General features: G+C 43.6%; 46 protein-coding genes, 6 tRNA genes, 3 rRNA genes, 1 pseudogene and 1 riboswitch (2 of these 57 cut by a window edge). Of the genes and pseudogenes, 27 read left to right on the forward strand and 29 right to left on the reverse strand.

Annotation, left to right across the window (positions count from 1 at the left end; translation table 11 throughout):
- The 5 genes from OCV52_RS19065 to OCV52_RS19085 all read left to right on the forward strand — a co-directional run.
- Positions 1-289, forward strand: partial view of an MATE family efflux transporter gene (locus OCV52_RS19065; RefSeq protein ID WP_137408665.1) — the 3' portion only. It extends 1,046 nt beyond the left edge of the window; the window shows 289 of its 1,335 coding nt (coding positions 1,047-1,335); its start codon lies beyond the left edge, outside the window; the stop codon is at positions 287-289.
- Positions 290-803: 514 nt separating this feature from the next.
- The gene (locus OCV52_RS19070) at positions 804-1,469 is read left to right on the forward strand and encodes a helix-turn-helix transcriptional regulator (protein ID WP_137408664.1); all 666 of its coding nucleotides are present in this window, start codon (positions 804-806) and stop codon (positions 1,467-1,469) included.
- Positions 1,470-1,493: 24 nt separating this feature from the next.
- On the forward strand, positions 1,494-1,877 hold the full coding sequence (locus OCV52_RS19075) for a RidA family protein (protein WP_137408663.1): 384 nt from the start codon (positions 1,494-1,496) through the stop codon (positions 1,875-1,877).
- A 38-nt stretch (positions 1,878-1,915) separates the two neighbouring features.
- Positions 1,916-3,322: a cation:dicarboxylate symporter family transporter gene (locus tag OCV52_RS19080; RefSeq protein ID WP_137408662.1), complete on the forward strand. Its 1,407-nt coding sequence runs from the start codon at positions 1,916-1,918 to the stop codon at positions 3,320-3,322.
- 77 nt (positions 3,323-3,399) lie between these two features.
- Positions 3,400-4,722, forward strand: coding sequence for a CoA-disulfide reductase (locus OCV52_RS19085; protein WP_137408661.1), 1,323 nt, complete (start codon positions 3,400-3,402; stop codon positions 4,720-4,722).
- A 595-nt stretch (positions 4,723-5,317) separates the two neighbouring features.
- On the opposite strand, the gene OCV52_RS19090 is transcribed toward OCV52_RS19085, so the two are convergent.
- Positions 5,318-6,121, reverse strand: coding sequence for a YeeE/YedE thiosulfate transporter family protein (locus tag OCV52_RS19090; protein WP_137408667.1), 804 nt, complete (start codon positions 6,119-6,121; stop codon positions 5,318-5,320).
- A gap of 187 nt (positions 6,122-6,308) precedes the next feature.
- On the opposite strand from OCV52_RS19090, the gene OCV52_RS19095 reads away from it, so the two are divergent.
- From OCV52_RS19095 to dndE, 6 genes are all read left to right on the forward strand, one after another.
- The gene (locus OCV52_RS19095; RefSeq protein WP_137408660.1) at positions 6,309-6,836 is read left to right on the forward strand and encodes a hypothetical protein; all 528 of its coding nucleotides are present in this window, start codon (positions 6,309-6,311) and stop codon (positions 6,834-6,836) included.
- A 26-nt stretch (positions 6,837-6,862) separates the two neighbouring features.
- A complete protein-coding gene (locus OCV52_RS19100) occupies positions 6,863-8,881 on the forward strand; it encodes a DNA phosphorothioation-associated putative methyltransferase (protein ID WP_137408659.1) in 2,019 nt (672 codons plus the stop codon).
- Positions 8,882-9,086: 205 nt separating this feature from the next.
- Complete coding sequence (dndB, locus tag OCV52_RS19105) at positions 9,087-10,166, forward strand: DNA sulfur modification protein DndB (RefSeq protein WP_137408658.1); 1,080 nt, start codon at positions 9,087-9,089, stop codon at positions 10,164-10,166.
- Positions 10,163-11,797, forward strand: coding sequence for a DNA phosphorothioation system sulfurtransferase DndC (locus OCV52_RS19110; RefSeq protein ID WP_137408657.1), 1,635 nt, complete (start codon positions 10,163-10,165; stop codon positions 11,795-11,797). Before dndB ends, OCV52_RS19110 begins: the two co-directional genes overlap by 4 nt.
- 8 nt (positions 11,798-11,805) lie before the next feature.
- A complete protein-coding gene (dndD, locus tag OCV52_RS19115; RefSeq protein WP_137408656.1) occupies positions 11,806-13,815 on the forward strand; it encodes a DNA sulfur modification protein DndD in 2,010 nt (669 codons plus the stop codon).
- Entirely contained in the window at positions 13,815-14,165 is a 351-nt protein-coding gene (dndE, locus tag OCV52_RS19120; protein ID WP_137408655.1) for a DNA sulfur modification protein DndE, read from the forward strand. The genes dndD and dndE overlap by 1 nt, the downstream gene beginning before the upstream one ends.
- 44 nt (positions 14,166-14,209) lie before the next feature.
- Here the strand turns inward: dndE and OCV52_RS19125 are convergent, their stop codons facing one another.
- From OCV52_RS19125 to dptF, 6 genes are all read right to left on the reverse strand, one after another.
- Positions 14,210-15,370, reverse strand: coding sequence for a DGQHR domain-containing protein (locus OCV52_RS19125; RefSeq protein WP_137408654.1), 1,161 nt, complete (start codon positions 15,368-15,370; stop codon positions 14,210-14,212).
- Positions 15,357-15,998: a hypothetical protein gene (locus OCV52_RS19130; RefSeq protein WP_137408653.1), complete on the reverse strand. Its 642-nt coding sequence runs from the start codon at positions 15,996-15,998 to the stop codon at positions 15,357-15,359. Before OCV52_RS19130 ends, OCV52_RS19125 begins: the two co-directional genes overlap by 14 nt.
- A 170-nt stretch (positions 15,999-16,168) precedes the next feature.
- On the reverse strand, positions 16,169-17,035 hold the full coding sequence (locus tag OCV52_RS19135; RefSeq protein WP_137408652.1) for a phosphorothioated DNA-binding restriction endonuclease: 867 nt from the start codon (positions 17,033-17,035) through the stop codon (positions 16,169-16,171).
- A 14-nt stretch (positions 17,036-17,049) separates the two neighbouring features.
- Entirely contained in the window at positions 17,050-22,098 is a 5,049-nt protein-coding gene (gene dptH, locus OCV52_RS19140) for a DNA phosphorothioation-dependent restriction protein DptH (RefSeq protein ID WP_137408651.1), read from the reverse strand.
- Positions 22,079-23,428: a DNA phosphorothioation-dependent restriction protein DptG gene (gene dptG / locus OCV52_RS19145; protein ID WP_137408650.1), complete on the reverse strand. Its 1,350-nt coding sequence runs from the start codon at positions 23,426-23,428 to the stop codon at positions 22,079-22,081. Before dptG ends, dptH begins: the two co-directional genes overlap by 20 nt.
- Entirely contained in the window at positions 23,428-25,026 is a 1,599-nt protein-coding gene (gene dptF, locus OCV52_RS19150; RefSeq protein WP_137408649.1) for a DNA phosphorothioation-dependent restriction protein DptF, read from the reverse strand. The genes dptG and dptF overlap by 1 nt, the downstream gene beginning before the upstream one ends.
- Positions 25,027-25,344: 318 nt before the next feature.
- Here dptF and OCV52_RS19155 point away from each other — a divergent pair, with 318 nt between their 5' ends.
- Positions 25,345-26,202, forward strand: coding sequence for a WYL domain-containing protein (locus OCV52_RS19155; protein ID WP_137408648.1), 858 nt, complete (start codon positions 25,345-25,347; stop codon positions 26,200-26,202).
- A 21-nt stretch (positions 26,203-26,223) separates the two neighbouring features.
- Positions 26,224-26,562: pseudogene (locus OCV52_RS19160) on the forward strand (hypothetical protein); the annotation flags it as partial.
- A gap of 67 nt (positions 26,563-26,629) precedes the next feature.
- On the opposite strand, the gene OCV52_RS19165 reads toward OCV52_RS19160, so the two are convergent.
- Positions 26,630-27,226 carry a type IV toxin-antitoxin system AbiEi family antitoxin domain-containing protein gene (locus OCV52_RS19165; RefSeq protein ID WP_137408647.1) on the reverse strand — a complete coding sequence of 199 codons (597 nt, stop codon included), beginning with the start codon at positions 27,224-27,226 and terminating at the stop codon, positions 26,630-26,632.
- Positions 27,227-27,743: 517 nt separating this feature from the next.
- On the opposite strand from OCV52_RS19165, the gene OCV52_RS19170 reads away from it, so the two are divergent.
- Positions 27,744-28,691 (forward strand): tyrosine-type recombinase/integrase, encoded by a 948-nt coding sequence (locus OCV52_RS19170; protein WP_240700698.1) that lies wholly within the window; start codon positions 27,744-27,746, stop codon positions 28,689-28,691.
- Between the two features lie 166 nt (positions 28,692-28,857).
- Positions 28,858-30,486: a coiled-coil domain-containing protein gene (locus tag OCV52_RS19175; protein ID WP_137408645.1), complete on the forward strand. Its 1,629-nt coding sequence runs from the start codon at positions 28,858-28,860 to the stop codon at positions 30,484-30,486.
- An 85-nt stretch (positions 30,487-30,571) separates the two neighbouring features.
- Here OCV52_RS19175 and OCV52_RS19180 read toward each other — a convergent pair whose 3' ends face one another.
- The 12 genes from OCV52_RS19180 to OCV52_RS19235 all read right to left on the reverse strand — a co-directional run bounded on the left by OCV52_RS19180 (position 30,572) and on the right by OCV52_RS19235 (position 39,120).
- Complete coding sequence (locus OCV52_RS19180) at positions 30,572-31,003, reverse strand: hypothetical protein (protein ID WP_017633219.1); 432 nt, start codon at positions 31,001-31,003, stop codon at positions 30,572-30,574.
- Positions 30,996-32,264 carry a site-specific integrase gene (locus OCV52_RS19185; RefSeq protein WP_137408644.1) on the reverse strand — a complete coding sequence of 423 codons (1,269 nt, stop codon included), beginning with the start codon at positions 32,262-32,264 and terminating at the stop codon, positions 30,996-30,998. The genes OCV52_RS19180 and OCV52_RS19185 overlap by 8 nt, the downstream gene beginning before the upstream one ends.
- Positions 32,265-32,351: 87 nt before the next feature.
- Positions 32,352-32,442: transfer RNA gene (locus tag OCV52_RS19190), tRNA-Ser, on the reverse strand.
- A 71-nt stretch (positions 32,443-32,513) separates the two neighbouring features.
- Positions 32,514-32,629, reverse strand: a 5S ribosomal RNA gene (gene rrf, locus OCV52_RS19195).
- A 136-nt stretch (positions 32,630-32,765) separates the two neighbouring features.
- A 23S ribosomal RNA gene (locus OCV52_RS19200) occupies positions 32,766-35,656 on the reverse strand.
- 334 nt (positions 35,657-35,990) lie between these two features.
- Positions 35,991-36,066 (reverse strand) — tRNA-Val (locus tag OCV52_RS19205).
- A 31-nt stretch (positions 36,067-36,097) separates the two neighbouring features.
- Positions 36,098-36,173, reverse strand: a tRNA-Ala gene (locus OCV52_RS19210).
- 25 nt (positions 36,174-36,198) lie between these two features.
- Positions 36,199-36,274, reverse strand: a tRNA-Val gene (locus tag OCV52_RS19215).
- Between the two features lie 33 nt (positions 36,275-36,307).
- Positions 36,308-36,383: transfer RNA gene (locus tag OCV52_RS19220), tRNA-Lys, on the reverse strand.
- A gap of 2 nt (positions 36,384-36,385) precedes the next feature.
- Positions 36,386-36,461, reverse strand: a tRNA-Glu gene (locus OCV52_RS19225).
- An 88-nt stretch (positions 36,462-36,549) separates the two neighbouring features.
- Positions 36,550-38,104 (reverse strand): 16S ribosomal RNA (locus tag OCV52_RS19230).
- Together the 16S, 23S and 5S rRNA genes with 6 tRNA genes alongside form the textbook arrangement of a ribosomal RNA operon.
- A gap of 491 nt (positions 38,105-38,595) precedes the next feature.
- Positions 38,596-39,120: a DUF3087 family protein gene (locus OCV52_RS19235; RefSeq protein ID WP_137408960.1), complete on the reverse strand. Its 525-nt coding sequence runs from the start codon at positions 39,118-39,120 to the stop codon at positions 38,596-38,598.
- A 256-nt stretch (positions 39,121-39,376) separates the two neighbouring features.
- Between OCV52_RS19235 and trmY the strand changes: the two genes are divergently transcribed.
- Positions 39,377-39,976 carry a tRNA (pseudouridine(54)-N(1))-methyltransferase TrmY gene (trmY, locus tag OCV52_RS19240; RefSeq protein WP_137408961.1) on the forward strand — a complete coding sequence of 200 codons (600 nt, stop codon included), beginning with the start codon at positions 39,377-39,379 and terminating at the stop codon, positions 39,974-39,976.
- Between the two features lie 205 nt (positions 39,977-40,181).
- Entirely contained in the window at positions 40,182-40,406 is a 225-nt protein-coding gene (locus OCV52_RS19245; RefSeq protein WP_240700708.1) for a hypothetical protein, read from the forward strand.
- 96 nt (positions 40,407-40,502) lie between these two features.
- Here the strand turns inward: OCV52_RS19245 and OCV52_RS19250 are convergent, their stop codons facing one another.
- Positions 40,503-41,603 (reverse strand): permease, encoded by a 1,101-nt coding sequence (locus tag OCV52_RS19250; RefSeq protein ID WP_137408962.1) that lies wholly within the window; start codon positions 41,601-41,603, stop codon positions 40,503-40,505.
- A gap of 233 nt (positions 41,604-41,836) precedes the next feature.
- Here OCV52_RS19250 and OCV52_RS19255 point away from each other — a divergent pair, with 233 nt between their 5' ends.
- Positions 41,837-42,133 carry an ArsR/SmtB family transcription factor gene (locus OCV52_RS19255; RefSeq protein ID WP_004741113.1) on the forward strand — a complete coding sequence of 99 codons (297 nt, stop codon included), beginning with the start codon at positions 41,837-41,839 and terminating at the stop codon, positions 42,131-42,133.
- On the forward strand, positions 42,117-42,701 hold the full coding sequence (sigZ, locus tag OCV52_RS19260) for an RNA polymerase sigma factor SigZ (RefSeq protein ID WP_137408963.1): 585 nt from the start codon (positions 42,117-42,119) through the stop codon (positions 42,699-42,701). Before OCV52_RS19255 ends, sigZ begins: the two co-directional genes overlap by 17 nt.
- Positions 42,702-42,795: 94 nt before the next feature.
- On the opposite strand, the gene OCV52_RS19265 is transcribed toward sigZ, so the two are convergent.
- Together OCV52_RS19265 and OCV52_RS25680 are read right to left on the reverse strand one after the other, a co-directional pair.
- Entirely contained in the window at positions 42,796-43,410 is a 615-nt protein-coding gene (locus OCV52_RS19265; protein WP_137408964.1) for a YitT family protein, read from the reverse strand.
- A gap of 461 nt (positions 43,411-43,871) precedes the next feature.
- On the reverse strand, positions 43,872-44,021 hold the full coding sequence (locus tag OCV52_RS25680) for a hypothetical protein (protein ID WP_198778740.1): 150 nt from the start codon (positions 44,019-44,021) through the stop codon (positions 43,872-43,874).
- A 29-nt stretch (positions 44,022-44,050) separates the two neighbouring features.
- Here OCV52_RS25680 and OCV52_RS19275 point away from each other — a divergent pair, with 29 nt between their 5' ends.
- The 3 genes from OCV52_RS19275 (at position 44,051) to OCV52_RS19285 (ending at position 46,635) form a co-directional block, all read left to right on the forward strand.
- The gene (locus tag OCV52_RS19275) at positions 44,051-45,262 is read left to right on the forward strand and encodes an MFS transporter (RefSeq protein WP_137408965.1); all 1,212 of its coding nucleotides are present in this window, start codon (positions 44,051-44,053) and stop codon (positions 45,260-45,262) included.
- A gap of 224 nt (positions 45,263-45,486) precedes the next feature.
- Positions 45,487-46,212: a sulfite exporter TauE/SafE family protein gene (locus OCV52_RS19280; protein WP_137408966.1), complete on the forward strand. Its 726-nt coding sequence runs from the start codon at positions 45,487-45,489 to the stop codon at positions 46,210-46,212.
- A gap of 60 nt (positions 46,213-46,272) precedes the next feature.
- Positions 46,273-46,635, forward strand: coding sequence for an MmcQ/YjbR family DNA-binding protein (locus OCV52_RS19285; RefSeq protein ID WP_137408967.1), 363 nt, complete (start codon positions 46,273-46,275; stop codon positions 46,633-46,635).
- A gap of 119 nt (positions 46,636-46,754) precedes the next feature.
- On the opposite strand, the gene OCV52_RS19290 is transcribed toward OCV52_RS19285, so the two are convergent.
- A complete protein-coding gene (locus tag OCV52_RS19290) occupies positions 46,755-47,498 on the reverse strand; it encodes a phosphatase PAP2 family protein (protein ID WP_137408968.1) in 744 nt (247 codons plus the stop codon).
- A gap of 371 nt (positions 47,499-47,869) precedes the next feature.
- Positions 47,870-48,020: riboswitch (FMN riboswitch) on the forward strand.
- A gap of 179 nt (positions 48,021-48,199) precedes the next feature.
- On the opposite strand from OCV52_RS19290, the gene ribB reads away from it, so the two are divergent.
- Positions 48,200-48,856, forward strand: coding sequence for a 3,4-dihydroxy-2-butanone-4-phosphate synthase (gene ribB, locus OCV52_RS19295; RefSeq protein ID WP_063521737.1), 657 nt, complete (start codon positions 48,200-48,202; stop codon positions 48,854-48,856).
- Positions 48,857-49,211: 355 nt separating this feature from the next.
- A complete protein-coding gene (locus tag OCV52_RS19300; RefSeq protein WP_137408969.1) occupies positions 49,212-50,075 on the forward strand; it encodes a hypothetical protein in 864 nt (287 codons plus the stop codon).
- Between the two features lie 131 nt (positions 50,076-50,206).
- Here OCV52_RS19300 and OCV52_RS19305 read toward each other — a convergent pair whose 3' ends face one another.
- Positions 50,207-51,103, reverse strand: coding sequence for a LysR family transcriptional regulator (locus tag OCV52_RS19305; protein WP_105057930.1), 897 nt, complete (start codon positions 51,101-51,103; stop codon positions 50,207-50,209).
- Between the two features lie 162 nt (positions 51,104-51,265).
- Here OCV52_RS19305 and OCV52_RS19310 point away from each other — a divergent pair, with 162 nt between their 5' ends.
- Positions 51,266-51,904 carry an NAD(P)-dependent oxidoreductase gene (locus tag OCV52_RS19310; RefSeq protein WP_137408970.1) on the forward strand — a complete coding sequence of 213 codons (639 nt, stop codon included), beginning with the start codon at positions 51,266-51,268 and terminating at the stop codon, positions 51,902-51,904.
- Between the two features lie 98 nt (positions 51,905-52,002).
- Here OCV52_RS19310 and OCV52_RS19315 read toward each other — a convergent pair whose 3' ends face one another.
- Together OCV52_RS19315 and OCV52_RS19320 are read right to left on the reverse strand one after the other, a co-directional pair.
- The gene (locus OCV52_RS19315) at positions 52,003-52,656 is read right to left on the reverse strand and encodes a cupin domain-containing protein (RefSeq protein ID WP_137408971.1); all 654 of its coding nucleotides are present in this window, start codon (positions 52,654-52,656) and stop codon (positions 52,003-52,005) included.
- 164 nt (positions 52,657-52,820) lie between these two features.
- Positions 52,821-53,588 carry an SDR family NAD(P)-dependent oxidoreductase gene (locus OCV52_RS19320; RefSeq protein ID WP_137408972.1) on the reverse strand — a complete coding sequence of 256 codons (768 nt, stop codon included), beginning with the start codon at positions 53,586-53,588 and terminating at the stop codon, positions 52,821-52,823.
- 105 nt (positions 53,589-53,693) lie between these two features.
- Between OCV52_RS19320 and OCV52_RS19325 the strand changes: the two genes are divergently transcribed.
- Positions 53,694-54,032 (forward strand): winged helix-turn-helix transcriptional regulator, encoded by a 339-nt coding sequence (locus tag OCV52_RS19325; protein ID WP_004741127.1) that lies wholly within the window; start codon positions 53,694-53,696, stop codon positions 54,030-54,032.
- A gap of 56 nt (positions 54,033-54,088) precedes the next feature.
- On the opposite strand, the gene OCV52_RS19330 is transcribed toward OCV52_RS19325, so the two are convergent.
- Positions 54,089-54,994: a LysR family transcriptional regulator gene (locus tag OCV52_RS19330; RefSeq protein ID WP_137408973.1), complete on the reverse strand. Its 906-nt coding sequence runs from the start codon at positions 54,992-54,994 to the stop codon at positions 54,089-54,091.
- A 209-nt stretch (positions 54,995-55,203) separates the two neighbouring features.
- On the opposite strand from OCV52_RS19330, the gene OCV52_RS19335 reads away from it, so the two are divergent.
- Positions 55,204-55,923 (forward strand): SDR family oxidoreductase, encoded by a 720-nt coding sequence (locus OCV52_RS19335; RefSeq protein ID WP_008216572.1) that lies wholly within the window; start codon positions 55,204-55,206, stop codon positions 55,921-55,923.
- Positions 55,924-56,041: 118 nt separating this feature from the next.
- Here the strand turns inward: OCV52_RS19335 and OCV52_RS19340 are convergent, their stop codons facing one another.
- Positions 56,042-57,671, reverse strand: the 3' portion of a protein-coding gene (locus OCV52_RS19340) for a choice-of-anchor I family protein (RefSeq protein WP_137408974.1). It continues 182 nt past the right edge of the window; only the last 1,630 of its 1,812 coding nucleotides appear in the window; the start codon falls outside the window, past its right edge; its stop codon occupies positions 56,042-56,044.

Raw genomic sequence — 57,671 nt, forward strand, 5'->3', positions numbered from 1 at the left:
AATCCTAAATTATCACCTCTTGATTGTCCCAATCAGCCTTGGTCCTCTGGGAATCTGCATGCTGATGGTGTCGGTTTCGAACGCCCTAGGTAAGTCTTACACCGCATTAACGATTTCAGCACTGCGTCTGTTCGCTTTCTTCTTGCCTTGTTTATGGATTGGCTCTCACCTAGCTGGAATTGAAGGCCTATTCTGGGGTGCCATGGTCGGTAATGTGTTTGCTGGAACCTGCGCATGGTTCATGTACCAACGTGCTTTAGGCCAAGTTGACGCTAAACTTGCCAGCTAACCCGTGAGCAAGCTTTTAGCTGATATTTGTTAAATACAAAAAAAGCAGCCACTTAGGCTGCTTTTTCGTTATCCAAGTTCTGATTTACTATCCTTCCGCTGACTATCCTTTTTTAATGCAGTCTCATCGATTAAGCCTTCATTCCCACCGAAAAAGAATGCCGACCGGTCATCATTTCAGTCTCAGAATTACTGGCTAGATTTCCGCATATAAGAAACATCCATCGAACCGATTTTTATGCCCCCTTTAGAACTTGTCCTAGATCATTAAAGTGTTCAAAAATGCAATCTTTGGTTTTAAATATTTAAACTTTGATGAAGTTTAAGAAATTAAACCATATTGAAGATGGTTTGGTGATCCTGTTCAAATTTCACTCCTAATTTAGGTTAAATTTCCTTTATTTGTTGGTGTTTTAGACGGTTTTTATCGGTTTACAGAAGTTTACTGCATCTTGTTCAAATACCACCAAAGGAGTAGATTTCAGTCATCGAGTTCAAAAATGTAAACCGAAACTATGAATGTAAAACAAGTTAGATTCACCGATGAAGATAGAGAATGTTTAAGCAACTACTTTCGCTTAGCAGACACACTCGCTGATTTGATTGGCCCCTACTGTGAAGTAGTCATTCATTCATTTGAAAGCTTAGAAAACTCGGTCGTGAAAATCGTCAATGGTCATCACACAGGTCGTGAAATTGGCTCTCCAATCACAGATCTCGGTTTACGTATGTGGAGCACCTTCGAGAAAACTGGCGAAGTTTCTCCAAAGAGCTACTTCACTAATGCAGCAGATGGTTCCCTGCTAAAATCAACCACCTGTGTGCTAGCTGGTCCACAGCAAAAGCCGATTGGCATGCTGTGTATCAACATGAACTTATCCTTCCCATTCCCTGAAATCGTTAAAACGTTAATGCCAACGTGCAACGTGTCTCAAACACGAGTCAGTGAGACTTTCAGCAAAAGTGCAAACGATGTGATTCAACAAGCACTGACTGCTGCAATAAAAGAAGTGGAACAAGACGAAACGATTTCCTGCAAAAGTCGCAACAAAGCCATCATTCGTTGTTTGTTTGATAACGGCGTATTTGAGCTAAAAGAGACGACGACACAAGTATCAGAACAGCTTGGGATCAGCCGTCAGGCGGTTTACAAGTTTATCCGTGAATTTAAATCAGAATAAAACCAATAATTTAGGAGTTACATCGTGAAACAGATCATTGCCACTGAACAAGCACCAGCAGCTATCGGGCCGTACTCACAAGGTACGTCTTACGGCGAAATGGTTTATACCTCAGGTCAACTACCTCTTGTTCCAGAAACCGTGCAGTTTGTTGAGGGCGGTATTAAAGAGCAAGCTCGCCAGTCTCTTGAAAATTTGAAGGCTGTTTTAGAAGCAAGCGGAGCTGGGCTAGACACTGTATTGAAGACAACCTGCTTCCTTTCAGACATGGAGAACTTCGTTGCGTTTAACGAAGTGTACACCGAAGTATTTGGCACAGAGAACGCACCTGCTCGTTCTTGTGTAGAAGCAGCAAGACTACCAAAAGACGCACTGGTTGAAGTTGAAGCCATCGCATACAAAAAATAACCGACTTAGGTATTAATGGGTATCATAGGATGATTCTCATGAGCGTTTCATTTATTGGATTAAGCATACTATTCTTTGGGTTCTACGCACTGTTGTCGAACTTCAAAAAGCAAAAGAAAAGTTTTAACTTCCGCGTACTCAGTGCGCTTGCTGCCGGCTTGTTATTTGGTGGTGCAATTCAACTGGTTTTCGGTGTTGGCAACGCTGCAACAGCTGGCTTCGCTGAGCTGATTTCAGTGTTCGGTAAAGGTTACATCAAACTTCTACAAATAATCGTTATCCCGCTAGTATTCGTGGCGATGATCTCTTCGATCATGAACGTTGAAGGCGGCGGCGCGCTATCTCGTATCGCACCAAAAATCATCGGTATTCTACTTTTCACTTGTGCAATCTCAGCAGCCGTTGGTATCGCGAGTATTTACCTATTTGGCATCGATGCAAACGCGCTAGTCAGCACAATCGGCACCAACAGTGCAATTGAAGCACGCGGCGATTCATTGGTAGCAACACAAGATGCAATGGCGAATAGCGGTCTGTCTGGAATGGCGCTGTCTATCATCCCAACCAACATCTTTGACATGCTAACAGGCTCAGAACGTACCTCGACACTATCTACAGTATTGTTCGGTATGTTCCTTGGTTACTGCATCCTACAAGTGAAAAACCGTAAACCTGAGAAAGTGCAAAACTTCGTTGATTTCATCAACTCTGCAAAAGAAGTGGTGCTTTCAATGGTTCGTGAAATCCTGAAGCTAACGCCTTACGGTGTATTTGCTCTGATGACCACGTTCATGATGACGAATGATCTATTCGCACTCGCTGAAATGGGTCGCTTCTTGCTAGCGAGCTACGTGGCAATCGGCGTGATGTTCGGTATCCACTTCGTGATGGTATCGATGTTCGGCTTGTCTCCGGCTAAGTTCATGAAGAAAATCTGGCCGGTACTAGTGTTCGGTTTCGGTTCTCGCTCAAGCATGGCTGCTATCCCGCTAAACGTTGAAACACAAACTCAACGCCTAGGGGTAGACGAAGAAACAGCAAACATGTCAGCGACATTTGGTACCAGTATCGGTCAGAACGGTTGTGCGGGTATCTACCCTGCAATGCTAGCTATCATGGCGGCACAAGTGATGGGCATGCCAGTTGACCTAGGCTTCATCCTACAACTGATTGCTGTTATCGCGATTGCTTCATTCGGTATCGCTGGTGTTGGTGGCGGTGCAACGTTCGCAGCAGTAGCAGTACTGACCATCATGGGCCTAGACATCACAGTAGTAGCGATTCTGGTGTCTATCGAAGCACTGATTGATATGGCTCGTACAGCGCTAAACATCTCAGGCTCTATGTTGTCTGGTGTTCTAACAGCTAAGAAAAACGGCTCGCTAAACACAGAACAATACGACGCTGACGTTACAGCGACAATAGCAAAAGAAGCAGCAGTATAATTCTCAAACTTAATTAAGGGCACTCCGCGTGAGTGCTCTTCTGTTTTTCCTGAGTTCAGGTTATTTAGGTAATAAATATGAAAGTTGTTGTTATAGGCGGTAGCGCCGCAGGTATGAGTTTCGCAGCAAAGTACAAACGTAATCAGCCATCAGACGAAGTCATCGTATTAGATAAGCGCAGTTACATCTCTTTTGGAGCCTGTGGCTTACCTTACTTTGCAGGCGGCATGTTTGATGATACCGAGCGAATGATCTCTCGTACGCCAGAACAAGCAATCAAATCTGGTTTAGATGTACGCGTAGAGACAGAAATGGTGTCGTTCGACCGTACTGAAAAACATATTACAGTGCGTCACCAAAACGTAGAGAGCACCATAAATTACGATATGTTGGTCATTGCGACAGGCGCACGTCCGATCGTTCCCTCATTCGGTGAATTCAATCCGGAACACGTATACACACTAACAAGCATGGAAGATGGTTTAGCAGTAAAAGAAGCGCTTAAAGATGATCGTAAACAACGCGTGTGCGTCATTGGCGCAGGCTTTATCGGGCTGGAAGTCTTTGATGCGGCACATGGCTTAGATAAGCACGTGACGATCATCGAACGTGAACAGCACATCATGAGCCGTCAGTTCAGTCCAGAAATCATTGAAATCGTCGAAGGTGCTATTCGGGAATCAGGTGCAGATCTTAAAACAGGTTGCAGCGTGTCAGCTATTCGTGATGCTGATCAAGGTGGTTACATCGTTGAAACCGATAACGGCAATGTCGAAGCTGATATCGTTATCCTGTCACTCGGTTTCAAACCAAATACTGAAGCATTCGAACTAGCAAAAGCAGCAAATGGCGCGTTATTGGTAAATGAATATGGCGCTACTGAAGACGCTTATATCCATGCAGTCGGTGACTGTGCCGTTGTCCATCATATGGCGCTAGGCAAACCCGTTTATGTTCCTCTAGCAACCACTGCCAACAAACAAGCGCGTATGATGGCGGACAAGTTAGCAGGCAAAGATACTTACATGTCAGGCTTCTTAGGTTCATCTTGTTTGAAAGTGCTCGACTACGAACTGGCATGTACTGGCGTGAATGAACCTCTGGCAACAGAACATAGATTGGATGTGAAAGTATCAACGATTTCAGATAAGAACCAAACCGATTACTACCCTGGCCAAGAAGACATTAAGGTGAAGTTGGTTTATCACCCAGAGACCAAGGTTCTTTTAGGTGGTGAGATAGTAGGTAAGAAAGGAGCGGTTGGCCGTATTAACGCGCTAGCCGTTGCAATCACCGCGAAGATGACAACTCAACAACTAGGCTATATGGATTTCTGTTACGCACCACCATTCACCCGCACATGGGATGCGCTGAACGTGGCTGGTAACGTCGCCAAATAGGCCTTACTAGTCGCAAAGACATACAACTAAAACATCAAAGCAGAGCCTGAGCGCTCTGCTTTTTTATAGCCTCAACTCTACGAAGCTTACAGCTAGATAAAATAGCTATTTATCTAATGTAATTGAGCTTTCTTTTACCAAATTCAAAACGTAAAAAAGCCCGCTGATTTCTCAGCGGGCTTTCTAATGGTGGTGGAGGGATAGGGATTTGAACCCTAGAAACTCCGATATTCATTCGTTAAATAACCTGATATCAATAACTTAATCATAACGCAGACTAAACTTGCTAATGATTGACTTACTAAATTGACTATAGTTTGTTATTCGTAAGTCCGTCAAGAAACGCTTCTAAAATATCCTATATTCGTTCACTTTAGACTGAAAATCACTACCCTTCGCAGGCCACGTTTACACTAAATCACATAGAGTTGAAACTTGGTCAAACAGACACTTACTGAAATTACATATCCAATCGGCGCACTGCGCCGATTATTAAGCATAAATAAATTTTGGTTACAGCTTAATGTCTTCTTACTACTTCAATAATAACTGTATACGACGTTAACTATCAAAGATCGATAAACTGGGAGTAGTTTCATTTTGTATCCCGACTCTGCAAGACAAGAGTCCCAAGATAAATACCCACAATGATACTCAACACAGAAAAAACGCCCGCCAGAGAAAGTACTGGCATCGCCACTAACAGCTGAGTATCGTTCCCTCCACCAGCCATCACAGCGCCAAACCCCATAAGCACACCAGCAACCAAGTGTTTACCCAATCGACGTATAGAGCTCAACCTCAAAGAAAAAGATCCAGTAAACAACGCGGCACTGACCATTCCCACTAGCAACATGGCCATTAATATAAAGCGCTCGCTGCGCGGCCAATCTTCAGCTCTTCCATGCCAGAGTGAAGTACCCATAGATTTCAATAAACCACTTGGCGTCCAGTGCGGTTCATACAAGAATACAAAGCCTGCCATCAACCCAATCCCCAACATTGAGAACCATAACTTGCGATTTACCGCATTCATGAAGTAGCAACTCACCACAATAATGAACGAAATGATCCCAAGGAATGCATATCGGGAAAAATCAGATAAAATCAATCGAGATCCTTTTAACTCCGTAGGCAACACTGGGGCAAACAACAACCAAGCAACGAACCACCCTAATATGGTCGCCAACATAACCACTTCGCCACGAGCTAAACGACTCACCGTCGATACCCCGCAACCACTATTAATTGCCGCTCCAATACCAAACAGAAAACCACCAAACAGGGAAAACAGGCTCGGCCAAAAAGCGGTAGATAAAAGCCGCCCTTCTACGACAGAGCCAAGAGCCATAGAGACCCAAGCCAGTGAACCACTAAACGCAATCGCGACGATGAACATCGGTGACCCGTTTGTCGCCTCTTTCACACCTCTAACCATACAAAGGCCCGTAGTTTGAGCAAGATACCCCAACAAGAAGATGCAGAGTAAAGCGAGAATAAACAACATACATAGCCTCCGAATTGCATTGATTTTACTGCTGTCGTTCGTTAAATATAGTAGCAACCTAGAGCCCTAAGGACAGAATATGCACCACAAGCTTATTGATTGGCATAAGTCTAGACATCCTAATTACTTAGGAGACAACAAGGTTAATAAACTTTCTGCCACTGAGCTTCAATGTTTAGCGGTTCAAATTTTAAAGCCTATCGAACGCTCACTAGGAGAGGTAACCGTGACTTATGGTTATACAAGTCATCCTCTTTTAAGGTGGATATTGAAAAATAGCCCTGGAGATATGGCGCCCGATATTGACCAACATGCCTCTATGGAACTCAACTCCCGGGATAGCCGTATCTGTAAGCGCAATGGGGCTGCGTGTGATATTTATGTTGAAGGGTATAAGCAACGTATGGATGAGGTCGCTCGATTTATCTGCACGCATTTAGAGTTCGACCGCCTCTATTTTTATGGCAAAGATAAACCTCTGCATATTAGCATTGGGGCTGATAATTCAAAATATGCACTTATCCGACAACGCCGAAGTGACGGACTTCGCGTAAACACAAAAAGTGCAAAAGGCAGCGCCACACAAGCATTGTTCGATGATTTATAATCTTCAAAAACACCTAAGGATTAGGAATGAACGAAGAGCTATTTGCTGAACTTACCTCTCAAATAAAAGTTGGAAAGCAACTTCCCGATGCCATTTATCTTCATAAAGACACATTCAGCGCATTGCCTAAAGTATTAACACAGTTCATTCCTGCCGTAGCAAAAGCCGTTAACTTAAATGAAGAAGACTGGAACCTTGTTAAGCTGTTTAAAAAAGAGTTCCGTTTATCTCTTCTTCATTACCCTGATTTTTATACTGATTCCTATCCCGCATTAGAACAAAGCCTCAATGTCGACCTCTCTAAGCTAAGCCACAAAATTACAGGCTACCGCGAATCTGAAAACCCGCCGATCTTACATAGAAAAGAAACCATGGTTTTGCCAACAAGTGAATATTACGAACACTTCGTTTCACTCACACAAGAAGGCGAGAATGCAGGCCTGTACGAAAACAGCCGTTTGATTGGTTTTAAGCGTTCTTGGGAAAACCTAATAGCACGCCATGGCTACGAGCTTGTCGATGGTCGACTATTCCGATGCTCCTCTGTGACAACGCAAGAAGAGGCTGGGATTGATAGGCACAGAACCGCCATCGTGCGTCATGAACTCTCCGCACCAATGAAGACTCTCGTTAAACATGGTTACTTAAAAGGCGAACACTCAATTTTCGATTATGGCTGCGGCCGCGGAGACGATTTAAGAGAGCTCGAAGCACATGGCCTTGACGCTCTGGGTTGGGATCCGAACTTTCAACCCGACAACGACAAATCCAATTCTGATATCGTAAACATAGGGTTTGTTCTTAACGTAATAGAAGATCAAGATGAAAGACTCGATGCCCTACTAGGCGCATGGGAGCTGGCAGACAAGCTTCTGGTGGTTTCTGTCATGCTGGCCAACGAAAACTACATTGCTCAGTTCAAACCTTATAAGGATGGGGTCATCACCTCTCGTAACACCTTCCAAAAATACTATGCGCAATCAGAGATCAAAGCGTACATAGAGAGAAGCCTACAAGAAGACGCCATTACCGTCGCGCCTGGTATTTTCTATATCTTCAAAGACAAATTGGAAGAGCAACAGTACCTGCAGACTAAATACAAACGTCACCATAAATGGCAGCAACTGACTTCGCCAGAGCCAATTGAAGCCAAAGACAAAGCCAAACTGCTTATTACCCAGCATCAAGACTTGTTTAATGACTTTTGGAACAACTGCTTAGAGCTAGGGCGTATTCCTGCCAATGATGAATTTGAACAATCAGACAAAGTAAGAGAGCTGGTTGGCTCACACAGAAAAACCTTTAACTTACTGCAAGAGATGTTTGATACCAAAGAGTTTGAACAAGCAGAAAAGAGCCGAAAAGAAGATCTTCTCCTCTATTTTACTATGGGACTGTTTGAGAAAAGAAAACCCTATACGCAGCAACCAGAACCCCTTAAGCGTGACATCAAAGCCTTGTTTGATGATTACAAAACCGCGATCAACCTGGCTGCAGAATTACTGTTCGCGATTGCAGACACCGACTTAATCCAGCAGCAGTGCCAGGAAGCACATAACCAGTTACCAGCAAGCCTACTCAACGAAGGACATTCACTGATCCTACATCGAGACTTTATCGACAACTTACCACTACTGCTGCGAGTATACGTTGGTGCAGGGTTGCAAATGTATGGCGAACTGGATGAAGAAATAGACCTAATTAAAATTCATATCACATCCGGGAAACTCACCCTCACCGCCTATGACGATTTTGAAAAATCCGTGCCTTTCTTAGTAGAACGCATAAAAATCAAGATGGCTGAGCAAGATATCGACTTCTTCGATTACGTCAATGAAGATCGCAGGCCACCACTGCTGAATAAACACCTCTACATGCAAACCGAACACGAGAACTACAAGAAACAACAGAGCTTTGATAAGCGGTTAGCAAAGCTCATGGAGTTTGAACCAACCGAAGAAACACAGATGATAAGAGCAGAATTTGAGGTGCTTTTAGGGAAGGAACATAAAGAAATCAAAGGGTTTACGCTAAGTTCAAAATAACGCTTTTTTAGTACTATAAAAACCTATGGTTACCATAGATATCTGGCCTACATACCTGTAAAATATTCAGCCTATTTTGGCATACCTATGTGATAATTCGCATAGATAAGACTAAAGCATAACAAACTAAAAGCTTAGTTTGTCAAAATATGACATACCAACTATGGTTTATGTCATAGACAAATAACATAACTTAGAGTTCACTATGCAAAATCAAGATTCAGGCTATTGCTATTCATTTCCAGCTGTCAGAGGTATTCAAGCAGGACGTCCATTTTACATTGCGACATGCCCTCTTCGAATCATCCCTAAGATTTTCAGTTATAACGAAGATGATGTTCCACCAGAGCTTAGAGCTCAAAGAACACTAAACAAGACTCGTATACCTGAAATGGTCAAATACCTACTCGACAACCCTAAAGAGTACGTATTCTCAGCATTAACAGCATCGGTTGGCGTTGATATATCTTTCCACGATCATGAAGGTGCGCCTAATTTAGGTACGCTTCAAATCCCGATGGATGCGCAGATTCTAATTAACGATGGTCAACACCGTCGTAAAGCGATAGAAGAAGCACTAAGAGAAAATCCAGACCTTGGGCAAGATAACATTCCAGTATTGTTCTTTATCGATGAAGGTTTAGGTAGAAGCCAACAAATGTTTGCTGACTTAAATAAATACGCAGTAAAACCCAGTCCATCACTTGGCACTCTCTACGATCACCGAGACGAAAGCTCTGAATTAGCGCGTGAATTAGCAGCTAAAGTGAAACCCTTCATCGGAATGACTGAAATGGAAAAGTCCAACATCAGTCCAAAGTCGAACAAGCTATTTACTTTAAGCAGTATTAAACAATCAACACGAGCACTTTTAAGTAAAGGGCCTAAAGATGGTTTCACTGAAGAAGAGAAGCAGTTAGCTGCTGAGTTTTGGGAAGAGGTCACTCGCCATATTAAAGATTGGCAAATGGTGATCAACAAACAAGTATCTCCTGCACAGCTTCGCCAAGAATACATCCACGCACATGGTGTCGGGCTGCATGCGATTGGCGTCTTGGGTAAACACCTGTTGTGCCAAGAGCCAAAAAAATGGAAAGAAAAGCTCCAGTTACTAGGGAAAGTTAATTGGTTGAAAACCAACCCTGAATGGATAAAGCGTAGCATGAACCACGGCAAGTTGAGTAAATCGAACATCAACATTCAGCTCACGGCAAACGCACTTAAAATTGAACTTGGGTTACCACTAACCCCAGAAGAAAAAGCTCTAGAGAAGCAGTTATCATGATACACGAGCTAAAATTGGCAGAAGATCTCGCCGAAGAATACCAAGAATTCATCAACGCTGAAGAGTTCGCAAATAACAAACTCAGCTACTATGTTGCTGACGTTCAACGCGTCTATTGCGCAGACAACCGCCCATGGGTGATTGGCTACAGTGGTGGTAAAGACTCCTCCGCTATCATGTCTTTAATCTATATGGCACTACTTGGCCTAGAAAAAGAGCAACGCCACAAACCCGTATTTGTCGTTTCATCAGACACACTGGTCGAGACACCTGTTGTTGTTAACCACATTAAAGACTCCTTAGCTGCGATACAAAAAGGAGCCAAGCGCGACGACTTGCCAATCAGCTGTCACAAAGTTGTACCAGAGTCAGACCAAACGTTCTGGTCAAGTCTTCTTGGTAAAGGCTACCCAGCACCGACACGTTCATTTCGCTGGTGTACAGAGCGAATGAAGATCGATCCGGTTAGTGACTTCATCAAAAGCAAAGTATCTCAATTTGATGAGGTGATTGTTGTATTGGGCTCACGTAGCCAAGAAAGTGCCTCGCGTGCTCAGGTTATCGCTAAACACAAAATTGATGGCTCTCGTCTAGCTCGCCATACAACGCTAGCCAATGCATTCATTTACACCCCTATTGATACATGGGCTGTTGATGATGTTTGGAAGATCTTGCGTTTATGTCACCTAGAGACAAAAGAAACGCCACTAGGTATTAGAAACATCTGGAAAGATGACTATGACCTAGAATGGGAAAACCCTTGGGGCGGTAAAAACCTAGTACTTTGGAATCTATATAAAGACTCTTCAGGCCAAGGTGAATGCCCAATGGTGATTGACGAAACGACTCCCTCTTGTGGTAACTCTCGTTTTGGTTGTTGGACATGTACCGTAGTAACCAAAGACCGTGCGATGGAAAGCCTTATCCAAAATGGCGAAGAGTGGATGGCACCTCTTCTTGAGTTCCGTAATAAGTTAGCAATGACGACAGACCCAGCTAACAAAGCAGAGTTCAGAAACCATAAACGTCGTACCGGTCGCGTAAGCTACCAATACGCGAAAGAAGGCGAAGATATTGCTAGCGAGCGTAAACACGTCCCGGGTCCTTACTGGCTTAAATACCGCCGTCAATGGCTCCGTGAATTGCTAGAGCTAGATAATAAATTTAAAGCTGAAGGCCGAGAGATTGAGTTAATCACAGTGCCAGAGCTGCATGCTATTCGCCAAGAGTGGATCCATGATCCAAATGAGCCGGATTGGGATGATTCTCTACCAACTATTTTTAAAGACGTTTATGGTTACGACCTTGATTGGGTGTATGACGATAACGCAAGTTTTGGTAAAGATGACGCACAGCTGATCCATGAGCTTTGCAATAATTTCGATGTCGAACCTGAAATGGTCATGAAGCTCATTGAGTTAGAGGTCTCTATGGAAGGTTTGAGCCGTCGTAGTGGCATCTCGAACAAGATCGCATCGCTATTGAAACGAGACTGGGGAAGCTTGGAAGAAATCAAACAAAAGCATGCTTCACTGCAAAGCAAAGCCGAGTTTGATATTCACCAACAAGAAATTGAGCGCTACAACGAGCAGCTTGCTGACCTAGATAAACAGCTTCAAAAAGAGTTTTAAATACTGAAATGTTGATTACAAAACTAACTTTAAACAACTTTCGCGTGTTTCGCGGTGTACATGAAATTGACTTGCGCCCAGCCCCAGCTCGTCTAAGTAAAAGTGGCCCTATCGAAGGGACCGAACGACCTATTATTTTGTTTGGCGGCTTAAATGGCGCTGGTAAAACGTCAATACTGACAGCTGTTCGCTTAGCGCTTTTCGGGCGTCAATCATTTAGCCAATTACTTTCAAACGGTGACTATGTTGACGCATTATCGGAACTGATTCACAAAGGTGTCGGCCACGGTGGGGTTCAGGACAATGCATCGATCGAGCTTGAGTTTAAATACAGCCAAAACGGCGAAGAAAACACTTATAAAGTGATTCGCGGTTGGAAACGTGGCAAGAAAGACAACCTTTGCCTTGAGAAAGATGGTATCCAAATTCCAGAGCTCAATTACGAACAGTGCCAAGGTTTTCTTAATGAACTGATTCCAACAGGCATCGCTGACTTATTCTTCTTTGACGGTGAAAAGATTGCCGAATTAGCAGAAGATGAGTCTGGTAGCGTACTTAAAACTGCGGTTCGCCGTTTATTGGGATTAGATGTTATAGCTAAGCTTAAAAGCGATCTGAACATCTTCTTAAAAAAACAGGGAGCAGGCGCTTTAAGTCAATCTCTAAAAGAAGAGATGAATTCACTAGATGAACAACGCATTGTTCACGAGCGTAAAGCTGAAAAGCTACGTGGTGAAGCAGACATTGTTGATGCTCAAATCGAACTAGTGTCACGCGACATCCTTAGTCTGGAGAATAAGCTTTCTCAAAATGGTGGCGCATGGGCAAAAACCAGAGAAGATGAGCAACAAAAAGTTGAAAGCTTGTTGAAAGAAAAAGTGGAGCTTGAAAAACAGATCCGTATGGAGATGGAAACCAACCTTCCGTTTTCACTTGCTCCGAAAGCAATGCAAAGACTACAAACTCAAATCAAGCAAGAGCAGCAGGTTAAGAAGAAACAGAACTTTGGTAATGAGCTAGATTCATTCTTAGAAACCCTATGCTCCAAATATCCAAGCTTTGATACTGAGATGGCCCAGAATGCAATCGCAGACAGCTTTAAAGCTCACGTAGGTGAATTTGACTCTACAGAGCTACTTCTAGATATTTCTGACCGCCAGTCAAACACCATCGACTACCAGTTATCAAACCTTTCTCAGGACTCTTTTGCTCGCTTTGATAAAGCACGAATACGCCTTCAAAAAGTTGAAGAAGAGATCGACAATGCTTCCAGCAATATCGCGCGCGCCCCTGAGCAGGAGCAAGTGCAGGAGCTATTTGCAGATGTTCGTGCTTTAGATAAGAAGAAAGAAACACTGATAATCGAATATCATAAGTTACTAGAAAAGGCGAAACGAGAACTTCGATTAGCACTGGAAATAGCTCGTCAAATTCAAAAACTACACGATAAGCACAAAGATCAGTCCAATAAAGATCAAAGTGTTAGCAACGCCCAAAACTCAATTTTATTGCTAGAGAAGTTTGGTGAACAGTTAACCAAAGCACGTGTAAATCAATTAGAAAATGAATTCGTTCAATCATACAAAAAGTTAGCTCGTAAAGAAGATCTTCAGCTAACTGCTTCAATCAACCCTGCATCATTTGATGTTGAGTTAGTTGATGAACACGGTATTAAGATCAACCGTAAAGCGATGTCTGCGGGCGAAAAGCAGATCTACGCTATCTCAATTCTAGAGGCTCTTGGTCGCACATCTGGTCGTAAGCTGCCAATAATCATTGATACACCATTAGGCCGATTGGATTCACACCACCGTGATAAGCTGGTAGAGAACTACTTCCCTACAGCAAGTCACCAAGTTGTGATTTTATCGACAGATACAGAGATCGATAGAAATTACACAAGCCTAATCCAAGACGATCTTGCACGTACTTACGAGATCTGTTTCGATGGTACAACTAAATCTTCAATGTTGAAGAAAGGTTACTTCTGGAAAGAGTCGATTAAGGAGGCAGTGTAATGCTACCTAACCGTATGAACTTAACCCGCTCAACTGAAGAGCAGCTTAAAAAGTTGAAGGGCTATACTGGAATCACTCCAAACGTTTCGGCACGTATTGCTTTCTTCCGTTCTATTGAAAGTGATTTTCGATACCAAGGCCAAGAAGTTAAGTTAGATGGCTCACTAGTACTCGATAAGTACACATGGCTTGGTGAAACAGGTGAGGTGACTGAGTTAATTTTGAAAATGTACTACCCAGAGCTGGATACAAAAGAGTACCAACAAGCTTGGGCTGCACACGTTGAAGATGGGATTGCTTCAGTTAGAAATCATAAGTCACTTCTCGATTTCAGCTCAAAAGCTCAATGAAAAGTAAAAATAAAGGTGGCTATCTAAGCCACCTTTATTATCAATCATACTAATTTATCTGACAGTTCTTTAAATATTTTACTACTTGACTTTGATATAGCATCAAAATTATCAAAATACTCCTCACTCACATCTAAAGATCTTAGTCTATTTTCTAGATAGCCTTCTGGCATTTTTAGATCCAATGTAATATCGTCATTCTTTAAGCCAAGTTGAAGTATATAGCCAAGTAATCGGAACATTGCTATTAGCCCAACAGTTTTATTAAGCACTGATTCTTTATTAGTTTTATCCCAGCTAATAGGCCAAATCCTCTCTATTGCATTGAAGTACTCGAAAACAACTTTTAGTATAACTTCATCCTTATCATCAGAAAAAGATTTCCGAAAAATAAATTTATGTAAGCTTTCCGTATCCATATAGGGTAATGACTTAGATTTAAAGCCTAAGAAACCTTTATCCTTTCCCATTATGATATTTCGGTCTTCTTGGGCATTAGGGCTTATTAATTTAACTAGATTTTCGACAAATGCAGCTTGTGTCAAAGGCTCAGGTTCATTTGATTGGGATTTTACACCTAGCCGCTTTATTCTTCTGAAAAATGGTGATTTTTTATTGCTGTTCAAATACACAGCTATACTGTGACCAGTCTTCCAAGGACTTCTCGTTTCAGCTAAAGACTCTAAGTCGTACACTAAGCTCTTATTTACTTTAGTTTGATTCTGATTAACCATGGAAAATATTTTAGCTTGTACTGACATGTCGGCTTTAACAAATATAGTAACAAGCAATTCAAATTCCTTTTCATTACCTTCAAAATCTAAATAGGTGTAGTTATCTTCACCAAATCCCGCTAATCTATGTTGGCCATCTAATATTTTGGCAATGTTTCCCAAGTGATTTTTATTATAAGAAACAATAAGCTCCCCATCCTCCCAAGTAATATGCTCTTCATTTATGGCCAGTATAATTGAGTTAGGAAATGTTGCATCAATGGTTGAAATATAAGAGCTTATATCTTTAACCCTATCTTTCTTTAAAGGTCTTTGAATCCCTAAATACTTCTCCACACCGCGTTCTTCATTTTCCAAACGTCTAACATCAGAATATGATATCGTCATCAATTCTCTAGCAGTCATTTTACCAAAAAAGAACTCTCCGATGGGTTGCTCAATTTTAATAGCATCTATTTTAATTTTTGGCATTGTTCATTACCTCATCAAATTTCTGGTTAGCTCTTTCTTCCTGTTCTTTATACGTTTTCTTCGTTGATTTAGGCACGTAGGTCACCTTGTATGTACAGTAGTACCAAGAAAGTAAAGTCGTAAAGATTACAGACCAATCAACTGTTGATGGTAAGGCTAATTTTTCATCGCCAAAATTAAATACACCACGATCAATGAACCCTGCATATGTCATAGATCCCATAAAACAGGCATAGAAACTGGAGAGCAATACAATTTTGTATATAAAATTAATCCCATCGCTGTTCTTGAATTCATGAGTAAAAGTAAGGATAAAAAATTGAGCCAAAAAAGCGGGTGTATACACAAAAACTGAGCCATCTTTCAGATCTGAGATTAAAATCTCTAACCAATTAACGCTTTGCGAACCTTTTGACATAGCAGCTAGGATCGCTGGCAGTAGTGAGAAAAATAAAGTAATAGCCAACTGAACACTAGTTTTAATATGACACTGGGCTGACGGTTTCAAACTTTCAAACCAAGACTTCAAGTCAGACTTTATCTTATCTGAAATAACTTTCTTCCACACAAAGAAAATAATAATCGACAATACCATCAGTAAGGAGCTGTATACCAAATACGGATTCATGTCACTCCCTTGTATTTACTAGCCAAGCCGACTAAATAATTAAAATAACAGTACATTACAATACCACCAAAAAATTTAAAAAAAATCAACCAAGTAATCAAAGTTATACGTTAATTTTTAATCACAATAATCACAATAATCACAATAATTACTTGAACAAAAGTCTTATCCTATACCTTGAATACCTCTCTCAAATGCCATTCAAGAGACAACTCTGCTGGATATAAAAAAGCATCTCTAGGCAAATCAATCTTCTTGCTTTCATAGTCCCAGATCAACCGATCCACCATAGTTCCACCAGTTGCAGCAGGAGAGACCTGAACTTTAAGTTCACTATCGAAAGTAATCACACCTTTATCTAGAGCTTTGTGATGAATACTGCACAGAGCAATACCATTCGACACCTCACAAGGGCCAGAATACTGCTTCCATTTAATATGCGCTGCTTCAATACCTACCGGAACAGTATCTAAAGCTAAGTCAAAACCACACACTGCACATCGATAGTTGTATGCCCGTAAGACATTCTTACGGAAATTGGGATCACGTTGCTTAGTTGACGTATCAACCTCAAAACCAAAACGAACAAACAACTCCTCTTGTAATGTATCGGGGAAATTGTCTTGGATTAACTTGGAAGCAATTTTTTCAATCAACTCTGGATTAGAAATTAAGCTCTGGTATGAACTCGCGTCAAACCCAGCCATTACATTGTATTTAATGAGTTCTGACTTTTTGGGGTCTGTATTACTCTTACGAGGAATGCACTCTTCACCATTTTCTAATTCCCAAAATGGATCTTTCTCATTGGCTAAACGCCAAAATGGATACTCTGGATGGTAGGCTTTTCGCGAAGGGCCATATTGCACCAGCAAGTCTTTGACTTGCTGGTCTACCTCATCCTCAAACCGAAAGAGACGCTGGTGGCCTTGCTTATACTCTGATAGCGCATGCAAAAGCATCAAAGGCTTATGAGGAGCCCGTTGGTCTCCTCGCCGCCAGCGCGAAATTAATTGGATTTTTTCAGAAAGATCCATAGGGTTACCTCAAGTCATACATCAGAGGTATTCAAGCGTGAAGACATAGAAGAAACCTTCACTTTCTTCACACCCATCTTAAGCTGACCTTTATCCAAATGGTAACCAACCGATAAACACTGTCCTTTGGATAACTCCCCTAATTGCTTTTCCCACTCAGCCTGCTTTGTACCTGGCATACTCAGTTCAAGAATCTTCGCGTACGTCTTTGTCTCTGTTTTCGCTGGTGCAAAAAACAACTTGTGAGACGCCTGGAACAAACGGTCTTGCTCATCTTTGCGCAGCATACTTAGCGTTTGAGTAGCTAGAATCAGAGATACTCCAAACTTTCGCCCTTCCGTTAACATTTTTCCTAGTGGGCTCTCAAGACGATGATCGAGGTTCTGTACTTCATCTAATACAATAGGGATCGGTTTGTCCTTACTCCCGTAACTACATGCGTAAGAATATAGATCCCAAAGCAAAAACTCAGTACAGAGCATTGAAATATCGTGATTAAGTGAGGCGAGTTGCATAATTGTTGAGTTGTGTGCTTCGTTCTCGAACACCTCTTTCCAGCTTTTATCACTCTCAGATGAAAACAAGTTGGATTTAACCAGAGGAGCTAACTTGCTTGCAAGCGCAGGACCCGCGGTTTCTTCCTCGTTTAGGTCATCCAACATATTTTGTAAGCTGTAAGCTCTGCCATAACGCTGTACCCCAAACTCAATCACTTCATTGAGAACTGCAATCTGTCGCTCGCCAATTGTTGAATAGACCTTGTTGAACACAGATGCAACTCGCCCCGCTACTGTATGAGGCTTTTCTTCGATTAAAATCCCGCCAAAATCCTGTGTTTGAGCTCTAAATGGCGACATGCCAAATGGCTCATTACAAAGTATGTTGGACTTAGGGTTTATTCTTTCAATAAACTCCGGCTCGAGGTGATTCGGCAAGAAGCCGTTTGTATAATCAATCACCAGCGACCGAGTTTGAGCATCGGCCAAGCTCATCAACAAACCTTGGATACAGTAGGTCTTACCTTGCCCTGAGCTACCAAAAATGATCAAATGACGGTTTGCTAAATCCTTGTGTCCGTACTCCCAGAAAACTTTTTCGCCGGTAAGTGTGTTCTGGCCAATTTCAACTCGGCATTCACTCGCATAATCTGGGGTTGGCTCTGCAACTAACTTCGTCGGCTCGACAACTTGTGGGCTGAGTTTTAATTCTTCTATATTATTAACCGCAACTTCTGTGGTATCTAACAATTCTTCTTTTTTCAAAGAAGTTTGACCTATTAACATATACTCTTCAGGCACGTGGCAAATCTGAGCGATATCCTTTTCCTTCATTAGCACTTGAAGCGGAGTTTGCACCAGTGATGACAGTAAAGACATCGGAAGGTCTACCTTCAATACACCCTCTTGCATGTTGTAGCTAGGCTCAAAACAGCTTCCACTCTCAAGATGGCTAACCACTACTCCAGCTGGATAGTTTTCGAGCTCTGCAATGCTGTAGTTGCCTCGCAGCCACTCTTCTTTCTCAGCCAACAGGGCTTCAAAGTAGTCATTGCTGAATACGTTGTAGAGGCGATATTTATCGATTTGCATCAACACCTGGCGAATGAACAGGCCACGATAAATCTTCGAAGCGAGTGTTGAGCCACTCAGGATTTCAATTAGATAGCGACGAAGCTCATTGGCTTGCTGTACGGCTTTTTTATAATCTGGCGTAGAGCCCGTTTTGACTTCGACAGGCAGCAAGTAAAGCTTGCCTTCTTTAAAGCCAACCAACAGTACATCATCTGAAATCGCGCCTTTCTTATAGCCCTGAACATTGCGTGAAAAATCACTATCTGTCATCTTCAGGCCGATGTTTCCAGACACGCGAATCATCTCACCAACAGACAGTGGCACCCAGGTAATATCAGATTTATTTACAAGACAGGTCGCAAACTTGTAGGCACCTATAATGCCTGTGCGCTCTTTGCGAATCGTGTCATTACAGGTCATCATTTTAAGGAGCCAATCGCCGTTAAAGGCATTGAACTCATTGATTTTCCCGCCACCACTTTGCGCAACCACACGTTTGAACAACCTACGCTGTGCTGTTACGGTAATGGCATCGTAACTCGCTGAGCTGGTGTACTGATCGGAGTAATGGATAAGTACGACATCTTGATTGGCATGGAAGAAGTCCAGCGTAACTTTAGGGTCAATGATGGTGGTCCAAATTGAGCTGTCATATGAGCGCTCCAGAAGCGATTTAAAGTCTTCACTCACCGCAAGGGCCGGTGCATTGGCACCCGTGTATTGCGTACTTGGCTTCAGCGCAGGCTCCATTATCGAGCCTACATATTTCGCCATGTTTAAATGTGGCAACCTGTCGTACTGAACATTTTGCAAACCAAACGCGGTAAAGTATGAACCTTCATCGCTCTTGGAGGCGTCGCCAGTTAACAGACCATCACACGCGATACCACTTGGCATATCATCAACGCTTAGACTCGTCAGCTTCACATTGTCATTGTTCCTGAAGAATGAAAGATGCGAATAGGCTTGCCCTTCACGTTCGCTGTGGGCATTGGTGAATTTGCTGTAGGTCAGTCGAGTACGAAGGATATCGATGATGGTATCGGCATTTTCACGCACTCTCCCGCGGTCCAACTCTAACCAAGATTTCAAATCTTCGTAGTTGGACATTTCTGCAAATGTATCAAAGGCATTAAACACCAACGCATCATCATAAAGATTGACATGAATAGATGCGGCTTTGTCCAAGTTGTCTTTTACATAGTCAACCAAAGCAAGGAATAGCTCTTCTGCTTTATCCTGATTAACAGCGTTAACTAGCACACTCTTTTCTGAACCCGTGAACAAGTGGCTAAAGGCTTTTTGGAACTCGTTGATCTTCTCTTTAACCAGTTTGCGAACGAACTTCAGGCAACTTTTCTGATGCGGAACGCTTTTAACCCAGAATCCGTTTTCAGTAACTTGCTGGTTGTAGGCAAATTCATATTTTGGGTGATAAACATAAGGCAGCAAGCCGCTCGGACCTAAGCGGTTAAATGTCACAGCTGGTAAGTCGGCAAAGCTGTCGTCGTTTTGCATTTCATTGCAAAGGTTCAAGTAGTAAGCCAACACTAATGGGTGGAATGGCGAGTAATACTCTTCACCATTCTCGCAAACCACACCGATTTTCATCACCAACTTTTGCTCTTTGGTCAACATGCCACCGGTTGGAATCGCTTCAAAGTAGGTTAAACACGCATCAACGGCTGCTTTTGCTAGCGAAGCAAATTGTGGTCCCCAAGAAACCAAAGAAATCGTAGTTCGGCGCGAAGCTAGGTAGTCAAATAACGCTTGATAAGCAGTATGAAGGCCGTCATCAATCGACCTTAACTGCTCCAGTGCCATGCTGTTGCTTTCCGCCAAGTAAACCAACTTCTGCTGCACGAAACGCTCTTCCCAACGAAGCAAGCTGATACGCGGTTCCATCACACGGAATTCGCTATTATCAATGGCTACAACATCTTTGCTTGGGTAGAGTTCACCGTAGACTTCATCATCAAAAAGCTTGTGGAAACGTGATTGGTTGAGCAGCAACGGAAAAGACATGTTGCTTTCTACTTGCTCACCTTCAACGCGAAATGCCAGTGAGTTATCACCCGATTTCACCACAAAGCCAATATCTTCTGATTCGTTGGCCAGCGACTCAAAATTAACAACGCCAATCTCAGCGCGATCAACCACTTCACCGACATCGTCTAAGCTTCGCGCATCAGGAAGAGAAGGGTTGATCACGAGACGGTTATCTTCCGTCTTCAAAGTAAGACGTTTTTTCGTCGGTTCAACAACGAAGATGTTTTTAAATTGGTCGAGAGAAAACTCACCTTTTCTAACTACTAAACAGCGGAAATTGTGATTTTCTGAGCTATTGTCTCGTTTCAGCGCAAGATTAAAAAACAAAGGCTCATTGGCATAGATGGCAGCCAATGTGGCATTTGCACCTTTGCTAGTAAGACGTGTACTGATCACTTCCTGCTTGCCAAGGGCATTTGCTGGAGTGATCTTAAATTGGTCTTTGCTTAGATCACCCGTGCCAGAGAAACTCAGTTTAAGTTCAAACTCGCTTTGGTCTTCCTCTAACTCGATAATCAGGTGACGATCTCGAAGCCCTGCTTTGGTTTCTTTCGGATAGCGACCAATCACCTCTGCATCGTTGAGCTCTTCTTCACCTTCATGCTTTAGGTGCTGAATTTTGTTCTTTTTGATTTCTTCTCGGTAGGTTTCAAACTCCACATCTTTCCAACCTTCATCAGAAAAATGCTCTTTGATAAATTTGTTGCTGAAGCCTTTAAGCCTTTCTTCGAGTTGTTGACCGAAGTGCTCTACTTCAAACGACAGTTCTTGGTAAAGCGCACGGTTTTCTTCCAAGCGCTGTTTGATCTGCTTTTTATTCCCAGATAGCTCTGCGACAAAAGGATCGTCGAACATGCCTAGTTCGCTGAAACACAGCTCGCCATCTTCGACAGCCATATATAGCGACTCGAAACCAAACATGGTCGCACCATCTTCCAAAATCGCATCAAATTGGTCATCCAAAAGGCAAAGCGAAACATCTCGAGACTTATCGGTTTGCTCAATAAAACCGCTAAGTGCGACTTTAATGTTCTCTGGACTCCAAACCTGACCTGGCTGGCCTAGATCTTCCGCTGAGTTTATAAGGGTATCGAGGCGGCTGTTGTGAATCACCACCAGCGCACAGCCCTTCAATGGGCCTTCTTGGCTTGCAATTTCATCACGCAAGTGAGAAATATAGTTCTCGGTAAACCCTGTTTCCCCATCTTCCTCACTATGAAGTACTGGCACCACTTTGCATTCTTCTACGCTCAAATAGCCCAGCACCACATCATTGCGAGCTTGTATCTCACCTTCTTTGCGCGCCACTAACGCATCAAACAATCGCTGGCTATTGCCATGATCAGGAGAGTTGAACTGGTAGCGATAGCCTGCGCGGATATTTCCTTTCGCGTGCAATAAAAACTGCTCAACCAGAAACGATTCAAATTGTTTTGCGCACATACACGGCATCTCCACTATCACTCATGCGTTCAACGTTACCAATTCGCTCATAGAATTTGATAAGCTCTTGTTCTGTTTGCTTGTCAACAAAAATGCCCCTTTCCTGGAAGCCAATTATTAGCTCATGGAAGCGAACTTTCTCTTCCTTACCTACCACTAGGTTAGTCATCAAAATAATGTGGTCCTGAGTGAGTACCAGCACCCGACCAGAGCGACCACGGACCTGAACAAAATCTGTCGCCATGTTTTTCTCGACCTCTGTCATGTACTTTTTAATTATGGCCGGGCGGTCGGTTTTAGGGTCTCTGAACTGCTCTTCAGCGAGTTTCAGTGCATATTCCAGCCAGTCAATGGCTGTGCTTGCATTGTCAGGCAGAGCGGTGTCCAACTTGCGATTAGCTCTGAACATCAGCGCATAATTTTTAATTTGCTCTGCCAGTTCTTCTCTACTGGAGCTTTCGATATCTCTCGCCAATTGCCACAACGGCTTTTTTAATTCCTCAGGGTTGGGTTGAAGGTTCTCCAGCATAGAGAGGAAAGGAAACAGCTTGAAAGACGATTCGCTATAAAGCTTATAGCCGTGCTTTTTGATATGAATACGCTCGCTGCTAGCTCGTTCATGATCCATGATGAAGTACAGCGGCTTCGCGGCTGGGGCTTCGCCCGTTTTCCAATCCGACAGTGATAAGCTCAGCTGAGCAGTGTAAGCAAAACCGTAAAATGCTAGAAATTGCTCGAACTCATCCAGCAGGTATTTTGGATACGTGGTCAGAAATGCAAGGTCTCGTTTAAACGCCTCAGCCATGTAAGGCAAGTACGGTGCTTCAGTAGCACGCAGCGATTTGTCTGTGTCCGGCTTGGTTTTTGAACGCAGCGTTTCTAAAAGTTCTTGTTCAATGAAATTCAAATTGGCATTAAACTGCTCAATTTGGCGCCCGTTTAATAGGTTGATGAAAAGAGACGCTACACGCAAATCACCAGCTTTGCATTCGCTTTTCTGGCTCTTGAACAATAGAAACTCAGGGCTCACTGAGAAGATATCTTGATTGGTGAAGTACATGTCTTCGAGTACGTCCCAAAAATCTTCCTCTCCCAATTTGATTTGTACGTTGGCTTTACAATCCGCGGTAAAATCTTGGTAGTTATACTTTTCGATTTTTTTACGAAGTAAGCCACGCAGCACTAGGCCAACCACTGATGACCAGTCAAAGTCATTGCCCTTGGTACGAATAGGAATGTAACTGTTAAGGGTGTTCTTGTTTTGAAACTTATCAGCAGCCGTTTGCGGCAACCCAGCTTTTATAGGTAATGCGAAGTTATCTGTTGTCATTAGTGCATCCCACTCACTTCGAAATAGTCACTTTCTTCTTTTACAACCTTGTAGCGTTTGTCGCCCCTGAGGATAAACAAGGTATCTTTTTGATTCGCGACGGCCAGCATCTGCTCCAATGCTTCATCAAGTAAGAGAACAGCATTTTTGTCATGCTTGTTAGGACGGTACCCCTGACCAATCTTTACCAAAAGTTCAAGCAACTTGACGCTAATTGGCATGGGCTTGAGCGACTGTTCATCAACTTTTAAGTAAGCGTTGAACGTACCAATTTTTGCTAAGGCGTTATTTTGTATCGCTAAAAAATCAGGTTTGACTTCAAGGGATACTGCTGTTTTGTAGCCGTTGAGCACTGAAACTAAATACTCGTCTTTATCGAGTATTGGAGCATGGCGATTACAATATCGGTGAAGCGCAGCGATCAGTGTTTCCTTGTAGAAGCTGCTAAGTGCTTTTCGCATTTTGCCAGAGCCATCGAAATCTCTGTGCAAGGTCCAAGAAGATGCATAAGCTTCCACCAAATTGTTCGTAAACTCGTGTTGGATATTTGAAACAAATTTATTACAAAGTTCATCATCACCACTAAGTACGTAAAAAAGGCGCAGGAATGACGTAGCTTCGGTAATCTCAAAAATTCCCAGTGAGTTGATCTTGGCTTTAAAAGCCCCAAAATCTTCGTGTTCAATACCTAAGCCATGCTGAAGCACAAACTCATCAACTGTTCGGGTGTGCAAGTTACTAGGGTCGAAGCTCTGAATACGGGATAGCAGCTCGTTATCACTGCCCGCAAACAAGTTATCAAATAAATAACCATCGGCCGCTAGCAGTTGAAAAATAAAGTCCAGTAGGGCTCGAGCCGTCATAAACTGGTCTTTTATTAGGCGAGCTTTCAGCAGTAAACCAATCAACGACTGTTGGACTGTTGGACGACTCAACAGTGCAAAATTTGCTGTTAGTTGCGTATGCCCCAGAGACTTTAGCTCTTTGTCATACAATGCATAAAACGGATTCTCTAATGTCTGAGCGGTCAGTTTTTTCAGGAAACGCTCAGCAAAGTCAGAAACACTGCCTTCTGCATCAAACTTGAATTTCGGATAGTCTTCAAAATCCAAGAATACATATTCCTGTGGGACTACTAAGCGCTTGCGAGAGAGGAAATCCCTAACAACTTTCTTGATATCGTCATGCTCTTCTGCGCCTTCTTCTGCGTAGTTTCCAAGCATACCCACGTTAATACCAACAACGAGTGGTTTATCGCTTTGTTTGAACTCGGAGAAACGCACGTCTAAAGCTTGAATGGCAGTTTGGCTTGGATTGAAGCTGTGCGTCGCATCAAGATGAAAATCACGCGTCGCTTTGTACTTTTGACTGTATTGCGTCAAGATTTCAGACTTACCGTCGCCGCTACTTCCACAAAGAAAAATAATTTGATTCGGTTTGGCTGAGAGAAGGGCCCTTTTAAAGTCCGCCTCTATGTCTGTCTTTATGTAAATGTAGCGTTTATATTCAGCAAGAAGATCTTGATTTTGCTCTCTTTCTGTACTTACCGCGTATGGCGATGATTTAGAAAGTATGCTGAGGGCTTTTTCTAAGTTCAAAGGAATCTCTTCAAAATTTGATTGAACGGACTTTTTTTGTGGAGATAAATAGTATCAAACACGGAAAAGTAACGGTACTTATAACCATAAAAAAATGGAATGAGCTGATGAATCAACACCACCATATGCAAATTGTTTATCTTACTCGTTTTTAAAACAAATATAATGTCTAGTATTAGAAAAGTATGATTTGGCTTACATTGCTTTACGTAACACCCCGTAATTCTAACCAGTGAATGTGTACTATATCCACATAAAAAATATACGTATATTCTGTACACATCAACATGTATCATTTTCAGGCATTAGATAATTGTTATGACAATAAAGTGGGATCAGTTACTGCGCTTCAAATTAATCGAGGTAGTTACATTGTGGGAGGGTCGCGTTACGACTAACCACCTATGTAACTCTTTCAACATTAAGCGACAACAAGCCTCTAGAGACATCAAAGCTTATCAAGAGCACTTTTCTACTCCGCCACTTGTTCATGATCGTAGTATTAAAGGCTACCGCCTTACTGATCATTTTGCGCCAAAGTTTACAAAAGGCACTCCGAATGAGTATTTGTCACTACTACACAAATACAACAGTGACCATGTAGACGGCTTTAATTTAAAAGATCTGGGTTTCGCAGACTCTATTGCCCTTTCAGTCCCAGATAGGCAGATAGCCCCTATAATCGTTCGTAGACTCCTTCAAGCAGCACGAGAAAGGCGCAGAGTTGATATAGAGTATGTATCAATGGATAACCCTGAAGGGCGGGGCAGAAATATTGTCCCGCACACTATCGTATTTGATGGGTTTCGCTGGCACGTGAGAGCATATTGCGAAGAAAGAAAGATGTTCTTAGACTTTGTATTGAGCCGATTTAGAGGTGAACCTGAGCTGCTCAACCAATCAGAGATTAACATCGAAGACGATGAAGATTGGGCAACAGAAGAAATAATAGAAATCATCCCAAATCCACATCTTTCACCCGCACAACAACAAATAGTGAAAGTCGACTACGGGATGCATGATTCGCCATTTACAATTGACTGCCGACGAGCATTGATTAAGTATTTGCTCAAACGTTTGGATATCTGCGTAGATACTAAGAAGCTCTCTTCAGCTCCCAAAAAGTACCAATTAACCCTAGCGAATCCAAAGAATATCAAACGCTGGTTGCTATAGTGGTATAACAAGACATTCCCCATAGGTAAATACTCACACATAGATACCCCATTCAACCTGCACCACACCTGTTGGTTTTGTGATGAACCTTCCCGTAACCTTGTTGAATTTCCTAAGACAGCGCAAGCAGCTGCCAAGAATGGCCATTCACCGATAGCACTGCCGGCTTGTAATGAGTGTGCGAGTATTAACTATTCAAAGAATCTGACCTCAATTTGGTCGGTGCGCGATCAAATAAAACACACTCTGATAGACAGGTACGCTAAGCACCTTGGCATCGGTGAGAACTGGACGGAGCAAGAACTTATTGATTATGATTTCTCGGGCTCGACGCTTGCCGGGTTTGGGCGCAGCGCTTTCTACAATATGATCAATGTTCAATCTAGCACTCTATAAAAGAAGGTAACAACGTGTTAGAAGTAAGTTACTAACCGTTGTAGTTTATTATCTCCATATAGGGCATCATTACATTTGTCATTCTGTAATGCTTTACATACTCCCAGAGCTTCCCTTGCTCTAATCTATTAGCTCTTTTTGCCTCTGTAAGTGCTTCAATCGCGACATCAATCCCGATCTTGTTGCGGAACTTAAAGCAATCAACAATCGTCCGCTCAACGTCCGTTACTAAAATAGGGATGCCATCAACTTGTGTTGAGATCACCCCCAAATCCGTCACATCCCTGGTACGAACAATCTTAATGCTTGGGTACTCAATATTGGGAGCTCTATCATTTTTTTTAATGCTGAGCCATATCTGAAAAGGTGCTTGGGTAGTGAGATTGTGGTAACTGAGTGCTGATAGAAGGCAGATAACCCCTTTTTTCGCTCTGACACTGACCTCAGCAAAAGAGTGCATCTCCGATTCTTCTCTACCTACATACCCGTAGAGTCCTCGCTGTAGTTTTTCTATGTCACCTTTTTCCACAGCGCGAGAAAGGGCGGCACGAGTTACATTGAATTTTGCAGCGTCTGAGGTGGTGAATATGGATAGCTTTTTAAGCTTATCTAGTTGTGATGGATTCATTTTTAATGATACGTTTTGTCATACTTAGTTTGTACTATATGCCAAAACGTAACATTTTGCTTTCATTCCTTAGATGGTGCAAACAACACTGCTATTGAGCGAAAATAGCTAAACCCATTAAAAATAGCCAACTTCCTACATATCAAAGTGATTCAGATAAACAAAAAATTATGAATTTCATATTTCAATAGATAATGTTTAAAAAGATAACAAATTTAACATTATTAACTAATTAGGGTGGTTAATTATGGTGGTTTTTGCTGGTTAACGTTCATTAATAAGTTAAATAGATTGATTGGTTGTATTGTGCGATATCGCTTAATTACTTTTTTAAGCGATTGTTATTTAAGCAATAATGTTGGGGTGTGTATTTATTTTATAGTAAAATCATGCACTTATGATTTACCAGTGTTATTGACGGTTTTTTTGTAAATCTGTAGCGTAGATCTCAAATAAAAATGAGGTTTGCATCATGAAATGCAGAGATAAGTTTTTGTTTCGCACGGTAGCAGAAACAATGTTCGAACTTGAAAAAGGAACTTACGCTAACTCAACAATAAAAGCATGGAGATCTAAGTTAAAACGTATCGTAACGTTTTTCGGAGAACTCGACATACGAGATATCGTACGAAGCTGTATTCTTCGCTACTTACATGTACACAATGATCTTACAAACAAAACACTAAATGAAGACCTGACACTTATCCGAAAAGTATTCACGTTTGCAGTTGGGGATCGGCTTATTACACAATCTCCAGTTGATGGTATCCATAACTTACAAAATGCTCCCATTAGCTGTAATCCATTCACACTGAATGATATAACCCGTTTAACTCACCAAGCAGCAGCTTGCTCAAGTGTTAAAAATGGGGTCCTTCTGGCTTGCCATACAGGGCTTCGAAAAAGTGAGTGGTTGGCACTAGTTGTTGATGATTATGACCCAGTAAAAAGAGAGCTTAAAGTCGAGAGAGCTTGCGTAGTTAATCACTTTAAAAGGCCAAAAACTACGGGATCAAAGCGTAGGATTCAATTGTCTAAGACAGCCCAAAAGATAATTGAAAACCAGTTAAGTTTAATCTTTGGCTTAGCGGCTCAAGAAATCCATATCACCGAAAATGATCAAAAGACCCGAACCAAACTTACCGCAAAACCTCTATTCCCTAATCTTGATACAGGGAAATTTTACCAAAAAGATAAAGCAATAGATCGCACCTTTAAAAACTGGCTCGTTACAGCCAACGTAGATCATCGAGGTGCGAGTCAGGCCCGTCATACATTCGCATCTCAAGCTATTTTGAGTGGGGCAAATCTTTATTGGATAAGGTCTCAACTAGGGCACAACACTCTAGATATGCTTTATAAGCATTACTCAAAGTGGATTGAAGAAGACGCAAAAGACTACCCCAACCTGATTGATTTGCACTTTCAGAAAGCTGCAAATTCGGTCGACAAACCCATCCTTTAATTTGCCTCATTCCGGTGTCTCGACACCGGCTTTCAAAAAGATAACGACATCGTAACCAAGGACACTTTCGCAACACTTTTACTGCGTAAAAGATGAACGAAAGCTTCTTGGTGGGGGCTACGCCCCTCAACCCCAACACAACAACACACAACCCGAGGACTACACAATGAAAAATAAAGCCATCACATGCTTTTTTTCAACGCTTCCGTATTCCGGCACAGCAGAAAAACAGGCCAAGCTTAAGAAGTCAGCAGGACATAGTATCCGAGATGAAAATGCGAAATCTGAAACCATTGAATGGAATCCAGATCTCAGTCACCTCAACGAAGTATATATCAATAACCAATGGACGAAACTTGATGAATTGAGCAATGACGATAAATCCCAGTTTATCGAATCTATAAGACTTCCTCAGAAACCTCAAGAAGGCCTAACTAAATGTAAACAAAGAAAGAGAGCATATAAGAAGAAACTAAAAGCCGCTTTACAATCAGAAAAGGGAAATCCCGAGGGGACTAATTTTATCGCTAAGATTTTAGGCACCCCTGAACATGTCCCGCTTAAACTCGACTCTTTGCTTAATGAAGCTAGGAGTATTGATTTCTCTCGCAAGAAGCAGAGGCTGAACGCTTTTGAGAAGTACATTTCACTTCATAACAAACTGGTTTCGTTCCCTAAAAATTTGAACTCAAACTTGGTAGAAGAGTCGATTTTTGTCATCCCACACCGAAATGAAGTTTCTCAGGACCTTGTTTGTGGCCGTGAAATGGCTGAAGCACTGATGGATTATTACCGCCTCTACTTCAAAGAATATGAAATCATCTCAGTGTTTGTTCATAGCGATGAAAGAAGTCTCAATGAAGATACTGGGGAACATGTCCACCTCTTCCTTAACGCGCAAAATAGCCGAACTAAAGAGTGGGATCTTAGAGTAGCCAAAGCAAATCTAGCTCAAAGGATGAAGAACTTCTTGGACCACTCACACTCGCCAATTCAATACAGGAAAGGAGCGTGCTTTACAAGAAGGGATCAATCAGAGCATGGAGCGCTGTTGCAGGAATGTTTTCGGCGGTTTATGAATAAAAACCTCTTCATAGAAAAAGGATTGAGCATGGAGTTCAATCAAGAACTTCAGAAAGATAAACAAAAAGTAAAAGAAATGCGCCGGCAAGGAAAGCAAAATAAAAGTGAAAGGGATTATAATTATCACACTAGAATGCTGGAAAACGAGCAACTGCAAATTGAGCAAATAATCGCATTGAAGCTCGAGGAGTTGAGCCAATTAAATCAACACATCAACGAAGTTAAAAATAAACAAAAGGAGGAACAAGAAAAAATAAGGAGATTACATGTAGATATAGACTTACTACGATCGGCCACAAACACTGCAACCAATCAACTGGATACAACCTTAACCGATCTATCAACAGTCAAAGAACAGCTCAAAACGGCAGAATCAAAAGCTCTACACAGTGAAGAAAAAAATGAACAGTTAGAGAAATCGATCTCATATCTAAAAAAGGTGATTGCTAAACTGACTCATACCGTTATTGAGACGTTAGCTCCCATCTTTCAAGATCTGATGAAATCATTTGTCTTTGAACAAAGGGATGAGAAAGAACTACTGACTTTATTAGAAAGAAGGATGTCAGCTCACATGACAAAATTGGATGGAAACCCAATACAGCAGGCACTTGTATGTGGGATGAAAGACGCCCTCCTAGATAATAGGGAAAACCTGAACACTGCTTCCCCCAAAAAACGGAGAATGAGTGCCGACCGAGAGTTCGATTGATAAGGTCTTCATAATAATTTAAAAGGTAAATCTCGTGAGCTCTAAGGTGTTCACGAGATTTGGTTTTTCAAAATGACATTGAGAGTCAGCGCTTTATATTAACTTGAATTTCTACTCCTGACACACGATGTACGAAAGTAAAATGCTCTTGGCTTCTAGTGCTAATAAGAACAATCCCTTTCTTTGACATAATGGTCCAATAAGGTAGAACAAAGGCATCAAAACACTCTACGTGTGACATGGGAGGAGGGCTTACGAGCCCTGCAATTTCTCTCAGTGTTTCAAAGTCACCAAACAGTGCCTGCTGTGTTTGCCAATCTATTCCTAATGCCATTAATGACATAGATGTTGTGCTTGGCTTATCTTCGAGGCGCTCAAAAAGCTGATAGAGGCAGTGGATATCTTGATAGTCATACTGTTTTGATAACGCAAGCAACGAGGTTTCATCCCCTTCAAAATAGCTTTGCTTGAACGCCTTATAAACAGTGTGCAACTCATCATAGTTGAACTTACTCATGTGAGCCTCCCAGTTGAAGTGAGAACTGGTTCACCGCACTAAGCATAAGTTTCAGTTTTGTTTGCTTACCATATCGGCCAAATGTCATTGAGGGGTGATGATGGCCAACGATATCAGCGACTGTAGACTCAGCCACTTCCTTTTGCTTAAGAACATCAATGAAAGTGTGACGGAGGGAGTACGCAGTAGGGCGTTGCCCTGCTTTCAATCCGATCTTAGATAGGAGTCTGCCGAATTGTTGGCAATATTGTTGGCTCCAGTCCTTGTTGAGACCCAGTGGCTTGTAATCGAATAGATCGGTTTTGCTATTGTTCTTACGAAGCTCAACATACTCAAGAAAGCCATGTTTGATTAGACTCTGATGAATGGGGACTTGTCGCAGAGCATAACGATTCTTGATCCGCTGTCCGTGACCTTCATCTGTTACGTTTAAGTAAGGGACTGGACCGCTAACGACCACGTCTTCTGTACGTAGCTGACACACTTCATTCGGCCTCATCCCCATGTACGTGAGCAATAAAGTAACCCAGTAGAAACCATTATCCACTTGCTGAAACTGCTCAGATGAGAAGAGTGTTGAAAGCTGACTCTCTGACCACCTTGAGCGCTGCTTATCAGCTTTTATAGACTTCTTGAAAGTCGCTTTGATATCTGCAGACACGTTTCTTTCAATCAAAGACATGGTCGCACACCAACGTATAAATTGACTCAGCGCGGCGTAGTAATCTTTACAGCTTTTTGCTGAAAGACTAGAGCTATTGAGAGTCTTAATGTACTCCATCAGTGCCATCGCAGTTATTGTTGATAAACCAGATGGCGTAGTGCTCTCAAAGAAAAAGGTAATGCGCTGTTTCAACTGATGGACAGTCAATGCACTGACCCCTTGAACCCCTTTGAACTCTAGAAAGTGTTCTAACGCTTCACTCCAATGCTTTTCTTCACTCAAACGCTTAGAAGTATGACTTATGGAAGTTATACAACCTAAATGTAAGCGATCGTCCTGCTTTTGTGATTGTAAGTTCAGGTGGTGGGACAAAATGCCTTTTAGATGCAACTGAAACTCTGAAAAGCACAGAGAGTCTGTAGTACGAAAGGCCTCTTTGACAGCACTGACAAGGCTTAAGCCAATGACTTTAGCTAGCTTAGGGTCTTTTGTTCGAAGGCTGATTTTTAGATCGAATGGGAATCCCAACGCTTTCAACTGTGCTGGAGTACAGATTCGTGCGTAATAGACACCGTGGGGAGATTTTTGTATATACATTGACTTACCTCGTTGGTTCGAAGCAAATTCAAGTCTTACAGATACAAAAAAAGCCTTTGATAATCAAAGGCTTTTTTTGATGAATAGTGGTGGAGGGATAGGGATTTGAACCCTAGAACCGCTATTAACGGTTGCCGGTTTTCAAGACCGGTGCTTTCGACCACTCAGCCATCCCTCCAACAAATTGTCATCAACAGATTTGTACACTGTTGAGGTTGTTACATGTATACACAGGTAACGATATTTAAAGCCTGGCGATGTCCTACTCTCACATGGGGAAGCCCCACACTACCATCGGCGCTATTGTGTTTCACTTCTGAGTTCGGCATGGAATCAGGTGGGTCCACAATGCTATGGTCGCCAAGCAAAATTTTGCTTTTACTTTCAGCTTTTTTAAAAACTGAAGGCAAAATAATCTGGAAAGCTTATTAAAAGTGTTATCTCATCAAACTCATTCAAGCGTTTGTATATCTGAGTCCATCAAAACCCCTTGGGTGTTGTATGGTTAAGCCTCACGGGCAATTAGTACAGGTTAGCTCAACGCCTCACAGCGCTTACACACCCTGCCTATCAACGTTCTAGTCTTGAACAACCCTTTAGGACGCTTAAAGCGTCAGGGAAGACTCATCTCAGGGCTCGCTTCCCGCTTAGATGCTTTCAGCGGTTATCGATTCCGAACTTAGCTACCGGGCAATGCCATTGGCATGACAACCCGAACACCAGAGGTTCGTCCACTCCGGTCCTCTCGTACTAGGAGCAGCCCCCTTCAATCTTCCAACGCCCACGGCAGATAGGGACCGAACTGTCTCACGACGTTCTAAACCCAGCTCGCGTACCACTTTAAATGGCGAACAGCCATACCCTTGGGACCGACTTCAGCCCCAGGATGTGATGAGCCGACATCGAGGTGCCAAACACCGCCGTCGATATGAACTCTTGGGCGGTATCAGCCTGTTATCCCCGGAGTACCTTTTATCCGTTGAGCGATGGCCCTTCCATTCAGAACCACCGGATCACTATGACCTGCTTTCGCACCTGCTCGAATTGTCATTCTCGCAGTCAAGCGGGCTTATGCCATTGCACTAACCACACGATGTCCAACCGTGTTTAGCCCACCTTCGTGCTCCTCCGTTACTCTTTGGGAGGAGACCGCCCCAGTCAAACTACCCACCAGGCACTGTCCGTAATCCCGATTCAGGGACCAACGTTAGAACATCAAAACTACAAGGGTGGTATTTCAAGGACGACTCCACCACATCTAGCGACGCGGTTTCAAAGTCTCCCACCTATCCTACACATGTAGGTTCAATGTTCAGTGCCAAGCTGTAGTAAAGGTTCACGGGGTCTTTCCGTCTAGCCGCGGGTACACTGCATCTTCACAGCGATTTCAATTTCACTGAGTCTCGGGTGGAGACAGCGTGGCCATCATTACGCCATTCGTGCAGGTCGGAACTTACCCGACAAGGAATTTCGCTACCTTAGGACCGTTATAGTTACGGCCGCCGTTTACCGGGGCTTCGATCAAGAGCTTCGACCGAAGTCTAACCCCATCAATTAACCTTCCGGCACCGGGCAGGCGTCACACCGTATACGTCATCTTACGATTTTGCACAGTGCTGTGTTTTTAATAAACAGTTGCAGCCACCTGGTATCTGCGACTCTCGTCTGCTCCATCCGCAAGGGACTTCACTGATAAGAGCGTACCTTCTCCCGAAGTTACGGTACCATTTTGCCTAGTTCCTTCACCCGAGTTCTCTCAAGCGCCTTGGTATTCTCTACCCGACCACCTGTGTCGGTTTGGGGTACGATTCCTTACAATCTGAAGCTTAGAGGCTTTTCCTGGAAGCATGGCATCAATGACTTCACTACCGTAGTAGCTCGACATCGTATCTCAGCGTTAAGAAGAACCGGATTTACCTAATTCTTCCGCCTACGTACTTGAACCTGGACAACCGTCGCCAGGCCCACCTAGCCTTCTCCGTCCCCCCATCGCAATTGTAAGAAGTACGGGAATATTAACCCGTTTCCCATCGACTACGCCTTTCGGCCTCGCCTTAGGGGTCGACTTACCCTGCCCCGATTAACGTTGGACAGGAACCCTTGGTCTTCCGGCGAGGGAGTTTTTCACTCCCTTTATCGTTACTCATGTCAGCATTCGCACTTCTGATACCTCCAGCAGCCCTTACAGACCACCTTCAACGGCTTACAGAACGCTCCCCTACCCCACGCACATAAGTGCGTAGCCGCAGCTTCGGTGTATAGCTTAGCCCCGTTACATCTTCCGCGCAGGCCGACTCGACCAGTGAGCTATTACGCTTTCTTTAAATGATGGCTGCTTCTAAGCCAACATCCTGGCTGTCTGAGCCTTCCCACATCGTTTCCCACTTAGCTATACTTTGGGACCTTAGCTGGCGGTCTGGGTTGTTTCCCTCTCCACGACGGACGTTAGCACCCGCCGTGTGTCTCCCGGATAGTACTTACTGGTATTCGGAGTTTGCAAAGGGTTGGTAAGTCGGGATGACCCCCTAGCCTTAACAGTGCTCTACCCCCAGTAGTATTCGTCCGAGGCGCTACCTAAATAGCTTTCGGGGAGAACCAGCTATCTCCAGGTTTGATTGGCCTTTCACCCCTAGCCACAAGTCATCCGCTAATTTTTCAACATTAGTCGGTTCGGTCCTCCAGTTGATGTTACTCAACCTTCAACCTGCCCATGGCTAGATCACCTGGTTTCGGGTCTAATCCTAGCAACTGTACGCCCAGTTAAGACTCGGTTTCCCTACGGCTCCCCTAAACGGTTAACCTTGCTACTAAAATTAAGTCGCTGACCCATTATACAAAAGGTACGCAGTCACACCACGAAGGTGCTCCTACTGCTTGTACGTACACGGTTTCAGGTTCTATTTCACTCCCCTCACAGGGGTTCTTTTCGCCTTTCCCTCACGGTACTGGTTCACTATCGGTCAGTCAGTAGTATTTAGCCTTGGAGGATGGTCCCCCCATATTCAGACAGGATATCACGTGTCCCGCCCTACTCGTTTTCACTGATGATGAGATGTCGACTACGGGGCTATCACCCTTTATTGCGGCACTTTCCAGAGCCTTCGTCTGTCTCATTAAAAGCTTAAGGGCTAATCCAATTTCGCTCGCCGCTACTTTCGGAATCTCGGTTGATTTCTCTTCCTCGGGGTACTTAGATGTTTCAGTTCCCCCGGTTTGCCTCTTGCTGCTATGTATTCACAACAAGATACTTACTTATGTAAGTGGGTTTCCCCATTCGGAAATCCCAGACTCAAATGACTTTTACTGTCTAATCTGGGCTTATCGCAAGTTAATACGTCCTTCATCGCCTCTGACTGCCAAGGCATCCACCGTGTACGCTTAGTCACTTAACCATACAACCCGAAGAGGTCTTTATGTATGGTAAACAACCAAGGTTTTTGGTTGTAACAAGAAGGGTTAGTTCTTATTACGTGTTTGCCGGACTCAATGTGATTCAAACAAGTTTGAATCGAATACAAGACACTTGAATGTGTTTGTGTTGTGTTTACTTCGAAAAGTAAACATTGAGAACTTTTAATTTGATTAACTTAATCACAGCCTTGAGCTGTTTGATTTCACTTTTTAAAGTGAAACCAATTAAGTAATCAGTCAGCTTTCCAAATTGTTAAAGAGCAGATTTTCTAACGAAAACCATTTTTAAGAACACTTAGCAAATGTGCTTAAAGATGGTGGGCGATACCGGGCTCGAACCAGTGACCCCCTGCTTGTAAGGCAGGTGCTCTCCCAACTGAGCTAATCGCCCATGATAGTTTTGATTCCTTCATGGAGAAGAATGGTGGAGCTATGCGGGATCGAACCGCAGACCTCCTGCGTGCAAGGCAGGCGCTCTCCCAGCTGAGCTATAGCCCCATATTTTTATTTCCTTGGGAGGAAATGGTGGGCGATACCGGGCTCGAACCAGTGACCCCCTGCTTGTAAGGCAGGTGCTCTCCCAACTGAGCTAATCGCCCACTAAAAGTTTTAATTCCTTCGTGGAGAAAGAATGGTGGGTCGTGCAGGATTCGAACCTGCGACCAATTGATTAAAAGTCAACTGCTCTACCAACTGAGCTAACGACCCAATGGTATCCCGTAGGGGAGTCGAACCCCTGTTACCGCCGTGAAAGGGCGGTGTCCTAGGCCTCTAGACGAACGGGACACTGGATTGAAGAACTTGGGAGTTCTTCGTCTCTTTACTTTCTAAACCGTATCAATCTGTGTGGACACTTATCGTGAATATCTTCGTATAAGGAGGTGATCCAGCCCCAGGTTCCCCTAGGGCTACCTTGTTACGACTTCACCCCAGTCATGAACCACAAAGTGGTGAGCGTCCTCCCCGAAAGGTTAAACTACCCACTTCTTTTGCAGCCCACTCCCATGGTGTGACGGGCGGTGTGTACAAGGCCCGGGAACGTATTCACCGTAGCATTCTGATCTACGATTACTAGCGATTCCGACTTCATGGAGTCGAGTTGCAGACTCCAATCCGGACTACGACGCACTTTTTGGGATTCGCTCACTCTCGCAAGTTCGCTGCCCTCTGTATGCGCCATTGTAGCACGTGTGTAGCCCTACTCGTAAGGGCCATGATGACTTGACGTCGTCCCCACCTTCCTCCGGTTTATCACCGGCAGTCTCCCTGGAGTTCCCGACATTACTCGCTGGCAAACAAGGATAAGGGTTGCGCTCGTTGCGGGACTTAACCCAACATTTCACAACACGAGCTGACGACAGCCATGCAGCACCTGTCTCAGAGCTCCCGAAGGCACACCTGCGTCTCCGCTGGCTTCTCTGGATGTCAAGAGTAGGTAAGGTTCTTCGCGTTGCATCGAATTAAACCACATGCTCCACCGCTTGTGCGGGCCCCCGTCAATTCATTTGAGTTTTAATCTTGCGACCGTACTCCCCAGGCGGTCTACTTAACGCGTTAGCTCCGAAAGCCACGGCTCAAGGCCACAACCTCCAAGTAGACATCGTTTACGGCGTGGACTACCAGGGTATCTAATCCTGTTTGCTCCCCACGCTTTCGCATCTGAGTGTCAGTATCTGTCCAGGGGGCCGCCTTCGCCACTGGTATTCCTTCAGATCTCTACGCATTTCACCGCTACACCTGAAATTCTACCCCCCTCTACAGTACTCTAGTTCACCAGTTTCAAATGCAGTTCCGAGGTTGAGCCCCGGGCTTTCACATCTGACTTAATGAACCACCTGCATGCGCTTTACGCCCAGTAATTCCGATTAACGCTCGCACCCTCCGTATTACCGCGGCTGCTGGCACGGAGTTAGCCGGTGCTTCTTCTGTTGCTAACGTCAAGAAATGCCGCTATTAACGACACCCCCTTCCTCACAACTGAAAGTACTTTACAACCCGAAGGCCTTCTTCATACACGCGGCATGGCTGCATCAGGCTTTCGCCCATTGTGCAATATTCCCCACTGCTGCCTCCCGTAGGAGTCTGGACCGTGTCTCAGTTCCAGTGTGGCTGATCATCCTCTCAGACCAGCTAGGGATCGTCGCCTTGGTGAGCCATTACCTCACCAACTAGCTAATCCCACCTAGGCATATCTTGACGCGAGAGGCCCGAAGGTCCCCCTCTTTGGCCCGTAGGCATTATGCGGTATTAGCCATCGTTTCCAATGGTTATCCCCCACATCAAGGCAATTTCCTAGGCATTACTCACCCGTCCGCCGCTCGACGCCGTTATCGTTCCCCGAAGGTTCAGATAACTCGTTTCCGCTCGACTTGCATGTGTTAGGCCTGCCGCCAGCGTTCAATCTGAGCCATGATCAAACTCTTCAATTTAAGATTTTGTCGACTCAACGAATACTGATTACATTCCCTATTCTTACGAATAGTGACTGTGAATTGACTGTGCCGAATCTTACGATTCGAATTGGTCACTCAGTTCATTGAAATCAATGTGATTCCTAAGAATCAATTTTGATATTCATCAACGAGTGCCCACACAGATTGATAGGTTTAAATTGTTAAAGAGCTTTGCTTGTCGAAACTTTCTTTTTACAAAGAAACCCTTGAAAGCGGACGTGAATTCTAGCGATTTAATCTTAAGTGTCAAACACTTTTTAAAATTAATTTCTTTCGAACTTTCCGTCTTACTGATTACTGCTGAAGCCTTGTGGCGTCTGCCGTGTCAGTGAGGCGGCATTATAGAGATCATCGAAAACATGGCAACCCCTTTTTCGATAAAAATTCAAAAAACCTTCTTAAGTGGCTACTTTTGCGTCAAAAGGCTCTTTCGTCGCTCAAAGCTCATACAATAATGGGCATATTACTTAAAACTTTGCGATTAGATCTTTCGAAAAAGCCTCTATATCTAGTTCAATACTCCATCTCTCGCTCAATTCTAAGATCTTATCTAGCGATTGCTGAACTGTTTTTATCGTCAATGTGTTGTTGTCTAGGTCGTATACTTGTTTTTGTGTGGTGTAATAGAAGTACAGAATGACCAACGCATCTTGGTCACCTTGCTCAGCCTTCGCTTGAATTCGTTTTAGTTTTCGATAAATTTGATTGTGGATTTGTTTTAGGTTCCACACGTACATCGCTTCCTTGAAGTATTCATGTCCTTTTACACGACTCGCAATAAAAGCATTTAGCGCTACAGACAAGATCACTCCAAGCACGTTTAAATGGAAATTGCCCGTTGATTCACCAGCAATCGAATTTGTTGTGCCAAATAAGTCAATCAGTATGGTGCCGAATACGATAGCAAACACTGCCAGTGATCCAACTAAACCAACCAACAACAGGTTCATCTTCTTTCTATATTCTTCTTTATCTATTTTCTGTAACTTCATCGACTACTTCCTTCTGCAAGCCACCTAATAATTTGCGTATACTATCTATGTAAACAATCGGTCGCTTCAACCTTTACCATCTTGTAATGTGGTCATTCTCTATTTAATACGTTGAGTTCTTGAAGTTAGCGCTATAAGCAACTCTATTTGACTTCATTAATAGAAAAGAGTTACATACCGCCACAATTTTGGTTATTCATCAATTCATGTTGCTAAAGCTCGTTTCGCTTTATCACATACTGACAAGGTACATTCTATGCGTTCATTTGTATTACGCGCTCGCGCAGCCCCTACGGAGAGTAAACTTATCTTAGAAGGCGTTGGACAAGATGCTCATACTGAGATTCTGGCTCATACTTTGATGAACACGATCTTCGTTGCCCAGTCTCACCGCGAGAATGTCACCGTACACCTTGTATTAGAAAGTACTAAAGACTTTTCACGTACAATTACATTCGATTCTAATGAGATCACTAATATTGGTGGTTTCCATGAGTCGGCGTTGTTGTCAGCGGTAGTAAGAGCGGTTGACGCTTCTCAAGGTATGACTAAAGAACAGACGCGTCAGGTTGAACCGGGCATCACTGTTCGCACTATGAGTTTTGAAAAGCTGGTTAAAGAACTGGCTGAAGACCACCAGCTGTACATGATGGATAAAAAAGGTGACTTTATCCGTGATGCAGAGATTGCTGAAAACCCATGTTTCCTTTTGACTGATCATATCCCTATGCCTAAGAAAAGCTATAACAGCTTAAAGCGCCTAGGAACAGAGAAAATCAGCTTAGGCCCAAACATGCTATTCGCTTCTCAGTGTGTTGTGTTAATCAACAACGAATTGGATATCCGCAGTTTCTAAACTCAATAAGACGAAATCCAATTAACAAAGCCCGGTTGTTTGCCGGGCTTTTAGTTTTCCGATGTATATAACACCTTCGTTTAATGTGTCGCACGCTCCACCCTCACATGAGATCTCGCATTAACGTCTCGTATTGCTTCGATGCTAAGGCGACTAGATGATTGAGCTCTTTCGCATCGTCCTCAGCTAACACAATTGTAATAAAATGCACGGCATAACCTACACCGCTAAGAATCGACTGTTTTGGACAAGCAAAGACCGAATCGGACAGCAGAGAGAGCGTCGCTTTGGTATTCCAATGTATCGCTTTCAATTTCCCGGTATAACCAATAACTATGGCGATGCAATTAATCGGCACCACTGCGATGTGTTGGCAACCAATGCTTTAGCGACTCAAGGCACCTCTTCTGTACTGCCAAACCCCGTGTGATATTTCGCTGCTACTTTCCTTTAAAAACAAAAAGAGCTCAACAAGGTGAGCTCTTTTTTATTAGCTATATTTTCGTATCGATGGTGTTATCTAAGATTAACCAAAGATGAAGGTGTATAGGTAACCTGCACCAATCGCCATACTTAGTATTACGAATAGGAAAGCCGCAATCATCTGATTTTTGAAGATAGACTTAAGCAAAATCACTTCCGTCAAACTTGCGCCCGCACTACCAATGATTAATGCCATTACTGAACCCAAGGCCATACCTTTTTGCACTAGGGCTGCACTCAGTGGAATCACAGCTTCAGCACGGATGTACAGTGGAATACCAATTACTGCTGCGATTGGAATCGCGTACCACTTGCCTTCACCTGCATATTCAGCAATCAAGTCAGTTGGAATGAAGCCATAGATGAATGAACCAATTGCAATACCCATCATCAAGTAAGGGAAAACTTGTTTGAAGTCTTTCCAAGTCGAAAACCAGATTCTCATCCAACGGCTAGGCTCTTTCTTCTCAACGACTGTTGCTGCCACTGTGCCATCAGCTGAGCAGCATGATACTTCTACTTTCGGCTCTTCTTTCTTAGTACCACAGCATGCACTTTCTTTTGCCATTACTGGTGCAGGTTCACCACATGCGCTTGTACCACAAGAAGATTCCGCTTTTGCTGGTGCTGCTTTTTTAGGTGCAGAGTCGCCACAGCTAGTACCGCAGCTTGAAGATGAACCTGTTGATTCATACGCTTCTGCTTTCACATAACGCTCAAAACCTAGTTTTTCCAGTGTGTAACCTGCAACTACTGATACCGTCATTGCCACTAAGAAGTAGAACGCTGCAACTTGCCAGCCGAAGGTAATCACAAACAAACCAATGATCACTGGGTTCAATAGTGGACTACCAAATAGGAACACCATCATTGGACCAAAACCTGCTCGTGCACGCAGCAAACCTTTTAGGAAAGGAATCGTCGAGCATGAACAGAAAGGTGTAATCGCACCCAGTAGTGCGGCAATCACATAGCCCTTACCGTTACGTGAGCTCAAGATAGATTGAATCTTCTCGGGCGTAAGGAACTCTTGAAGAATCCCAACTATGTAGCTAATCGCCAAGAAAAGGATGATGAGTTCTACTGCTAAGAAAGCGAACATATCCAGCGCGTCTTTTAGCATTGTTAACATTTCATTGCTCATAATTAACTCCAAACAGGATTTAAGGTCGAACTCTATGAGGAAAGTACCCGACCCTTAATTTCGAATATTCTCGAATTATAGAAATAAATAGTTACAGATCAAGTTTTATTTCGACAAAAATCGAACTAACTTTCAAAACGAAGTACTTTCAATGATTTACGTATTCATTGTTTTTAGATTTGAATTCGAGCATCATTTCGACTATTATCGAAATTAAATCTTGAGGAGTTAATATGAACTTAGAAGTCGTAGCAAAAGCACTGAAAGAGCTAGGCCACCCAATTCGCCTTAGTATCTATAAGAGTGTTGTAAAAGCTGGTTACCAAGGCATTGCGGTTGGCGGCCTACAAGAAGAACTCGGTATCCCCGGTTCTACTTTATCTCACCACATATCAAGCCTTGCATCAGCAGGCCTTATAAGCCAAAGACGTGAAGGCAGAACTCTCTTTTGTGTCGCAGAGTATGAATGTCTAGAGGGAGTTATTGGTTTCTTACAAGACGAGTGTTGCGTAAATGAACAGTGCAAATAGCACACCTTTAAACTTAGAGCAGGTGTGGGCTGAGTATCAGCAAACATTAAAAGCATTCCTCCACTCTAAAGTCAGCACTACCGCCGATGTAGAAGATTTGCTGCAAGAGATCTTAATTAAGACTTTTCAGAACCTGCACAAGGTGCAAGATGCGAGCAGTGTTAAATCGTGGCTATTTCAATTAGCCAATAACACAATTATCGACTTCTACCGTAAACACGCTCGCCAACAACGTGATAGCAAAATTGATGCGGACGATTTGTGGTTTGCAGATTTAGACCACAATGCAGAGTTCAAACAGAAGTTGTCTTTGTGTATTGAACCCTTCATCCAAGCGTTGCCTGAGCAAAGTGCCTCGCTATTGCTTGCCGTTGATATCAAGGGCCAGAGCCAGAAAGCACTCGCAGAAGAGCAAAATGTCAGTTATTCGACCATTAAATCTCGCGTTCAGAAAAGCCGTGGCGATCTTAAGAATCTATTTGAACAGTGCTGCAGCTTGTCGCTAGACAAACAAGGTAATGTGATTGATTGCGAGCTCAAACCGGAATCCGGTTGTGGCAACTGCTAAGTGTTGAATGACTATTTTCATAGAATAAAGCCAGCTATTGATGCTGGCTTTATTGTTTTCTATTGCTTGTAATATAGGCTTAAAATCAAGTTCGCTAAGCCGCTTCCGCTTTTACAACCGGTTGGTAGCGCCCCGGTTTATGATTCATTGCGAGAATCAGGTTGGTGACTACTGCACCCAACACAGACAAGAGTATTAGTGGCGCGTCAACGATAAACAGTGAAAGCACCACAATAGTACAGTCCAATGCCATCTGAACCTTGCCTGCTCGAATCCCAAAACGCTCCTGTAAAAACAGCGCCAGAATATTAAAGCCGCCCAAGCTCATCTTGTGACGGAAAATCACCAACATACCGGTACCAATTAATCCGCCGCCCAGTAATGCTGCATACAGTACATGAATCTCCGCAATTTGAATCACGTGATATAAGTGGTCCACTGCGAACGAAACTATCGAAACGGCAATAAAGGTGTTAATAGTGAAACGCCAGCCCATACGAGCGACCGATAAAATATAGAAAGGTAAGTTAAGTGCAAAGAACACTTGGCCAAAGCTTAGATCTGTCACTTTGGTGATGAAGATCGCTAGACCAGCGGTTCCTCCGGTGAGCAAACCGACTTGATTGAAAAAGATAACGCCAAGTGAAACCAGTGCGCTTCCTAAGATCAGTGCGAGCAAGTTTTCGCGAAAGTTATGATCTTTATCCATGTGAATGACTCTCCCTGAATCTTTTTACATCGTGTTTCAGTCATGTTGAAACGATTTAGGCCCAAATTTACGATGTTTAACAGATAAGTCGAGCGAACAGCCGATCTTCTTAGGTGACTAGTTTGTATATTAGTTTTTACAGTTTTGTGAAAAAGCTCACTAAAGCAGACAGTTACAGACACGATACTAAGTATCCATATTGAATTGCAGGCTTTTACGTCGGAATTAATGAGTGCCGAGTTTTCTCATATTTTTGTCACGTTTTACCCTCAGCCCAGCAACGTATAAGTCTATGCATAAAACGCATAGACTAAATCACAAATAGTCATTTGATACATATCCCACCCATCATTATGATGCGCGACTTCTTACAACATAGAGCGCATGTAAACACCTTATGTTTTCACAATCTCTTTTTGCCCAACTGGCCAGAATGACGTTATTCCTCGTCATTAGTTTGGTTATTGTGCATCACAGTCAGCCATTGATTGATCTCTTGGCTGAGCATGCCGTAAGCAGTGGTTGCCACCAGCAGTCAGAGCATGGTCATTCTGGGCACGAACACCATCACGAAATGACTGAACAAAACATGTCTGCGCAAGACCACTCACATCACCACCATTAATTTAAGAGTATTAGAATGAGCATTTTCCGTTTTCCTTTACTGGTATGGCTTGGGATCGGCACACTTATTATCAGTCTAGGTATCAGACAATCATTCGGCATTTTCATGATGCCAATTTCAGAGCATTTCGGCACGGGTCGAGAGTTTTTCAGCTTCGCTATTGCTCTACAAAACCTATTGTTCGGTGTGTTCCAACCTTTTGTTGGTATGGCCGCTGACAAATGGGGAGCAAGACGCATCATTATTGCAGGCGCATGTGCTTACGGTTTGGGTTTACTTCTTACCTCAATTTCTACCGAATCAAGCATGCTTTACATTTCATTGGGCGCATTGGTTGGCCTTGGACTGAGTGCAACAAGCTATGTGATCGTATTAGGTGCAGTAGCGAAAGTGGTACCTGCAGAACACGCCGCTAAAGCATTTGGTTTAACTACGGCTGCGGGGTCATTTGGCATGTTTGCTGTGATTCCAGGCGCGCAATACATGTTGAACGAATTTGATTGGCAGAGTGCGATGCAAGTGTTTGCTGTACTGTGCTGTGTGATGATCTCATTTGCACTTTTCATGCGAGCGCCAAAAGTCGTAACGAGTAAACAAACGCAAATTGAAGACAATCAAACATTGAAAGAAGCGCTATCTGAAGCCTTCTCTCACAGAGGTTACTGGTTAATTCATGCTGGTTTCTTCGTGTGTGGCTTCCACGTAATGTTCATTGCAACGCATTTACCAAGCTATCTAGCTGACAAAAACCTACCAGCGAGTAGCGCAGCAATGGCATTGGCTTACGTTGGTATCTTCAACATCTTCGGTTCTTACTTCTGGGGTGTGATGGGTGACAAGTTCAGCAAGCGTCATGTGATGTCTGCACTTTACTTAGTTCGCACAGTGGTTATCGGTGCGTTTGTCACTCTGCCAGTAACAGAATCGACCGCAGCAATCTTCGGTGCTGCAATTGGCTTCTGTTGGCTTGGTACGGTTCCACTCACTTCTGGTTTAGTTCGTCAGATCTTTGGAGCTCGCTACCTATCGACTCTTTACGGCTTGGTATTCTTCACTCACCAAGTAGGTAGCTTCTTAGGTGCTTGGGTTGGTGGTCGTATTTACGATTACTACGGATCTTACGAACCAATCTGGTGGTCGACGGTAGTACTGGCATTTGCCGCTGCGCTTATCCATTTACCGATCAATGACAAACCAATTGAGCGTCTGAAATTGGCAATGGCTTAACGTTTAATACTGACTCCCCCAATCAGTTACAGCGATAAGCAATCCAATGAGAGAGTGGATATCGAATGGACTAGTTCCTGAGATATCCGCTCTCTTTTTTATTGGGCGTGAAAATCGAAATTATAACTAGAGAAACTTGCATAAACCTCACTGAATATTAAGACTATTTCTACCGTTTTAATTTATAGTATCCATTCGCTCCTTTAGAACTTACTCGCAGGCCTATGGAATACCTAAATCAAACCGCCCTTATCGCAATGGCACTCATTTTTGTGGGTTCGTTTGTACAAACTGCCATCGGCTTTGGCTTGGCTGTTGTCGCCGCACCACTGCTGTTTTTGGTCTCGCCAGACTATGTCCCTGCGCCTATCTGCCTCATTGGACTATTTATCTCGGTATTTAATGCATTAAAACACCGCGCAAATATTTCTATTGGCGGACTCAAAGTCGCACTGTTGGGCCGAATCCCAGGCTCATTGGCAGGAGGAGCTTTGTTGGTGATGGTGTCAACGAGCGTATTGTCTCTGTGGCTAGGGTTACTGGTTGTGTTTGCTGTGATTGTAAGCCTACTAACATTTAGATTGGAGCCAACGCCTGCCAAGATGGGGATTGCAGGATTTTTCTCAGGGTTCTTTGGGACAAGTTCGGGGATCGGAGGGCCACCGATGGCGCTACTGCTTCAACACCAAGATGCTAACCAGCTTCGTGGCAACCTTTCTGCTTTCTTTGTGTTTAGCTCGATCATTTCATTAGTCGTGCAGATCCCGATTGGCTTCTTCACGCTCCACCATTTGATCATCACAATACCTTTGCTGCCCGCTGCTTGGTTAGGCTACAAAGTGGCTATGATGACCACTCAAACCATTTCGAAAGAGAAGATACGTATCGCTTCTTTACTGCTATGTTCTATCAGCGGCTTGACGGCTATTTGGCAAGGCTTAGCTGGTTAACTTCTAGCGGTATCGTAAATAAACACCCCATCCAACACCAAACTATTGAGAGGGCGCTCTATGACATACGATGAATTCAATGCTTTTTGCGAGTCACAAGTTGCTACCAGCTATGTCATGCAATGGAACAATTCTCATGTTTGGAAAGTGGGTGGTAAGGTGTTTGCGATTGGAGGTTGGGGACCGAACGACGAGCCTGCATTTATCTTTAAGGCATCTGATCAGAATTTCGATTTTCTCAAAGAAGAGCCAGGGTATAAACCCGCCCCCTACTTTGCTTCGCGCGGAATGAAGTGGATTCAGCTGTTTGAGAGCACACCAGAAAGGGATGACGAGTTGAGATACTACCTGACGGGGTCTCACCGAATTGTCTCTTTGGGACTAGCCAAAAAGAAACAAGCAGAACTCGGGCTCAATCAATAGCCAGAGATTCCGCTTGTTAAGCTAATGCCCAAATGCTTTGGGGGAGCTAACTTGTTTTAAAGAACTTGTTTGCTTTTAAGAACTTATTTACTTTAAACAACGAAGCGCTTCTTGCATGGTTAAGCCGTTCTGAGGAATTTAGGCAACAAAGGTTCTATTTTTTGCGTTGGCACCAGTGGTACTAATAGGTAGATTAAGCCTGCAAAAGCGATAGATGCTGCTAAGTCTTCAGGACGATGCATACCAAGCCAAACGCGGCTATAAGCTACACCACCAGCCCAAGCTAGCATGCTACCTACAAGGTAAAAACGTTTCGCTTCTAAGAACAACCCACCAAAGAATGCTAAGCAGACACCCACGAAAATCATGTGTCCTGATGGGAATGAATAGTCCGTTTCGCCAAGCCAATGACGCGTTCGCCATTCGCTGACCTTATCTTCTACTGATTCAATGGCCACGTTCTTTTCTTCTAGTGGCAGCTCATAAAACAACTCCGGCATATCAACCACTTCTTGAGTAACTAAATACTCAGTATATGGACGTGGGCTCTCAGTTGATGATTTAAGGAATGTCTTCGCTGCAAAGCTCAACACCAATAAAACACCGAGCTGCAAGCAAAGGCTCACCAACTTTGCTTTTGAAAACTTTAATGTCAGCACCAACAAAGAGAGAACCGCGAGTGTGATTAGGAACCCTTGATTACCCGCTGAATAAGTCACGAATGTCATCACAGTACCATAAAAAGGCAATACAGCACTTCCAAGGTCGAAATGAGATCCAAAGATCAAAAAGGGAACAAGAGAATACAAGCTTAAAACAAGCAGTAATAAGCCTTTGGATTTATTGGAGAACAGAGAAGTCATGGCTAAGATCTTTTGGATAAAGTGGTCGGATGCTATCGCAGCTTAGCACCGCCAATATCAATTTTTTGTAAAAACGCTCAGTAAGACGTCGTAGCGCAATAAACTTCATTTATTCGAGTCGCTTTATTATTGGTTACGTGAAACACCGCACTGTAACCCATCAGCAGCAACACCCTTATTTCACATTCCAATAGCAAATGGCGGGAACCAAGCTAGCCCATAATAAAGCACCCTGCCTGCGTTCTGCTGATAAAGTGAACACTTACCGGTTTAAAAGCGATGAATCTAAAAAACTTTGCTGTGAGTCCTTTAAATCCAGTATTGAAAGGATTACCATCTGGTCTGCTTTCATAGCAAAACAAATTATTAATTTTTATTCTCAGGGCGGGGCGAAATTCCCCACCGGCGGTATGTCCTTAGCAAAATCTAAAGATAAGCCCGCGAGCGCTCGATTCGTCGAGGTCAGCAGATCTGGTGAGATGCCAGAGCCGACGGTTATAGTCCGGATGAGAGAGAATGGAAACACACTCGTTTAAGTTGGAAAGGCGTACCTGTTTATTAGGTTCATGCCTCCAACTCAGACGTGTGCATTTCGTTTTGGATAAAACCACGATGAACCGACTTGTAATGAGTTGGCTTTGTTGTGTTCGTTGAGATCCCTCATACAGCCCTGATTCTGGTGATATTTTAGGAGTTTAACCATGAATCAGTCTTCACTACTTGCCGAATTTGGCGAACCAATCACTCGCGTTGAAAACGCACTGCAAGCTCTGCGCGAAGGTCGTGGCGTACTTTTACTTGACGATGAAGATCGTGAGAACGAAGGCGACATCATCTACTCAGTAGAACACCTAACTAATGCTCAAATGGCACTTATGATCCGTGAATGCAGCGGTATCGTGTGTCTGTGTCTAACTGATGATCAAGCTAACCAACTTGACCTTCCACCTATGGTTGTTGATAACAACAGCGCAAACCAAACTGCGTTTACTGTGACTATTGAAGCAAAAGTTGGCGTTACAACAGGTGTTTCTGCCGCTGACCGTGTTACTACGATCAAAACAGCTGCAAACCCGACAGCTAAACCTACTGACCTTGCTCGCCCTGGTCACGTATTCCCATTACGTGCTCGTAAAGGTGGCGTACTTGCTCGCCGCGGTCACACAGAAGGTACTGTGGACCTAATGCAAATGGCAGGTCTTCAACCAGCAGGTGTATTGTGTGAAGTCACTAACCCAGATGGCACAATGGCAAAAGCGCCAGAGATCGTTGCTTTCGGTAAACTACACAACATGCCAGTACTGACCATCGAAGATATGGTGATGTACCGCAACGAGTTCGATCTTAAGCTTGCATAAGGCTTAGTGTTTAATGACTCCCTTTGTAAGTCATTGAGCGTCAGATAAATATCGAAAGGCCTCATTCTTTAATGCTGTTTCTAGTGAGCAGCATTAAAGAGTGAGGCCTTTTTAATTTCCCTTATGGCAAGAAAAGTCAGCTCTGAAATCAAAGATACGTTCCACTTCTGACGGATTACCTCTCAAAAAATCCTGCAAAATATGAGAAAAACTCACTCAAATGGTGAAGTCATGCACCAACGTTGATCATTCAAAAATAACAAACAAATATAGGCCATTGAAATATAACACTTATCAACTCTGGCACAGTGTCTGCACTACCACTAAATAGGTATTCAGATATTGGGAGTTGAATATGTTTGTAGTTATTTCAGTGGGTTTATCCATAGCAGTGCTTGCCACTCTGTTCTATTTCTCCAGAAAGAGACAAACTGCACTATCACACAGGTTTGAAACCTTAGTTCTGCTTAGAGAATTATTGTTGTTATCACGCAAACACCGCGCAGCAACGCATTACGCTTTGGCTTGTAAATTATCTAGCAACTCAATTCGCAAAGTGAATGAAATTTACGACAACATACTTGAGGTATCTGAACTGCTTCAATCGCATGTGTCGTTTGATAGCCGCCCTATGTATCGCATCTACCACCTCAAGCTCATCGCAATGCACAGTGATTGGCAAAACCGTAGCTTGGTGCGTAACCAATCGATTCATGGCAAAACAATTCGCCATAGCATGTTCTTGATGGATGAAGTAATGATCATCTGGCTAATTCAGTCTGAGCGTGAAGACATGAGCCGTGAGTACCACATGAATTGGCAACAGATCTTAGATTGCATGGAGATCCTGACCAAATTACGAATGTCTATCCCTGGAATAGAGAAGGCGGATATGGAGAAGCCTGAGGAGTATTTGAGATTCAAATTCTACGCCTCTCAGACACACAGAAAACTCAACCAGTTATCGATTATCTGCCCTCTTAGTAGTGGGTCACCGGTTTGTACGCGAGCGATGCATGCACTCTCAGAGATCGCATCAAGTAACGAAGCGACCCAACCGGCAGATAGCATGTACGAATTAACCAGTGATATCTCTAGCGTCGTGTCGCAAGTTTACGACCAAGTATTATCCGACATTACGAGAAGCTTGTATCAGCCTTTACCAGACATCAACGAAAAGGTGATAAATACCCGATTATCCGTACACCATTACATGTAAAGACTTCGTGAGAGGAGAGCGTGCTGGAACTCTGAATTATTGAGTTCAAATCCGATATCACCATTGATATCGGATTTTTGTATTTATGGGCTTTTAAATTTCTATCGCTATGTATCATTGCCTATGAAGTTTCAAACATCACCGGACTTGATATCGCTAGCCCAAGCTTGTGCCGCAAAATCAATGAACTGACGAACAACTGGAAGCTGATAACTGCGAGACAGATACACCGCCCAAAGCACGCTGCTTGGCGAAACAAACTCATCCAATATTCGTATCAATTTACCATTCGCAATCAGTGGGTTGGCTAAGTCACAAGGTAAACGAACTACCCCTTTCCCGTGCTGTGCGGCGCGAGTTAGCACTCCAACATCGTTAGCCTTGATAGTGCCAGACACCTCAACCGAATAGTGTTGATTGTCCTTAACAAAATCCCACTTAGAAACATTCAAGTGACGAAAACAATTGTGTTGTCGAAGCGCCTCGACCGTTTCAGGTTCACCATGTTTGTCCAAGTAAGCTTGCGAGGCACACACCACGGAATCAATGACCATTAGCTTTCGTGCAATCAAGCTATCGTCAGGTTGATCGGTATAACGAAGTGCAATATCGATCCTCTCATCCACCAGCTGAGTAAAGCGGTCTGAGGCAAACAGTTCGACCGTTATATTAGGGTGGCGCTCGGTGAACTGCTCGACCACGTCCAACAACATATGCTGAGTTAACCCGATGGGGGCTGCAATTCGAATGGTTCCAGAAAGATCATCGGTTTGATTGAGTGAAGTAACTTCTAGCTCAGCGGTCTCATGGAGGATCTTCTCACAGCGCTGCAGAGCGATTTCCCCAGCCGCGGTTAAGCTCACCTTTCGAGTCGTCCTATGTAATAGCCTCTGCTTCAGCCACCCTTCTATCTCTTGAACATGACGTGAAACCTGCAACCGACTCATGTCCAAATGCTCAGCTGCTTGGGTGAAGCTGGCACAATTCGCAACTTCGACAAAGCTACGCATTGCCGTCAACCTATCCATCACACTCTCCTTGAACTATATCGCAGCTAATCGAATCTTATTAGATCACTATATAGATACAATCTACATCATTTTACGATATTTATCGCAATCTAGTGAGCTATTAGACTGCAATGGCTGTCGAGAAAACGACTCAATAAATTAGATAATTGGAGAGGCATTATGAAAATTGCAGTATTAGGTGCATCAGGTTGGATTGGTAGTCACATCGCTCAAGAAGCTCAATCTCGTGGTCACGAGGTCGTTGCTGTTGTAAGAGATGCAAGCCGCGTGGAAACCACAGGCATTGAAGTTCGTTCATTTGATTTACAAGATGAAGCCGCAAGTCTAGCAAACGCACTATCCGGCGTTGATGCAGTCATTACTTCGATTGGCGGACGTGCTCTGGGTAATCACGACATCGTAAAAAACACTGCGACTAAATTGCTGGCAACATTACCGAGCATCGGTATCGATCGCCTACTTTGGGTTGGCGGAGCTGGCTCATTAGAAGTAGCGCCAAACGTACCGCTAGTGACTATTCCTGACTTCCCTGCGGATTACAAAAACGAAGCGCTAGCACAGGGCGAAGCTCTTGAAGTGTTCAAGCAATCTAATAGCGAAGTTAACTGGACGTTCGTTAGCCCTGCCGCAGAAATATTCCCGGGCGAGAAACTATCGACCTACCGCACTAGTGGCGATCAACTGCTCACCGACGAAGATGGTAACAGCAAAATTTCAGTCAGCGATTACGCTATTGCGATGATTGATGAGCTCGAAGCTGGCAAGTTCCCGCGCCAACGTATTGGTGTTGCTTACTAATGCTCAAATGTGTATTAGGTAAGCTCAATAGGCACTAGAAAGCAGAAAGCCGCTGACTTTTAGTAAGCGGCTTTCTATTTTACTTGTCGAGATAATCATCATATCAGTGGCAAATGACCTGTTTTCACTAGGATGATCGTCTCTTCTTCCACATAAGGGAAATGCTCGCTCATGTGAGGGCTACGCATCCAAGTATGTTTCGGGTACACGCCATGTTCATCTTTAAAGGTGCCCGACAACACAAAGATCTCTTCTCCACCAAAGTGACGGTGCGGCTGAAAACGTTCGCCAACAGGCCACTTCACTAAAGCGACATGCTCGTGCTCAAACTCATGTAATGGCATGACTTGTAACCCGCCAATACCAGGTAGCCATTCCGTTTCGAGCGTATTGACTCGAACTTGAGTTAAGTCTCTCGCATCAAACTGATTTAGCTTAACTAAGATCGTGCAACCCTCTTTACTCGATGGAGAGTGCGCACTGCCAGGTGGGTTGCGAATGTATGTGCCTGCTGGGAAATCGCCAGTTTCATCAGAGAACACACCATCTAATACGAAGATCTCTTCTCCTTGAGGGTGTGGGTGTTCGGAGAATGAAGATTGAGGATCGTATTTCACCACGCTAGTCGTGTGACCCGATTCTCTCTCTTCTCTTTCTAGAGGCTTACGCCATACCCCTTTGGCAGGGCTTGCAACCCAATCTAGTTTATCGGTTTCGATAACCAGTCTCTTTGAAAAGTCCATGTTGAACATAATGACGACCTTACTCTAAGTATTGTTTTAATTATTATTGTCTTGCTAATGTCTATTCTACGCGAATAACGAACGAGGGGGAGACTTCGCTGTTAGCTGCTAATTCTTAATTGCTAATTGATAATTGCTAACAAAGCATCCCCCATATTGAAAGCTCGGCTTGATTAATTGCGGCCCGCGTTCACACCACCATCAACATCCCAGATTGCACCCGTTACCCAATCGGCACTGTCTGATAGCAAGAAAGAGATGCTGTTTGCGATGTCTTTCGGTTGACCCACTCGGCCAATTGGGTGGAAAGCATTGAAGCCTTCTAGCGCTTGATCCACCTCTTCTGGCTTAATGAATGATTCGTAGATCGGCGTTTTAACGACTGCTGGAGAAACCGCGTTCACACGAATATTGTGGTCCGCAAGCTCCATCGCCATGTGCTGTGTTAAGGCGTGTAGTCCAGCTTTTGCCATTGAATACGCAGAAGATGGCGTCGCTTTGATCGCTTGTTTCGCCCACATAGAGCCTACATTTACCACGTTTCCACCACCGTTTTTTATCATCAACTTGCTGACAGCTTGAGTGATGAAGAAAGTCGCTTTGTTGAGCTGCATGTATTGCTCGTAGTCCGCCTCTTGATGCTCGATAAACGCTTTAGGGTTAAAGTAGCCAGCCGCATTAACAAGGTAACCAATACCCTCTTCAATAGACTCTAAATGCGCAATAAGATTAGCTACACTCTCATCATCATAAAGATTAGCTTGCCAGCCAGTCGCGTGGCCTAACGACTGAAGTTCTGATACTGCTTTATCTAACTTAGTTGGGTTATTGCCGACAACCAACACATGGATATTTTGAGCGACTAGCTGCTTCGCTGTTTCAAAGCCCATACCACTTGTGCCACCGATTACTACTGCAATACCATTTTTAGTGAAGTTCATTTTGTTATCTCCTAAGTCATGTGAACGTGGTAATCTTAGGCTTTGAACTAACACTGTGAATAGTAAGTACAAATCGGTTAGGTAGGTACTTATTGGTACATCTTTATGAAAAATCAGGAAAACTTTTTTTCAAGAAAATCAGCACCAGAGCGCTCAGCTCGCATGGTAGAGACCATCTACGGTTGTAAATGGTCACTCACGGTTTACCAATTACTGGCAAATGGCATCAATCGTCCCGGTGAAATGGTACGCTCGGTCGAAGGGTTATCGACCAAGGTCTTGAATGAATGTTTAAAGCGAAATGTAGAGTTCGGGATTTTAGACAAGCAAATGTTCAACGAACTGCCGCCAAGAGTTGAGTACCAAGTCACTCCATTTGGCGAGAAGTTCCTACTGATTCTGGATCAGCTAGAAAGCCTACAAAACGAAATCGACGAAATGTAAGTCCAAGCCAGTCTAACTATTGTCAAAAGACGGAAGACAGCTAATCTATAACATGCCTAGCTCACTGGCATTTGTTCAAAGCGACTTTTCACAAAATCAATAAAGGTTCTAATACGGCTTGGTTGATAGCGGTCTCGGTGGTAGATCGCTGAAAAGTCCACTTTAGGTACCACCCAGTCGTCAAACACCTGAACTAATTGCCCATCATTAAGTTCTTGTAAGCAATAGATAGTCGGTACACGAATAATCCCGTTCCCAGACTTCGCACCCTGCACCAACACTCGGCCATTTTTACATTGCAGCCTACCTGTCACATGCACATCGAGTGTTTTCTTGGTGTCATCAAGCGCTTGAAAACTCCATTTACGCACCGAGCCGGTTAAGCAGTCGTGATGGATCAACTCTTTAGGGTGGTTAGGCTTTCCTTTGCGAGCAAAATACTCAGAGCTCGCCAGTGTTCCCATCTCTATGTCCAATAGCTTCCTGGCAATAAAGCCCGCATCTTCAAGGCTCCCCATACGAAAAGCGATATCGAAAGCGTCTTCAATCAAGTCGACTCGGTTACTACTGAAATCAAGGCTGATGCTGATATCTGGGTAGAGCTGCATGAACTCATTGACCAGATCCGCGATGATCACCTCCCCCAAATAACCGCCAACACAGTTGACTTTTATGTCACCGCGTACCTCTTCGACATCATCAACCGCAGCAATCAGCGCTTGGTCTATATTATCTAAGGCTTGTTCACATCTCGTGTACAAATCTTGCCCTGCGTGAGTCAGCCTCAAGGTTCGAGTAGTGCGGATAAACAGCGTTACACCCATCTGCTTTTCTAGGCTACTTACTTGGCGTGATACGTGGGAGCGCGACACATCCAACTCCTCCGCCGCTTTGGTGAAATTACCTAAACGAGCGATCAGCACGAAAGAACGAATATCAGACAGGTTAATTTGATTAAGCATAGTCGCCAGCTTACTAATGGAGTTATGAGATAGACGCTTTATTGTCGCACCACAGCAACAGTGTTTCAAGTAAAGCGCTATATATCAACAATACTATTTTCCTTAATATACCTCCATCGCAACGAAGCAAGACAACAAACACTTGATTCGAATGCACTTAAACAATACGTCGTAGCCAACCGACGCAATAAAAGTACAGAGGAAATAAAATGAAAAAACTAATCGTAATTACAGGTGCAAGCTCTGGTATTGGTGAAGCAATCGCTCGTCGTCTAAGCGATGAAGGTCACCCTCTGCTACTTTTAGCTCGCCGTATTGACCGCCTTGAAGCACTGAACCTACCAAATTCACTGTCAGTGAAAGTAGACGTAACAGACAAAGCGTCTTTTGATGCAGCAATCGCACAAGGTGAAGAGAAGTTTGGTCCTGTAGATGCACTTATCAACAACGCTGGCGCAATGCTTCTTGGTCAAATCGATACTCAAGACGCACAAGAGTGGAAGACAATGTTCGATGTGAACGTAATTGGTCTTCTAAACGGCATGCAATCTGTACTTGCTCCAATGATGGAACGCAACACAGGTACTATCATCAACATCAGCTCAATCGCGGGTAAGAAAACATTCCCAAGCCACGCAGCTTACTGTGGTACTAAGTTCGCGGTACACGCTATCTCTGAGAACGTTCGTGAAGAAGTTGCCGCTTCAAATGTTCGTGTTACTACTATCGCACCGGGTGCGGTAGAGACTGAGCTTCTGTCTCACACAACATCTCAAGAGATCAAAGACGGTTACGATTCTTGGAAAGAAGACATGGGCGGCGTATTGGCAGCTGACGACATTGCTCGCGCTGTATCATTCGCTTACCAACAACCACAGAACGTATGTATCCGTGAAATCGCTCTAGCGCCGACTAAGCAACAGCCATAGGCTTTTGTTATCGCGACTAAATCAGCGATTCAATAAGCTATGAACTAAAAAGCGCCACGACTTAACAAGTCGTGGCGCTTTTGTTTTGATTCAATCAAATACCTAGTAATAAGCCAGGTTAGAACTCAACGCGATAAACTGATGTGCTACCACTCACTTCATTGCCAACCGCAATAAAGTGGTTACCAGAACGAGTGAAATACTTAATTGACTCTGGACCTAGGTCACCCGCTTTAAAGTTGTAAGTATCGTTGTCGCAATCACCGTCTTCATCAACCTTAGTGCACACTGGTTGTGTGAAGTCTCGGTTGCTCACGTAGCTGATGAAACTTGCGTTCTTAGGCTGCGTTACATCGTAAACCATGATGCCACCTTGGCGCTCAAGACCGATAAAGGCATAGTGCTTACCGTTGATCTCAGCCACTTCGATAGCTTCAGGTTCTACCCCTTTATCATCGCTACGATCGTCACCACTTTGGTTGTTATCATTGGTGCTGTTGAAGTTTGCAGGATCTTGTTCAAGAACGATTCGAGCGAAATCATCACCGCTATCAAACACTAACTCGCCAGACTCATCCCAAATAGAGAAAGAGCGGCTACCGAATGCTTGAACCTTTTGGTCAGCAGCAAGTGTTCCTTGTGGCTTAATCACCTTTAGGCGAGCCAGTTGCTTGTTATCTTTCAACGCTCCAGCCAATGGATGGTTAGCGTCAACATCTAGCTTCTTGCCACGTACTTCATCAACATAAGCGATACAAAAGTCTTTCTCTGTGGTGTAGTTTTCGGTGCCTTTATAGTCATCGCCATCCCACTCAAAGCCTTTATCGTCACACTCTTTTTGCGTTGTCTTGATGCCATACTCGCGGCCGTCACCTTCGTTCGCCGTCACGATGTAGGTATTGCCATCGACACTGTAGCTAGTGATGCTGTCTGGCATGTAAAGTCCTTCTAACATCGCGTAGTTTTGTAGGTTGCCGATATTTTTGTCTTTATTCGACGCATCCAATTGCGCGCTATCCCAAGGTTTGCCGCCTAAACCAAGAATCGCATCCACCTCTGCCGTTGCGACATCAATCGCTGCTAGTGCGTTGTTCTCTTGCAGGGCAACGTAGAGTTTGCCGTTGTCAGCAAACGTTAGGTATTCAGGCTCTAGGTCTTGAGCAACGGTCGCACTAGGCCCTGAAATTCGAACCTTATCGGTTAATTCCTGGTGACGAGGCTGACCTTGGTTAAATGCCTTGAAATTAATCTGAGTGACCTTCGCTTGCATCGGTCCATTCGCTAAATCCACCAATGTCACCGAACCTTCAGGATCAATGCTGTAATCCGCATTCGGCTCACCTTCATTGGCTGAAGCAATGTAACGACCGTCTTTCGAGAAGCTCACCATGTCTGGCAGTGCGCCAGCTGTGTAAGTGGTGATCAGCTCTAGTGTGTCTGAGCGATACAGAGCAATAATGCCATTTTGTTGCTTGTCCGCATTTTCAATCGCGACCGCAACTAATCCTTGATGAGTCGACACGCTGTTCGCAGCTCCGATATTAATACCCGAAGCTGTAGCGGCTGATTGAAGGTCGATAGAACCCTCAGATGTCGGGGCGCTATCAGCGTTCATCGACAACACATCGACTTTCTGAGCTTGAGCGTTAACCACATAAAGCTTATCGGTACATGAATCGTAGCTGACAATTTCTGCTGCGGAAGTTGCGAAAGGAGCGTCAGCAAGGGAACTGCCCACCAGAGTAAGC

Origin of the sequence: Vibrio chagasii (assembly GCF_024347355.1) — a bacterium.
Taxonomy (GTDB): domain Bacteria; phylum Pseudomonadota; class Gammaproteobacteria; order Enterobacterales; family Vibrionaceae; genus Vibrio; species Vibrio chagasii.

Excerpts from the sequence above, each read along its gene's own strand:
- OCV52_RS19070 (WP_137408664.1), top strand. The coding sequence starts at position 804 with ATGAATGTAAAACAAGTTAGATTCACCGATGAAGATAGAGAATGTTTA.
- OCV52_RS19080 (WP_137408662.1), top strand. The coding sequence starts at position 1,916 with ATGAGCGTTTCATTTATTGGATTAAGCATACTATTCTTTGGGTTCTAC.
- OCV52_RS19085 (WP_137408661.1), top strand. The coding sequence starts at position 3,400 with ATGAAAGTTGTTGTTATAGGCGGTAGCGCCGCAGGTATGAGTTTCGCA.
- OCV52_RS19090 (WP_137408667.1), bottom strand. The coding sequence starts at position 6,121 with ATGTTCATCGTCGCGATTGCGTTTAGTGGTTCACTGGCTTGGGTCTCT.
- OCV52_RS19095 (WP_137408660.1), top strand. The coding sequence starts at position 6,309 with ATGCACCACAAGCTTATTGATTGGCATAAGTCTAGACATCCTAATTAC.
- OCV52_RS19100 (WP_137408659.1), top strand. The coding sequence starts at position 6,863 with ATGAACGAAGAGCTATTTGCTGAACTTACCTCTCAAATAAAAGTTGGA.
- dndB (WP_137408658.1), top strand. The coding sequence starts at position 9,087 with ATGCAAAATCAAGATTCAGGCTATTGCTATTCATTTCCAGCTGTCAGA.
- OCV52_RS19110 (WP_137408657.1), top strand. The coding sequence starts at position 10,163 with ATGATACACGAGCTAAAATTGGCAGAAGATCTCGCCGAAGAATACCAA.
- dndD (WP_137408656.1), top strand. The coding sequence starts at position 11,806 with ATGTTGATTACAAAACTAACTTTAAACAACTTTCGCGTGTTTCGCGGT.
- dndE (WP_137408655.1), top strand. The coding sequence starts at position 13,815 with ATGCTACCTAACCGTATGAACTTAACCCGCTCAACTGAAGAGCAGCTT.
- OCV52_RS19125 (WP_137408654.1), bottom strand. The coding sequence starts at position 15,370 with ATGCCAAAAATTAAAATAGATGCTATTAAAATTGAGCAACCCATCGGA.
- OCV52_RS19130 (WP_137408653.1), bottom strand. The coding sequence starts at position 15,998 with ATGAATCCGTATTTGGTATACAGCTCCTTACTGATGGTATTGTCGATT.
- OCV52_RS19135 (WP_137408652.1), bottom strand. The coding sequence starts at position 17,035 with ATGGATCTTTCTGAAAAAATCCAATTAATTTCGCGCTGGCGGCGAGGA.
- dptH (WP_137408651.1), bottom strand. The coding sequence starts at position 22,098 with ATGTGCGCAAAACAATTTGAATCGTTTCTGGTTGAGCAGTTTTTATTG.
- dptG (WP_137408650.1), bottom strand. The coding sequence starts at position 23,428 with ATGACAACAGATAACTTCGCATTACCTATAAAAGCTGGGTTGCCGCAA.
- OCV52_RS19155 (WP_137408648.1), top strand. The coding sequence starts at position 25,345 with ATGACAATAAAGTGGGATCAGTTACTGCGCTTCAAATTAATCGAGGTA.
- OCV52_RS19165 (WP_137408647.1), bottom strand. The coding sequence starts at position 27,226 with ATGAATCCATCACAACTAGATAAGCTTAAAAAGCTATCCATATTCACC.
- OCV52_RS19170 (WP_240700698.1), top strand. The coding sequence starts at position 27,744 with ATGTTCGAACTTGAAAAAGGAACTTACGCTAACTCAACAATAAAAGCA.
- OCV52_RS19175 (WP_137408645.1), top strand. The coding sequence starts at position 28,858 with ATGAAAAATAAAGCCATCACATGCTTTTTTTCAACGCTTCCGTATTCC.
- OCV52_RS19180 (WP_017633219.1), bottom strand. The coding sequence starts at position 31,003 with ATGAGTAAGTTCAACTATGATGAGTTGCACACTGTTTATAAGGCGTTC.
- OCV52_RS19185 (WP_137408644.1), bottom strand. The coding sequence starts at position 32,264 with ATGTATATACAAAAATCTCCCCACGGTGTCTATTACGCACGAATCTGT.
- OCV52_RS19235 (WP_137408960.1), bottom strand. The coding sequence starts at position 39,120 with ATGAAGTTACAGAAAATAGATAAAGAAGAATATAGAAAGAAGATGAAC.
- trmY (WP_137408961.1), top strand. The coding sequence starts at position 39,377 with ATGCGTTCATTTGTATTACGCGCTCGCGCAGCCCCTACGGAGAGTAAA.
- OCV52_RS19245 (WP_240700708.1), top strand. The coding sequence starts at position 40,182 with ATGCACGGCATAACCTACACCGCTAAGAATCGACTGTTTTGGACAAGC.
- OCV52_RS19250 (WP_137408962.1), bottom strand. The coding sequence starts at position 41,603 with ATGAGCAATGAAATGTTAACAATGCTAAAAGACGCGCTGGATATGTTC.
- OCV52_RS19255 (WP_004741113.1), top strand. The coding sequence starts at position 41,837 with ATGAACTTAGAAGTCGTAGCAAAAGCACTGAAAGAGCTAGGCCACCCA.
- sigZ (WP_137408963.1), top strand. The coding sequence starts at position 42,117 with ATGAACAGTGCAAATAGCACACCTTTAAACTTAGAGCAGGTGTGGGCT.
- OCV52_RS19265 (WP_137408964.1), bottom strand. The coding sequence starts at position 43,410 with ATGGATAAAGATCATAACTTTCGCGAAAACTTGCTCGCACTGATCTTA.
- OCV52_RS19275 (WP_137408965.1), top strand. The coding sequence starts at position 44,051 with ATGAGCATTTTCCGTTTTCCTTTACTGGTATGGCTTGGGATCGGCACA.
- OCV52_RS19280 (WP_137408966.1), top strand. The coding sequence starts at position 45,487 with ATGGAATACCTAAATCAAACCGCCCTTATCGCAATGGCACTCATTTTT.
- OCV52_RS19285 (WP_137408967.1), top strand. The coding sequence starts at position 46,273 with ATGACATACGATGAATTCAATGCTTTTTGCGAGTCACAAGTTGCTACC.
- OCV52_RS19290 (WP_137408968.1), bottom strand. The coding sequence starts at position 47,498 with ATGACTTCTCTGTTCTCCAATAAATCCAAAGGCTTATTACTGCTTGTT.
- ribB (WP_063521737.1), top strand. The coding sequence starts at position 48,200 with ATGAATCAGTCTTCACTACTTGCCGAATTTGGCGAACCAATCACTCGC.
- OCV52_RS19300 (WP_137408969.1), top strand. The coding sequence starts at position 49,212 with ATGTTTGTAGTTATTTCAGTGGGTTTATCCATAGCAGTGCTTGCCACT.
- OCV52_RS19305 (WP_105057930.1), bottom strand. The coding sequence starts at position 51,103 with ATGGATAGGTTGACGGCAATGCGTAGCTTTGTCGAAGTTGCGAATTGT.
- OCV52_RS19310 (WP_137408970.1), top strand. The coding sequence starts at position 51,266 with ATGAAAATTGCAGTATTAGGTGCATCAGGTTGGATTGGTAGTCACATC.
- OCV52_RS19315 (WP_137408971.1), bottom strand. The coding sequence starts at position 52,656 with ATGTTCAACATGGACTTTTCAAAGAGACTGGTTATCGAAACCGATAAA.
- OCV52_RS19320 (WP_137408972.1), bottom strand. The coding sequence starts at position 53,588 with ATGAACTTCACTAAAAATGGTATTGCAGTAGTAATCGGTGGCACAAGT.
- OCV52_RS19325 (WP_004741127.1), top strand. The coding sequence starts at position 53,694 with ATGAAAAATCAGGAAAACTTTTTTTCAAGAAAATCAGCACCAGAGCGC.
- OCV52_RS19330 (WP_137408973.1), bottom strand. The coding sequence starts at position 54,994 with ATGCTTAATCAAATTAACCTGTCTGATATTCGTTCTTTCGTGCTGATC.
- OCV52_RS19335 (WP_008216572.1), top strand. The coding sequence starts at position 55,204 with ATGAAAAAACTAATCGTAATTACAGGTGCAAGCTCTGGTATTGGTGAA.